The sequence below is a fragment of the Vibrio sp. 10N.237.312.B06 genome, from assembly GCF_041464685.1.
GTDB lineage: Bacteria > Pseudomonadota > Gammaproteobacteria > Enterobacterales > Vibrionaceae > Vibrio > Vibrio tasmaniensis_A.
In genome coordinates this window covers 1-57,671 of sequence record NZ_JBFSPI010000001.1, presented here as the reverse complement: position 1 = coordinate 57,671, position 57,671 = coordinate 1, and the positions used below count along the sequence as shown (strand labels likewise).

At 44.0% G+C, this 57,671-nt stretch carries 49 protein-coding genes, 1 other RNA gene and 2 pseudogenes (1 of these 52 running past the window's edge); 14 read left to right on the top strand and 38 right to left on the bottom strand.

Annotated elements, in window-relative coordinates; translation table 11 throughout:
* A protein-coding gene (locus AB6C75_RS00260; RefSeq protein WP_004735158.1) for an RnfH family protein crosses the window boundary here: on the bottom strand, positions 1 to 256 show its 5' portion. Its footprint begins 56 nt before the window's first position; the window shows 256 of its 312 coding nt (coding positions 1–256); it begins with the start codon at positions 254 to 256; its stop codon lies beyond the left edge, outside the window.
* Positions 257 to 259: 3 nt separating this feature from the next.
* On the bottom strand, positions 260 to 688 hold the full coding sequence (locus AB6C75_RS00255) for an SRPBCC family protein (protein WP_012603332.1): 429 nt from the start codon (positions 686 to 688) through the stop codon (positions 260 to 262).
* A 119-nt stretch (positions 689 to 807) separates the two neighbouring features.
* Here AB6C75_RS00255 and smpB point away from each other — a divergent pair, with 119 nt between their 5' ends.
* The 4 genes from smpB to AB6C75_RS00235 all read left to right on the top strand — a co-directional run bounded on the left by smpB (position 808) and on the right by AB6C75_RS00235 (position 4,308).
* Complete coding sequence (smpB, locus tag AB6C75_RS00250) at positions 808 to 1,293, top strand: SsrA-binding protein SmpB (protein WP_371715122.1); 486 nt, start codon at positions 808 to 810, stop codon at positions 1,291 to 1,293.
* 66 nt (positions 1,294 to 1,359) lie between these two features.
* Positions 1,360 to 1,726: a transfer-messenger RNA gene (ssrA, locus tag AB6C75_RS00245) on the top strand.
* A gap of 982 nt (positions 1,727 to 2,708) precedes the next feature.
* The gene (locus AB6C75_RS00240) at positions 2,709 to 3,011 is read left to right on the top strand and encodes a helix-turn-helix transcriptional regulator (protein WP_372106331.1); all 303 of its coding nucleotides are present in this window, start codon (positions 2,709 to 2,711) and stop codon (positions 3,009 to 3,011) included.
* Positions 2,995 to 4,308 carry a HipA domain-containing protein gene (locus tag AB6C75_RS00235; RefSeq protein ID WP_017098055.1) on the top strand — a complete coding sequence of 438 codons (1,314 nt, stop codon included), beginning with the start codon at positions 2,995 to 2,997 and terminating at the stop codon, positions 4,306 to 4,308. The genes AB6C75_RS00240 and AB6C75_RS00235 overlap by 17 nt, the downstream gene beginning before the upstream one ends.
* A gap of 139 nt (positions 4,309 to 4,447) precedes the next feature.
* Here AB6C75_RS00235 and AB6C75_RS00230 read toward each other — a convergent pair whose 3' ends face one another.
* The 4 genes from AB6C75_RS00230 to AB6C75_RS00215 all read right to left on the bottom strand — a co-directional run bounded on the left by AB6C75_RS00230 (position 4,448) and on the right by AB6C75_RS00215 (position 10,024).
* A complete protein-coding gene (locus AB6C75_RS00230; RefSeq protein ID WP_372106329.1) occupies positions 4,448 to 6,328 on the bottom strand; it encodes an ATP-dependent zinc protease in 1,881 nt (626 codons plus the stop codon).
* 305 nt (positions 6,329 to 6,633) lie between these two features.
* Entirely contained in the window at positions 6,634 to 7,443 is an 810-nt protein-coding gene (locus tag AB6C75_RS00225; protein WP_372106327.1) for a M15 family metallopeptidase, read from the bottom strand.
* Between the two features lie 81 nt (positions 7,444 to 7,524).
* Positions 7,525 to 8,253: a DUF429 domain-containing protein gene (locus AB6C75_RS00220; RefSeq protein WP_372106325.1), complete on the bottom strand. Its 729-nt coding sequence runs from the start codon at positions 8,251 to 8,253 to the stop codon at positions 7,525 to 7,527.
* Between the two features lie 58 nt (positions 8,254 to 8,311).
* Positions 8,312 to 10,024 carry a class I SAM-dependent methyltransferase gene (locus AB6C75_RS00215; protein ID WP_372106323.1) on the bottom strand — a complete coding sequence of 571 codons (1,713 nt, stop codon included), beginning with the start codon at positions 10,022 to 10,024 and terminating at the stop codon, positions 8,312 to 8,314.
* Between the two features lie 270 nt (positions 10,025 to 10,294).
* Here AB6C75_RS00215 and AB6C75_RS00210 point away from each other — a divergent pair, with 270 nt between their 5' ends.
* From AB6C75_RS00210 to AB6C75_RS00195, 4 genes and pseudogenes are all read left to right on the top strand, one after another.
* Positions 10,295 to 11,233 (top strand): hypothetical protein, encoded by a 939-nt coding sequence (locus tag AB6C75_RS00210; RefSeq protein WP_372106321.1) that lies wholly within the window; start codon positions 10,295 to 10,297, stop codon positions 11,231 to 11,233.
* Between the two features lie 197 nt (positions 11,234 to 11,430).
* The gene (locus AB6C75_RS00205) at positions 11,431 to 12,198 is read left to right on the top strand and encodes a 1-acylglycerol-3-phosphate O-acyltransferase (protein ID WP_102258219.1); all 768 of its coding nucleotides are present in this window, start codon (positions 11,431 to 11,433) and stop codon (positions 12,196 to 12,198) included.
* Positions 12,199 to 12,345: 147 nt separating this feature from the next.
* A pseudogene (locus tag AB6C75_RS00200) lies at positions 12,346 to 13,448 on the top strand (MBL fold metallo-hydrolase).
* A 471-nt stretch (positions 13,449 to 13,919) separates the two neighbouring features.
* Positions 13,920 to 15,467, top strand: coding sequence for a sodium:alanine symporter family protein (locus AB6C75_RS00195; protein ID WP_102556377.1), 1,548 nt, complete (start codon positions 13,920 to 13,922; stop codon positions 15,465 to 15,467).
* Between the two features lie 176 nt (positions 15,468 to 15,643).
* On the opposite strand, the gene AB6C75_RS00190 is transcribed toward AB6C75_RS00195, so the two are convergent.
* The 5 genes from AB6C75_RS00190 to guaB all read right to left on the bottom strand — a co-directional run bounded on the left by AB6C75_RS00190 (position 15,644) and on the right by guaB (position 22,581).
* Positions 15,644 to 16,237: an acetate uptake transporter gene (locus tag AB6C75_RS00190; protein WP_009848306.1), complete on the bottom strand. Its 594-nt coding sequence runs from the start codon at positions 16,235 to 16,237 to the stop codon at positions 15,644 to 15,646.
* A gap of 87 nt (positions 16,238 to 16,324) precedes the next feature.
* Positions 16,325 to 17,119: a hypothetical protein gene (locus AB6C75_RS00185; RefSeq protein ID WP_009848305.1), complete on the bottom strand. Its 795-nt coding sequence runs from the start codon at positions 17,117 to 17,119 to the stop codon at positions 16,325 to 16,327.
* Positions 17,120 to 17,261: 142 nt separating this feature from the next.
* A complete protein-coding gene (locus AB6C75_RS00180) occupies positions 17,262 to 18,899 on the bottom strand; it encodes a chitinase (protein ID WP_372106318.1) in 1,638 nt (545 codons plus the stop codon).
* Positions 18,900 to 19,185: 286 nt separating this feature from the next.
* Positions 19,186 to 20,739: a glutamine-hydrolyzing GMP synthase gene (gene guaA, locus AB6C75_RS00175; protein WP_017098065.1), complete on the bottom strand. Its 1,554-nt coding sequence runs from the start codon at positions 20,737 to 20,739 to the stop codon at positions 19,186 to 19,188.
* A 378-nt stretch (positions 20,740 to 21,117) separates the two neighbouring features.
* On the bottom strand, positions 21,118 to 22,581 hold the full coding sequence (guaB, locus tag AB6C75_RS00170; RefSeq protein WP_135444999.1) for an IMP dehydrogenase: 1,464 nt from the start codon (positions 22,579 to 22,581) through the stop codon (positions 21,118 to 21,120).
* Between the two features lie 271 nt (positions 22,582 to 22,852).
* On the opposite strand from guaB, the gene xseA reads away from it, so the two are divergent.
* The gene (gene xseA / locus AB6C75_RS00165) at positions 22,853 to 24,199 is read left to right on the top strand and encodes an exodeoxyribonuclease VII large subunit (protein WP_372106316.1); all 1,347 of its coding nucleotides are present in this window, start codon (positions 22,853 to 22,855) and stop codon (positions 24,197 to 24,199) included.
* Between the two features lie 89 nt (positions 24,200 to 24,288).
* Here xseA and AB6C75_RS00160 read toward each other — a convergent pair whose 3' ends face one another.
* From AB6C75_RS00160 to trmJ, 21 genes are all read right to left on the bottom strand, one after another.
* The gene (locus AB6C75_RS00160) at positions 24,289 to 24,516 is read right to left on the bottom strand and encodes a zinc ribbon domain-containing protein (protein WP_017099592.1); all 228 of its coding nucleotides are present in this window, start codon (positions 24,514 to 24,516) and stop codon (positions 24,289 to 24,291) included.
* A 41-nt stretch (positions 24,517 to 24,557) separates the two neighbouring features.
* On the bottom strand, positions 24,558 to 25,553 hold the full coding sequence (locus AB6C75_RS00155) for a sensor domain-containing diguanylate cyclase (protein ID WP_009848300.1): 996 nt from the start codon (positions 25,551 to 25,553) through the stop codon (positions 24,558 to 24,560).
* A 290-nt stretch (positions 25,554 to 25,843) separates the two neighbouring features.
* The gene (locus tag AB6C75_RS00150) at positions 25,844 to 26,746 is read right to left on the bottom strand and encodes an alanyl-tRNA editing protein (RefSeq protein ID WP_371695574.1); all 903 of its coding nucleotides are present in this window, start codon (positions 26,744 to 26,746) and stop codon (positions 25,844 to 25,846) included.
* A gap of 132 nt (positions 26,747 to 26,878) precedes the next feature.
* Positions 26,879 to 28,360, bottom strand: coding sequence for a ribosome biogenesis GTPase Der (gene der / locus AB6C75_RS00145; protein ID WP_372106314.1), 1,482 nt, complete (start codon positions 28,358 to 28,360; stop codon positions 26,879 to 26,881).
* Between the two features lie 158 nt (positions 28,361 to 28,518).
* Positions 28,519 to 29,679: an outer membrane protein assembly factor BamB gene (gene bamB / locus AB6C75_RS00140; protein WP_372106312.1), complete on the bottom strand. Its 1,161-nt coding sequence runs from the start codon at positions 29,677 to 29,679 to the stop codon at positions 28,519 to 28,521.
* Positions 29,680 to 29,689: 10 nt separating this feature from the next.
* Positions 29,690 to 30,304, bottom strand: coding sequence for a YfgM family protein (locus tag AB6C75_RS00135; protein WP_372106311.1), 615 nt, complete (start codon positions 30,302 to 30,304; stop codon positions 29,690 to 29,692).
* Positions 30,305 to 30,380: 76 nt separating this feature from the next.
* The gene (gene hisS / locus AB6C75_RS00130) at positions 30,381 to 31,649 is read right to left on the bottom strand and encodes a histidine--tRNA ligase (RefSeq protein WP_372106310.1); all 1,269 of its coding nucleotides are present in this window, start codon (positions 31,647 to 31,649) and stop codon (positions 30,381 to 30,383) included.
* Between the two features lie 70 nt (positions 31,650 to 31,719).
* Positions 31,720 to 32,841 carry a flavodoxin-dependent (E)-4-hydroxy-3-methylbut-2-enyl-diphosphate synthase gene (gene ispG, locus AB6C75_RS00125; protein ID WP_009848294.1) on the bottom strand — a complete coding sequence of 374 codons (1,122 nt, stop codon included), beginning with the start codon at positions 32,839 to 32,841 and terminating at the stop codon, positions 31,720 to 31,722.
* A gap of 7 nt (positions 32,842 to 32,848) precedes the next feature.
* On the bottom strand, positions 32,849 to 33,796 hold the full coding sequence (rodZ, locus tag AB6C75_RS00120; protein WP_371695573.1) for a cytoskeleton protein RodZ: 948 nt from the start codon (positions 33,794 to 33,796) through the stop codon (positions 32,849 to 32,851).
* 441 nt (positions 33,797 to 34,237) lie between these two features.
* The gene (locus tag AB6C75_RS00115; RefSeq protein WP_009848292.1) at positions 34,238 to 35,380 is read right to left on the bottom strand and encodes a bifunctional tRNA (adenosine(37)-C2)-methyltransferase TrmG/ribosomal RNA large subunit methyltransferase RlmN; all 1,143 of its coding nucleotides are present in this window, start codon (positions 35,378 to 35,380) and stop codon (positions 34,238 to 34,240) included.
* 454 nt (positions 35,381 to 35,834) lie between these two features.
* Complete coding sequence (gene ndk / locus AB6C75_RS00110; RefSeq protein ID WP_010440533.1) at positions 35,835 to 36,269, bottom strand: nucleoside-diphosphate kinase; 435 nt, start codon at positions 36,267 to 36,269, stop codon at positions 35,835 to 35,837.
* A 106-nt stretch (positions 36,270 to 36,375) separates the two neighbouring features.
* Positions 36,376 to 37,671 (bottom strand): aminopeptidase PepB, encoded by a 1,296-nt coding sequence (gene pepB, locus AB6C75_RS00105; RefSeq protein WP_017098071.1) that lies wholly within the window; start codon positions 37,669 to 37,671, stop codon positions 36,376 to 36,378.
* Positions 37,672 to 37,877: 206 nt separating this feature from the next.
* On the bottom strand, positions 37,878 to 38,078 hold the full coding sequence (gene iscX / locus AB6C75_RS00100; protein WP_004735099.1) for a Fe-S cluster assembly protein IscX: 201 nt from the start codon (positions 38,076 to 38,078) through the stop codon (positions 37,878 to 37,880).
* A 92-nt stretch (positions 38,079 to 38,170) separates the two neighbouring features.
* A complete protein-coding gene (gene fdx, locus AB6C75_RS00095; RefSeq protein ID WP_017098073.1) occupies positions 38,171 to 38,509 on the bottom strand; it encodes an ISC system 2Fe-2S type ferredoxin in 339 nt (112 codons plus the stop codon).
* Between the two features lie 20 nt (positions 38,510 to 38,529).
* Complete coding sequence (hscA, locus tag AB6C75_RS00090) at positions 38,530 to 40,380, bottom strand: Fe-S protein assembly chaperone HscA (protein WP_372106308.1); 1,851 nt, start codon at positions 40,378 to 40,380, stop codon at positions 38,530 to 38,532.
* Positions 40,381 to 40,402: 22 nt separating this feature from the next.
* Positions 40,403 to 40,918, bottom strand: a complete 516-nt coding sequence (hscB, locus tag AB6C75_RS00085; protein WP_009848288.1) for a co-chaperone HscB — start codon at positions 40,916 to 40,918, stop codon at positions 40,403 to 40,405.
* An 80-nt stretch (positions 40,919 to 40,998) separates the two neighbouring features.
* Positions 40,999 to 41,322 carry an iron-sulfur cluster assembly protein IscA gene (iscA, locus tag AB6C75_RS00080; RefSeq protein WP_004735095.1) on the bottom strand — a complete coding sequence of 108 codons (324 nt, stop codon included), beginning with the start codon at positions 41,320 to 41,322 and terminating at the stop codon, positions 40,999 to 41,001.
* A 101-nt stretch (positions 41,323 to 41,423) separates the two neighbouring features.
* Entirely contained in the window at positions 41,424 to 41,801 is a 378-nt protein-coding gene (gene iscU, locus AB6C75_RS00075; protein WP_004735094.1) for a Fe-S cluster assembly scaffold IscU, read from the bottom strand.
* Positions 41,802 to 41,834: 33 nt separating this feature from the next.
* The gene (locus AB6C75_RS00070) at positions 41,835 to 43,049 is read right to left on the bottom strand and encodes an IscS subfamily cysteine desulfurase (RefSeq protein ID WP_009848287.1); all 1,215 of its coding nucleotides are present in this window, start codon (positions 43,047 to 43,049) and stop codon (positions 41,835 to 41,837) included.
* 27 nt (positions 43,050 to 43,076) lie between these two features.
* Entirely contained in the window at positions 43,077 to 43,598 is a 522-nt protein-coding gene (gene iscR, locus AB6C75_RS00065; protein ID WP_012603310.1) for a Fe-S cluster assembly transcriptional regulator IscR, read from the bottom strand.
* A 98-nt stretch (positions 43,599 to 43,696) separates the two neighbouring features.
* Positions 43,697 to 44,443, bottom strand: coding sequence for a tRNA (cytosine(32)/uridine(32)-2'-O)-methyltransferase TrmJ (gene trmJ, locus AB6C75_RS00060; RefSeq protein ID WP_372106305.1), 747 nt, complete (start codon positions 44,441 to 44,443; stop codon positions 43,697 to 43,699).
* A gap of 181 nt (positions 44,444 to 44,624) precedes the next feature.
* On the opposite strand from trmJ, the gene suhB reads away from it, so the two are divergent.
* The gene (suhB, locus tag AB6C75_RS00055) at positions 44,625 to 45,428 is read left to right on the top strand and encodes an inositol-1-monophosphatase (RefSeq protein ID WP_009848284.1); all 804 of its coding nucleotides are present in this window, start codon (positions 44,625 to 44,627) and stop codon (positions 45,426 to 45,428) included.
* 331 nt (positions 45,429 to 45,759) lie between these two features.
* Here the strand turns inward: suhB and secF are convergent, their stop codons facing one another.
* The 5 genes from secF to queA form a co-directional block, all read right to left on the bottom strand.
* Entirely contained in the window at positions 45,760 to 46,707 is a 948-nt protein-coding gene (gene secF / locus AB6C75_RS00050; protein ID WP_012603308.1) for a protein translocase subunit SecF, read from the bottom strand.
* Between the two features lie 14 nt (positions 46,708 to 46,721).
* A complete protein-coding gene (gene secD / locus AB6C75_RS00045; RefSeq protein WP_009848282.1) occupies positions 46,722 to 48,578 on the bottom strand; it encodes a protein translocase subunit SecD in 1,857 nt (618 codons plus the stop codon).
* A 20-nt stretch (positions 48,579 to 48,598) separates the two neighbouring features.
* On the bottom strand, positions 48,599 to 48,928 hold the full coding sequence (gene yajC / locus AB6C75_RS00040; RefSeq protein ID WP_009848281.1) for a preprotein translocase subunit YajC: 330 nt from the start codon (positions 48,926 to 48,928) through the stop codon (positions 48,599 to 48,601).
* 110 nt (positions 48,929 to 49,038) lie between these two features.
* Positions 49,039 to 50,175 carry a tRNA guanosine(34) transglycosylase Tgt gene (tgt, locus tag AB6C75_RS00035; RefSeq protein WP_009848280.1) on the bottom strand — a complete coding sequence of 379 codons (1,137 nt, stop codon included), beginning with the start codon at positions 50,173 to 50,175 and terminating at the stop codon, positions 49,039 to 49,041.
* 194 nt (positions 50,176 to 50,369) lie between these two features.
* Entirely contained in the window at positions 50,370 to 51,422 is a 1,053-nt protein-coding gene (gene queA, locus AB6C75_RS00030) for a tRNA preQ1(34) S-adenosylmethionine ribosyltransferase-isomerase QueA (protein ID WP_372106301.1), read from the bottom strand.
* Positions 51,423 to 51,756: 334 nt separating this feature from the next.
* Here queA and AB6C75_RS00025 point away from each other — a divergent pair, with 334 nt between their 5' ends.
* Positions 51,757 to 52,197, top strand: a complete 441-nt coding sequence (locus AB6C75_RS00025) for a CBS domain-containing protein (protein ID WP_017098076.1) — start codon at positions 51,757 to 51,759, stop codon at positions 52,195 to 52,197.
* 43 nt (positions 52,198 to 52,240) lie between these two features.
* Here AB6C75_RS00025 and AB6C75_RS00020 read toward each other — a convergent pair whose 3' ends face one another.
* Positions 52,241 to 53,254 (bottom strand): LacI family DNA-binding transcriptional regulator, encoded by a 1,014-nt coding sequence (locus AB6C75_RS00020; RefSeq protein WP_372106299.1) that lies wholly within the window; start codon positions 53,252 to 53,254, stop codon positions 52,241 to 52,243.
* Between the two features lie 198 nt (positions 53,255 to 53,452).
* Here AB6C75_RS00020 and AB6C75_RS00015 point away from each other — a divergent pair, with 198 nt between their 5' ends.
* From AB6C75_RS00015 to AB6C75_RS00005, 3 genes and pseudogenes are all read left to right on the top strand, one after another.
* On the top strand, positions 53,453 to 54,895 hold the full coding sequence (locus tag AB6C75_RS00015) for a glycoside hydrolase family 32 protein (protein ID WP_372106297.1): 1,443 nt from the start codon (positions 53,453 to 53,455) through the stop codon (positions 54,893 to 54,895).
* A 16-nt stretch (positions 54,896 to 54,911) separates the two neighbouring features.
* A pseudogene (locus AB6C75_RS00010) lies at positions 54,912 to 56,281 on the top strand (PTS transporter subunit EIIC).
* Between the two features lie 89 nt (positions 56,282 to 56,370).
* Complete coding sequence (locus AB6C75_RS00005) at positions 56,371 to 57,297, top strand: aminoimidazole riboside kinase (protein WP_371728068.1); 927 nt, start codon at positions 56,371 to 56,373, stop codon at positions 57,295 to 57,297.
* Positions 57,298 to 57,671 lie beyond the last annotated feature (374 nt).

The following is a 57,671-nucleotide window of genomic DNA, read 5'->3' as shown; positions in this document are numbered from 1 at the left end:
TAGGATCAGCTAACAATGCTCGATAGATTTCGATACGGTCTTTATCGCGAACCGTCGCATCCAACTTAACGTTACGGCTGAATACGCCAACCTTGTTTTTCGCTAAGTCGATCTCTGGATACAGTTCCAAAACACCAGACTGTGCGATGATCTCTTCAACGGTCGCGTTCTTGTTCACTACCAAGGTAAACACACGCTGTTCGTGCGGAAGTGCAAACACAACCTCAACGTGGATCATATCTGATTCAATAGTCATGGCTTAGTAAACCTGTTTCGCTCGTTGAGTAAAAGCACTGACCATATTGCTCGTCAGCTCATTGAAAACCTTACCAAATGCCATTTCAATCATTCGGCTAGAGAATTCAAACTCTAACTTAAGCTCAACCTTACACGCTTGATCGTCGAGCGGAGTGAAATACCAACCGCCCTGCAGTTTCTTAAATGGGCCGTCCACCAGCTCCATCAAAATCTCAGCGCCATCCGCTAAACGGTTAGACGTAGTAAATGTTTTGCTGATACCGGCTTTAGATACATCAACCGAAGCCACCATAGCTGAATCTGAAGATTCGATCACACGTGAACCAGAACACCCTGGCAAAAACTCATGATAACGAGCAACATCATTGACCAAGCTGAACATCTGGTCGGCACTAAACGACACTAATGCTGAACGAGTAACCTTTGGCATATAGACTCCTGTTAAAGACAGCGTTACATTAACACAAACTGCAATTTTAATTGTATTGGGCCAGAGCGCAAATAAAAAGGATTCCCCAACTAGGGTGCAATCCGTATAATGAGGCCATTATGGCAAAGAATAAATCAAAATCAAAAGCCGGTAGTAATACCATTGCGCTTAATAAGAAAGCTCGCCACGAATATTTCATCGATGATGAGATAGAAGCGGGGCTTGAGCTACAAGGCTGGGAAGTAAAATCCCTACGTGAAGGCAAAACCAATATCGTAGAAAGCTACGTCTACATCCGAGACGGCGAAGCATTCATCAGTGGTATGACGATCACTCCGCTAACTCAAGCGAGTACTCATATCGTGGCGAACCCAACACGCATCCGTAAACTACTAATGTCGAGAAAAGAACTCGATAACCTTATCGGTCGTATTAACCGTGAAGGCATGACACTTGTCGCAACCGCACTTTACTGGTCTCGCTCTTGGGCGAAGATTAAAGTTGGCGTAGCGAAAGGTAAAAAGCTGCACGATAAACGTACTGATATGAAAGAAAAAGATTGGGCGAGAGATAAAGCACGAATTATGAAGAGTAATTTGCGTTAATTTTAAGCACTTAAACGCACAGTGCTAGACAGGCAAAGCTTTTCTGGTACTATGCAAATAACACTTGGGGCTGATTTAGGATTCGACAGGAATTTTGAAGTCTGAGGTGCATGCCGTGGGGCGGTTGGCCACGTTAAAAGCCGCAAAAAAATAGTCGCAAACGACGAAAACTACGCACTAGCAGCTTAATAACCTGCTCAGAGCTCTCTTACCCTAGCTTCCGCTCGTAAGACGGGGACCAATAAGAGATCAAACCCAAACTAGCTAGCGCGGATTCTCCCACCTGAGAGGAAAAGCGCGAATAACAATTCAGGTTAGCCTTTAACTAGCGTGTCGGTTCGCAGGTTGCTGGTGAAATTAAAGATCGACTAAGCATGTAGTACCAATGATGAATGATTTTTGGACGCGGGTTCAACTCCCGCCAGCTCCACCAAACGTTTGGAAAGGGCCAACTCGAAAGAGTTGGCCCTTTTTGTATTTTATAATCATCAATTATGCTGTCGGTACTAAACGCGCTACCTTTCACTCACAGGGTGACGCACGGTGTAAAGTGCTTTTGATTCCCATGACTTTAGTTTCGAACCATCTCATGCGCTTCAAAGTCAGTATTTCTAATTAACTTTTATGTGGCATATTTGATCTACTTACGTGTAACCATCACCTCACCTTACCCGCATGGATAATCGCCAATCGCAGAAAAACTTAGCGACAAGTCTAATAAAGGCTGGTATCCACCTTCTTGCAATACCTCTTTAAGCTAAAGGCTTTGATTATCCCCTGAAAGGTATAAAGTTATATATATCCCTTTGTTGGGATAGCACGGCCAATATCCTCTAATGGGGGTCAAGCCTCATAATATGAAGTGACAACTTGTGATTTATAGCCCACAACAATTAGCCAATACTTTATTGCTAATACGCAAAAAAATAAATGGACTCAGTTCGAAGTGGCAAAGAGAGTCGCATAAAGCAAGCTACCATTTCTAACTTTGAAACTAGACCAGATAAAGCCACGCTCTCTACCATGTTTAAAATCATTCAAGCCTTAGACCTGACAGTAAAGGTTGAAACAAGAAGTGAGAGCAAGACAATGTGTAATGCCTTTATATTACACACAATACTTGAACGACCACCTTAAGGTTCCGATAGAGAGTTAGCCATACTTTAGGTATCTCAATGCCCCATGGCTTTGAGTTTTCTATTGTTCTTTCATTAGATAAAGTAAATCACATTAGACTTTTAATAAGATCGCCAAGTTTGTAAGCATAAAAGCTCACTACTGTAGACTTTTATGTGATAACTCAATGTATTCACCATAAAAGTGAACTTTAATAGACTTTTATTTAAAATCTACGTATAAATAACTTAAAAGTCTACTAAGACATACTTTATTGCATCATGCTATATGGAGGTTCTATGGTTAAGAAAGTAAAAGCAACTGAGTCACCAGATCTAAACCAGGTGTTCACACCATCACTACTTGGTGAGGCGATCAAAGCAAAAAGAACTCAAAGTAAAATCACTCAGCAAGATGCAGCATTGCTTTCTGGTGTTTCAAAACAAACCTACATAAAAATTGAACAAGGCAGCTCCGATATTAAACTAACCTCTTTAATGAAAGTTGTGTCTGCTCTAGGAATAAAGATATCGATACAACCATGGCAAGACTTAGATGCTTCATTCTCATCACAGGAGAAAGGTAATGACGTCTGGGTCTAATCAATACATCCTCGATATAGTCTATAGCCAGCAAGTCATAGGCAAACTATCACTGAGTAAAGAAAGTGATGCTCTATCTGTAATCTACAAGCAAGATTGGATTGATAATGGGTTTCCCATATCGCCACACCTTCCATTTAACTCTGATATACCATCAGTCAATATCAGGAGGTTCTTACAGAATTTGCTCCCTGAAAATAAAGGGTTAGATTATTTGATCGACTTTCTTGGCGTATCACGTTCAAACGTATTTGCACAAGTTGGTGGTATTGGAACAGATACATCAGGTGCAATGATGTTCTTATCTGAAGGTGTTTCTCCAGTTCAAACTGAAACCTCTTTCAACCCAATCAACGATAGTGAATTAATTAAGAAACTATCTGACCCTGAGCTTTGGTATTTAGAAATATGGGAAGGAAAACCAAGACTATCAGTAGCGGGGGTTCAATCTAAGCTAAACGTTTTATCTATCGATGGAAACTTAGGGTTTGGAGAAGGTGAACTATGCTCAACTCATATTGTGAAGTTCGAAAAAAATGACCAACAACACCTTGTCATAAATGAATTTGTGACGATGAAGTTAGCGAAGCTAGTTGAACTAGATGTTGCTGATGTTGAGTTGCGGTATTTTGACCAATTTCCAGCCTTAATTGTAGAGAGATTTGATCGAAAGCTATTTAGCTCAACAAGTGTGAAACGAAGGCATATGATCGATGCCTGTCAAGCTTGTAACCTAGGTGTCGATAGAAAGTATGAACGAAACTTAGGTAAACAAAGAGATGTCAGTCATATTCGTGATGGTGTCAGCTTCACCCGACTTTTTTCGGTAACAGAGCAATGTGAAAACCCATTAGCGGCAAAACTAGCGATCCTAAAGTGGGCAATGTTCAATCTCTGCATTTATAACGCAGATGCACATGGCAAAAACTTCAGTTTCTTTGTCCAAAAATCGGGCTTAACACCAACGCCACTTTACGATCTAGTCAATGTAAGGATGTACCCTGAATTTGAGCAGGATCTTGCGATGGCAATTGGGGATGAATTTGACTCAGATTCTATTAATGCCTACCAACTTGTAGAGTTTGCTGACGATTGTGGTATTTCACCAAAATTGCTTCAACAGAGCCTAGTAAAGATCGCAAATGACATTATAAACAACATTGATGATGCTATATCTCTCGTCACTCCTACTTCTGATTCACAATTACCTTATTTAAACCGATACCGTGAAATCGTTGTGGCTAGATGTAAGCACTTCCTTAAACAATCACCACTCATCACTGAAATTGAGCTTTAACTTATAGATAAGCTATCTAATCAGAATATAGAAAGCACAAAGAGCAAAAGCTCTTTGTGTTACCTACTTGATAATTAACGCAGCCAGTTCAGTTACTGATGAGGAAGTTGAACCGATAGAAATTAGATAAATTTAGGTGTTACTCCATATCGCCCAGTAAGTAATCTTCATCGCTACTCACTACTGCGCCGTGCTTTAAGAAGTTTTTACCTAGGATCATGCTGTATTCAAAGCGAGAGCGATCTTGAAGGTTTACCCTCACCTCTTTCTCTAAGTCTCCGAGCTTAACCTTCATTTCAACGACAGGACGAATGTTCACCTTCTCGCCTTTCTTGGCTTTAATGCGCATTACATCAATCACTGGCTTGGTGAAATTTTGCTTATCGCCTTGGTTGTTTTGATAGGTAAAACTCACCATGTCTTGGCCGTCTTTCTTAAATCGTTTGATGTTGACTGCATTCATTGAGCTTACATCTGCGCCAGTATCCAACTTGGCTGGGAACTTCATGCCGTTCACTTCAACAACTTCAATGTGCCCAACTTTAAACAAAGGCTCAGCTTTCAAAAGATAGTCAGAGCGAGTGTTCACATACACACCGTCTTTTGCCATCTTCTTGCCTAAAATAAAGTACGCTTCTTTCTCATTCGTATTGAGCACATCGATGGCAAACTCTTGCGTACGAACGTTTCCAGAGACCGCAAACTCACCACTCACTACCGGACGAGTATCATCACCGACTTTAAGCTTCTTAATAATTGGCTTGGTCACCTTCTGCTTCTCACCGTTTACATCCGTAAGGTAAAATTCAACGTAGGCATCTTTGCCTTTACCTGTCATTTCAAAACTGTCGACCTTCAACAAAGGCGTGTTGACAGTGAATGAGGCAACGGCCTTTAGAGGGAAGTCATCAAGGGTGATGTCCTCTTCTGGAGAAATAACCAAAGGTTCACTCTTTTTAGCGACATCACTAAAGCTTTCTGAACCTTCAGAAAGAATATTTTCTGCATTGGTATCAATCATGAAGAGTTCACTGGCGGTACTGGTACCAAATCTCAACTGCGACTCACTACTCGAGCGCTCACGTAGGTACACAAGAACGTCTTTGGTTGTGTTTTCATCGAGTTGAACCGGCACATACACCAAAGGCCTTTTCTTACCACTCACGCTTAACATGCGAACTAATGGCAGTGTCATCTCTTTCTGCTTGCCATCGTTGTCGAACATATCAAACGTCACTTCACTGTTCTTCTTATCTACATCGATGTCTTTTGCATGAAGGATGCTGTAGCGATTTTTTAATGAGAAGGTCGCGTTCATCGCCATTCCAGAGATAGACACCACCTCTTTTCGGCCAACAACGGTCGCGTTTTCCTGCTCTTGCAAGTAGTCATAGCCCGCAAACACTAAAGCGTTGTCAGCAAGGAAGGTTTTACCAATCAACACTGGCGCAGAGAAATGGCTTCTGTCGGTCAGGTTAACATCGGTTTTTAGCTCTTGGTCTGCAATGGTGAGCGACATTTTTACGGTAGGACGAAGCAAAGGCGTGCTGCTAGTGCGACTGCGTATCATGCTGACACGCTCTAAAGGCGCTTCGATTAATACCATGTCTCCCGTGCGCGGGTTTTGAACCTTAAAAGACACCACAGCCTCATATTTCGCAAAGGCGCTGCCATCCCAATCATCGTAATCAACATCGGAATTGTTCAACAGGTCTTCGGTTAACGCCGCCATCAACTCTTTGTCTTTGAGGTTTTGGTAGTCGGCATTAGAGCTCTTCACATGAATGTCTTCCGCATGCATAGAAGTGGTTTCTGCACCGGTATCGATTTTACCAATGAAAGGAACGTCTTTTAGCCCTTGAACGCTAGATAGGTATACATTCTCTGTACGCCCTAATACCGCCTTACCATCAAGTTCGTAGGTCGGATTTTGAGTGGTGTGTGAAGTGTCTGTAGCCAAAGAATATTGTGAAAAAAGTAGAGTGCTTAAAAGAGTTAGAGCCAAAGGTATCTTTTTCATTAGTTGGTCCGTTGTGATCAGTTCACTAATAATACTGGCGATTCGGCAAATAGTTCCCCCACCAGCAATGGTTCTCACATAACGTTAACGCTATGAGTTTTTCGATGACAAACCGATGACTTTGCGCAGCATTCGCTTATCGATTATTGACCATTGGATACCCGATAACCTTTTCAATATGTGGTGTTCTATTGAAAAAATGAATACCAAAAAGGCCAACGACAAGCGCTGACCTTAGCTATTCAAAACACACCTGAAGCGAGTTTAACTTGCTAAAACACAAACGGTTCTAGATAAACATAGCACTAAAAAGTGCCGACTGTTTTCTTTGCACAGATAGCTCGAGCTTTTTCTGCTCCCTCGCCTTTATTCTGTTCAAAACATTGACGATAAGATTCGACGTAGCGCTCAAATAACACTTTGGCTTCAGGTTGTGCTTTAGAGAGCACTTGGTTAACGAACTTTCTTGAGCCGACCTCAAAGTGCTGAGTATCGATTGGGCTATTCCAATCCCCTCCCCAGATCATAAAGCCATGATGGGCAAAAAGCTCAACTACATCTTCTGCCATGCCACTACGTTCAATTTCATCACGCGCGCGAAAACGAGTACGATTCACATAGCGAGTCGCAGATTGTGAAGGCTTTACCGTGATTCTTCCGTTGTTATCGAACTCTAAGAAAGGATTTTGAACTGGGTTAATGTCTATCGCCACACCATAGGCATGTTTCGACCATCCCCCTCCTCCTGTAATAGGACGAGCATTAAACGCGCTGCTGTTGTTCGCATCCATTGAGGCGTTGTCGTCACCTCTGAATTCACGCATTAGGCGAGCGGAATGAAGAGGAAAATTGCGCTGTTTAAGCTCTGAAAAGATTTGTTCAACAGCTGGCGCAATAACATCAAGCACGATCATATTGCCCTGTTGCGTCTCCCCTTTGAAATTAATGAAATCGAAATCCACTTTAGATAACCGTTCACAACCAACAGGCGCACCGCTGCTCAATACATTGTTCTTTTTCATCATATCGCATTGCCATTGAGATATAGGCGCAACTTGAGCATAACTCGCAGCACTGAGCACAGTGGCCAGACAGCCGACAATAAAACGTTTCATATCAAAGACTCAAAATAATAAGAGTGGAAAGTAGCAGAAGTTGGAAAATAGCATATTAAGCCAAGTTGAGCGCACGATTTGTTAGCGCGCTTTATTCCAATAGACAATCTCTCTAACTCGTCCGTTCTGATCCTTGTCAGCTTCTCCACCAACATCAGAAAGTTCAGGTAAGGTCGATAATTGCGGAGCGTAATAGGCAACCAACATAAGTACAAAAGCATCGTAAATATCATCTATCGCGACGTCTTTACGCTTGGTGGTTGAAATGGCCAACGACAAGCCGTCACACCATTGAGGGGCAAGTTGCTGAATAATAGAAAGCCGTTCCTCTTTGCCTTCTTGTGTTCGTTTGGAAAACATCAGCGGTTCGCCTTTCAAAGCTGCAAACACCACCTCAGGGTGTGATTCCCTGATAGAAAGATTGGGATGAGTTTCAATGAGCTCATCAAGCTCGCGGATCTTGGGCACAATTCCCCAAGTCTGTTTAGAAAACTTCTTTTCAAGCTGCTCCACATTGGCATTACATCCCGCAATGTAATCGGTTTGGTAAACCGCCTCTCGGCACGGAACAGGAAAAACGGAAGAGCCACGCTTACTGGTGAGAAAGCGCCTTGCTGCTTTATCGCATAATCTATCCGGAGTCTGTGAATCGCTAAAACCAATAGGCATATCGATTAACGTTGTTGCTCCCGTAAGATCATCAACCAACTCATCGAGCGTGTTTACTACTTTGAACGTAGGTACCGCGTTATCAGAGATAATCCAAGCGATCCAACCGGCCTTGCAGCCATCAATTCCGATGTATTTCATTATGCTCTCGATTATTAGTTTGTTGAGGGTTATTTGGGATAACTAGCCCACTAAATGATCAGTGCCACTCACTAATCAGCAGTCTGCTTTTTACACCACGTACCTGCAAGCCCATTGCATCGAACACCTCTTCAAAGTCTCGACACTTCGCAGGGATGTTAGGTAACGAAAGAGCGGCTTCAGAAAAGAATTGTTGTTCAAAATGAGCCGAATCGCTCCACGCCAATTGCCACCATTCGAGAATACGAAACTTAGACGCTCGAAGTTTTTCAGCCGTAGGAACTTTGTCACTTTTGCTTAGGTTCTCTTTGCTTGTGGTCGGAAAGAGGTTCCACTTGTCGTTATTCGGCCAATAAGCAAAAGGCAAGCAGTGATCAACGTGATACTCATTTTTTAATGATTTTCCACTCCAGACACTGACAATATCGGCACGTTCAGATCTAAGTTGTTCGACACGTTTACGCACATCGCGAGTATCGTGGTTTTGATCGATCCATACCAAGCAGTCGTGATACGTCTGTAGTGAGATACTTCGCTGTCGGTTCAACTCGAAACGCTGCATCTCCATGACCCATTGATTCACCACCAGCGGTTCAATCCAAGAGTGGTAGATTCTAAAGCACTCCCACAGGCTTTCATCGAGAGTGAAATAGCCAAAGCTTTCTAAGAACTCACTATCAATGACCAGTGATTCTCGGCTCTTCCGTCGTTTCTGAGGTGGGTATATATCGAATAGTCGGTTGTCTTTCGAGCCTTGATAAATAAAAGTCACAGGCCCTGATTTAATGGTGCTGATCGTTTGTGAAAACAGCTTCTGTAGTGCCTTGGCTTCATCGCCGAGAAACATAGTGCCTATCGCTAGATCATCAGCACTGAGGTGTTTGAGTTTATTCCAACCATCCTCTTTTACAAATCCGAGGCCTTTACTCGTGTTGCTATTTTGCTGAATCCCAGCGCCTTCTATATCGATATCAATCAAACGCTTAAACTGCCTTACCCAATACAGAGCAACTAAGCCCACTGGTAGAGAGATTTTCCCATCCGTTCGATCAATCACAGCGCCTGAATGAGCATCCGCAATTCTCAGTAAAGTTCTTAATAAGGCCAGCTTGTATGTGGCCGACTTGTTGTCATTCACAATAATGTGGCGCACCTTGTTCAAGTCGCCGGAGCCATCATCTGGTAATGTCATCACCACGGTTTGCCACCACACTTCACTGCGGTTCAATGTATCTTGGCTATCATCAACATGACGAACCAACAAGGCGCTGTTTTTTGATAAACGCTCGAGCTCTTCAACTGAGACTTCATAGCCTTGTCGACTGTCTTTAAACTCCCCATGACGCAAAGTAATCACCAACTTGCCATTTGGAGCCAGCAAGTTAGACAACTTTCTAAATGCACGCTCTCGATGAGACGGAGCAAGATGCATCCAAACCGCGCTCACCAATATCAAGTCAAAACGCATTCCGAGGTTTTCAGTACGGCTAAGCGAGGGAAGTGAATCATCAACCCAGGTTACACTTGGGCTTGTATATTTCGAGCCTTGTTCGCGTAATAAAGCACTTGGTTCTATCGCAATAACATCAGCTCCGGCTTTGTGCATCCATAGCGCATCACGACCACTTCCTGCACCAACATCTAGTACTTTATCGCCCTCTAAAGGCCAATAAGCTTGCCAGCTTTTATGTACCGTCTCGAACGTCACTGAGTTGTACTGCTGGCAAAGTGTGTGAGCATTTTTATCGTAAAAAGGAATCGATGAGGACATATGCACTATTGGGGTAAGGAGTCTATCTCAATAGTAATGGGGAGCTTAGGCGATTGCTAGCAAGTCATGTAAGTTCAGCCACACCAATCAATATTTATCGTTAGTGACTGTTTTATATCAATATCCACCTAATGAGCTCATCAGGCGAGTCACATCACGAATCAGTTTCGTCAGCAAAACAAAAACAAACAAGGTGCAAGCTGACGTGCGAACAGAGATAATTGTTTGAAGATGATTAACTCGCCTCAAGTACCTAACTGATAAAGACTAATGACCACATACTCACACATAGACACCCCGTTCAACCTGCGCCACACCTGTTGGTTTTGTGGTGAACCTTCCAATGATGTTGTTGAATTCCCTAAGACTGCACAAGCTATTGCCAAGATAGACTATTCTCCGATTGCACTGCCAGCTTGTAAGGAGTGTGCGAGAATTAACTATTCCAAGAGTCTGACTTCAATTTGGGCTGCGCGCGATCAGATAAAACACGCACTCATAGACAAGTACGCTAAGCACCTTGGCATCGGTGAGAACTGGACGGAGCAAGAGCTGATCGATTCTGATTTCTCGGGCTCGACGCTTGGCGGGTTTGGCCGTAGTGCTTGGAAGATGTATCAAATAGCCAAACAACGAGTCGATTATAAAGGCTGGCCTTTGTCGGTTGATGACATCCCACTTGAGGTATACGACGAAACCAGTGGCTTTGAGTTTGACGGTACTCGTTACGCATCAATCAATTCATGTATCGACTATTTCACCAAGGCTGCGGGCGTAGACAAAGAGCTGTTGTCGCAGCTTGTCGACATTGTTTCAACAGACCGTTTTAGCTACGCACTTCGAATCGCCAAGCTGAACAAGAATGTCTCTAATACCAAACGCTCAGAGATCATCGAAGAGGTGTTACAGCAGGAGTCCGAACAAGAAGAGATACAGCTTGAGCAAGCCAATTCACTGTTCAACCCAAATGTCGAAGAGGTCAGCATTTCAGGTTCGACGGCTCCGGTTTTCGCTATTCAATGGGCAATGATGAATAACGTTATAGATTTAGCTCACCTTTGCGCACTCGAAGATGATTATTTTGACTATTTCGAACATCTTGGTGGCCCTGCTGCTTTCATGTCTTATAACGGCCTACAGCTCTATTTAGAATCACGTCAAGATCCGGAATGGGTAGAAAAGTCGGATCCAAATAAACAGTATTGGTGAACATGCCTACCTACTGGTGAACACGTGTAAGCTCGATAACTGCGTCAAACACCCATTGTTAGTCCTTGTTTTATATAAAGATCTAAAAACAGTCCCCTAAAACAGTTAATTGTTGCAATTCGGTTAAATAGAGTGAAAACTTCAAGCATCTAAAACTATTTAATCACTGCAATCTTGTCGTGAGTAAGGAGTGAATTGTGCTTGCTGTTCTTCGTATTATTTTGGCGACGGTGTTTATTATTTTCACCACTCTATGTGCTTTTGGTTACTGCTTGTTTAGCCCAAAAAACCCAAAGCATGTGTACGTTTTTTGCCGTTGGTTCAACCAATTACAAAAACTCGTTGGGGTAAAGATCCTACAGAGAGGCCTAGATAATGCGCCGACACCAGAAAAGAGCGTCTACATATCTAACCACCAAAGCGTGTTGGACTTTGTGACCGCCCCAGGGATGTTAAGGCCTCGCACGGTTTCTTTAGGCAAACGCGATTTGTTGTACGTGCCCTTCTTTGGCCTGCTGTATTGGATCACCGGTAATATTTTAATTAACCGCGAAGACAAGTCCAAAGCACGCGATACCATCAAGCAAGTGGCGGAAGCGATTCACCAGCGAGATCTGTCGGTTTGGGTTTACCCTGAAGGAACGCGCAGTAAAGGGCGTGGACTACTGCCATTCAAGACGGGCGCTTTCCGAATGGCGATTGAAGCCGGTGTGCCTATCACCCCGATGTGTACCAGTACCACGCACAATAAAATTAACCTCAACCGAGTTAATAATGGCATTGTGATCACCGAGATGCTGGAGCCTATAGATGTCTCTGGATACAAGCTCAGCGACGCAAGAGAGTTAGCGAATCGCTGCCATGCCTTGATGGCTGAAAAAATCGCACAATTAGATGCCGAAGTGGCTCGTTTAGAAGCACAGAAAAACCCAGAGCTGGATTCAGACCGTTCTTCTACGAGCTAACTCGCAACGAACCCACTGAGTCATCGCTCAGTTACTTAAAAAGACACTCAACGATCGCAACTCTCATTGTTCTTGTTTTACTTGCTGGCGCTTATCCGCAAAATAAAAACAGGCGTTAATGGCTTTAAAGAGCAATGGGAGTAAACGATGGAAGTGATTCACCATGGCGGAAAACATACTGTCACAGGATCTTGTCACGAACTAAGAGATTCAGGCCAAGCGGTGCTCATCGACTGTGGCCTTTTTCAAGGTTCGGATGCACGTTCTCTTGATATTGAATTTGAAACTTCCCACCTCAACGCTCTGCTGCTGACCCATACCCACATTGATCATATTGGTCGATTACCTTGGTTACTCGCCAGTGGCTTTAACCAACCGATTTATTGCACTCAGGCGACGGCTGAACTCGCTCCTTTAATGATTGAAGACGGCCTAAAACTGCAAGGGCTCAGTCATAAACAATCTAAACTCATCCTTAAAAAAATTCATTCGTTGATTGCTCCCAAGCCTTACGGAGATTGGTTTCCCATCACGTCCACACAACAAAACAACGGAAAGGATCATCATAGGCCAAATACTCTGTATGCTCGTTTTCAACCTGCAGGGCATATCTTAGGTTCGGCCTATATAGAGATTAAGTTACCCAACCAAGAAGTAGTGGTCTTTTCAGGCGACTTGGGCCCTAGTAACACGCCACTGCTGCCGGATCCTAAACCACCACAACAAGCCGACTATCTGTTTATTGAGTCGACTTACGGCACTAGCACGCACGACGATATTGCTTCACGCTCTGAACGCCTCAAATCAATCATTGATCGTTCGTTACTCGATGGCGGCGTTATTCTAATTCCGGCTTTTAGCATCGGTCGAACACAGGAACTACTATTTGATATCGAACACCTAATTTTTGAGCATCAACTCAGCAGCGATATTCCTATCATCCTCGATTCGCCTATGGCAGAAAAGGTGACGCGATCCTACCGACGCTTTAAAGAGTTATGGGGGCAAGAAGCAAAGCAGCGTCTTGAACTGAAACGTCACCCACTCGCTTTTGAGCAGTGCATTACGGTTGATGGACATAGAATGCACAAGAAAATCGTTAACCGCCTCAAGTCGATAAAGAGGATCTCAATCGATTTATAGAGGGCATCGCGACTCCACCGAAAGAGGTGCATTTGATTCACGGTGAGCCAAATACTCAGTCTGAGTTCGCTAAAGAATTACAGGCGCGAGGGTTCGTGGTTGTTTGAAACAGGCATCAAACTAGCTACTTTCACTCAGTAAACATGAAGGCCAGAATTATCGAGCCTTCAAAGGCACAGTTTCTTAGGCCTGCGAGATCACTCGATGCAGGTGATATATTCCAATCAAATTCATCTCACCACTCATATATCAGACGTTCATGCTAAGCAATTTTCACCGCTGTTTTACGCAATTTAGTCTCTTGTGCACACCTACCCTTCTTCTGCGCACCTCCCCACCCTTTTGTATTAATCACTATTTATTCACTTTGCAAAACACCAGGCAAAACAACCTGTTGCATAACAAGTTAAATGGAACGATTATCGAATTAGCACTAAGCATTAACAAATACCCTCTATAACTTGCTTTATGTCACAGTAATCCCAATGCGCAGTTAAATAATTTAACACTCGGGTTACAAGTGAAGTATTGTGTTGTTCGAAAAACAATCATAAGCAAAACTAACAGGGAAAATACTCATGCAGTCGTTCGTTGATTTTTTGAATGGAATAATCTGGAGCCCAGTACTTATCTACCTATGTTTAGGTGCAGGTTTGTTCTACTCCATCATGACTCGATTTGTTCAAATCCGTCACTTCTTTGAAATGTGGCGCTTGCTACTTTCGGGTAAAAGCTCATCAAAAGGCATCTCGTCTTTCCAAGCTCTTGCCGTTTCGCTATCTGGCCGTGTAGGTACAGGTAACATTGCAGGTGTTGCTGCCGCTATCGGTTTCGGTGGCCCAGGTGCAGTATTCTGGATGTGGGTGGTAGCTTTCTTTGGCGCGGCGACTGCTTACGCAGAATCTACGCTGGCGCAAATCTATAAAGAAGAAGATGAAGGCCAGTTCCGTGGTGGTCCGGCTTACTACATTGAAAAAGCAATGGGTCAGAAGTGGTACGCATGGATCTTCGCTATCGCGACTATTTTTGCATGTGGTATTTTGCTTCCAGGTGTTCAGTCAAACAGTATAGGTAATGCTGTAGAAGCTGCATTTGGCTCAGGTGATATGATTGAAACAGCTATCGGTACATTCAGTTTCGCTAAAATTTTCACTGGTACTGTTGTTGCTATCATCCTTGCTTTCATCATCTTTGGTGGTGTTAAACGTATCGCGAACTTCACACAAATTGTCGTTCCATTCATGGCGTTGGCTTACATCATCATCGCATTCGTTATCATCCTACTAAACATCAGCCAAGTTCCTGTTGTTTTCGGAATGATTCTGGGTGATGCATTCACTCCTATGGCTGGCTTTGGTGCTGCAATCGGTTGGGGTGTTAAACGTGGTGTTTACTCAAACGAAGCAGGTCAAGGTACGGGTCCTCACGCGGCAGCTGCGGCAAGTGTTGATCACCCAGCTCAGCAAGGTTTGGTTCAAGCGTTCTCTATCTACATTGATACTCTTCTAGTATGTTCTGCTACAGCGTTCATGATCATCATCACTGGTGCTTACAACGTTCACGGCGGCGCTGAAGGTGTATTCCTTGTTCAGAACCTAGCAGCAAACATCGGTGCGAATGGTCCTGTATTTACACAGCTTGCTATTGAAAGTGCACTGCCAGGCATTGGTAAGCCGTTCATCGCATTTGCTCTGTTCTTCTTCGCATTTACAACGATTCTTGCTTACTACTACATCGCAGAAACGAATATTGCTTACCTACGTCGTACCATCAAGATCCCTGGCATGATGTTCGTACTTAAGCTTGTTCTTATCACTGCAGTTTTCTATGGCACCGTTAAAACAGCGAACCTTGCATGGGCAATGGGTGATGTGGGTGTTGGCTTGATGGCATGGTTAAACATCGTTGGTATTCTGATCATCTTCTTCATGTCTAAGCCTGCGCTTAAGGCTTTAGCAGACTACGAAGAACAACAGAAACAAGGTGTGACTGAGTACACATTCAACCCTGTAAAACTAGGCATTAAAGGTGCAACTTACTGGGAAGAGAAGTACAAGCGAAAAACAGGCAAGTCTCCTGAATCTGAAGTTGCAGACAGTAAACCTGTAGAGCAACCTTCAGCTTAAGCTTGACTTAGCAAATAGATCGCTTTAACTCGCGCTATTAATAACGCATAAAAAAGGGGTTAGCCATTTCGGCTAACCCCTTTTGTTTTGTTCATAAAAATCGCAGTTTATAACGAGCTCATTACTTATAACGAACTGACTGCTTATAACAAACTAACTGTTCCCAAGCTAGAGCGTTAAGCAGCGATCTCTTGAGCCGTCATTTGAGGCGCTTTTTTCTCACCGATTGGCAGTACTGTGCGGCCATATTCGTTGTTGATTACTTGTGCCATTGCAAAGTAGATAGCTGACGCACCACAGAAGATACCTTCAAAACCAGCGATAGTACCGATCAGTTCGCTGCCTGTGAAGTCACGAGCGGCAAGTAGGAAGAACAAAATAGTAAGTGAACCGAATACTACTTGTTTCGCTACTGGGTAGCATAGAGAACCAATGAACATGAAGCCAGTAAAGATGCCCCATAGTAGTAGGTACCAACCCATAAACGCTGCTGGACTTGCTGGTAGGCCCATGTAAGGCATTACGATTAAACCAACTAAAGATAACCAGAATAGACCGTAAGAAGTAAACGCAGTTGTACCGAACGTGTCACCACGTTTGAAACACATTGTGCCCACGATAACTTGGCTTAGACCACCGTAAAAAATACCCATAGCAAGAATCATTGAATCGATTGGAAAGAAACCTGCGTTATGGATATTAAGAAGTATAGTAGTCATACCGAAACCCATTAGGCCAAGTGGTGCCGGGTTCGCCAGTTTTGTTGACATTTTGCGCGCCTTTAAAAAAAGTTAATAAAATTTGTACGCAAATTTTAATCCGAACGGCATAAAAAGATAGATCGCTAAATCGCAATCTTAGATTGCATCGTTCGCCAGTTCGGCTTTCGTGATGATTTCAAGTATCTCGCCAACTCGTTTAGGGCTTAGTTCCATCAAGACCGCTTGAACCTCGGGCTTTACACACGCTAACCACTCTCCCGAAGGTTCTTGGTTAAACTTATCCATCGGGCCCATACTTTGGCTCCATGCACCACGGATATCAACCGTATCTTTGTGCCCATCGTTGGTCGTAAAATATGAAAACTCAAAGGTTGTCGCATCGACAGATGTGATTTGGCCAGATGCCCCCCACGGCGCAGAAAGTTCGATCATAGGACCGATAGGATAGCTTTCACCTTCAATTTCTACAGAAGTTGCTTCACCAATGTAAATTTGAGCGTTATTGGCTGACTCTGAGACAGTGAAAGGTAATGATGTTGATACAGAATTAGGACCTTGAGGCGCAGCTTGCTTTAATAAGAATTGAACGATTGACGGGTATGCATTAACAGCAGCATCAACTTCCCCAACAGACTCCATACAGCCTTCGTAATTCATAATGCCTGTACTATCGACACCTTTAATTAAAGCGCCTTCAAGTGTTTGAATAACATGGATTTGGTTACCTTGTTCCTCAATAGATGTGATTTGGCCTACAGGACTTTTTAAGACTTGATAACGCTGAGCAACAATACCTTCAGAGCTCGTTTCAAAACTCAAACTGCCATAATTACCCCATCCCAAACTTTGCTCGAGACCTGACTGCGGCGTACTGTTACACCCAGTAACTCCAGTTACCAATAACGCAAGAATAGATAGCTTTAACTTCATTTTAATTGCCCTGTAATCAAATTATTCACGAACACAGTTTATCGATAAATGGAAAGCACTACTGTAATAGAAAGTAAGGGAAGTGTCGTATAACTGTCACTGAACAAGCAAGCCTCTTATAACAGAGGCTTGCTTAGTTTAATTATTTACAGCTAATTTCATCCCAGAACCAGTTCGATTGAACAGGGCTTTCCCAGACACCTGGACCGTTTTTAGCTACGAAGCACTTGCCATTATGTGTCACCTTGTCGCCATTGCTCACTTGGCTAACACCCGCTTGCCATGTGATAAACACCGATGGATCAACAACGACAGGCGGATCTGTCACTACGGGTGGTGTTGGTTCACCCGCTACAAATTTCCAAGGGCCGCCATTGGCAGGATCATCCCCTTGAGTCCACCATTTAGCTTGGTAAGTCGCACCGTTGTGAGTGACTTGGTCGCCAGCATTGTAAACTTTACTCGCACTCCAACCGTTACCTCCGGGGTTAGTACCAGGGTCAACCGGATCAAGCTTATCGACCACTTTCACTTCAGGCCAACTCGCATGTGATCCATAAAAATTGGTCACACACTTCTCATAATCTCCGGCCACCAAGGCTGAATAAGCGGTTTGGAAACCAACAAGCTCACACTCAAATGAATAGCCTTCTGGGCGGTCTGCGTAGTATTTCCAGTTACCATCCCAGTTGGTGTACAACACATCAGTCGCACCATTCAAGTTCAAGCTTCCATAAGGCGTTTGCTGCCAGCATGTATTGGCTTCATCCGCTTCTACAGGGATCAGATAATGCGCAGCTAACCCTTCCCAATAACGAATTCGGTTAACTGGTTGGCCTTTGTCTTTGTTCTGCTCACCACACTCGATACCACCATTAATTACGTTGATTGTGGTACCAAACCCATAGCCAATTCCCGCATCCAACTCACGCTGAGAGGGTGTCCAAGTGCGGTCAATAACGTGCAGCATTGCTGGTTTAGGAGCTTGAGGTGTAAGGAAGAACCAGATAGCAGAAGCCAAGTTCAACCATGAATCAGCAACCAAACCTGGGTTATTCAATAGAACCGTCGCATCACCATCGAACATCACTTCCGAGAACGCACCGTAGTTAAAATGGTAAGAAAGCTGTTTAGCACCACGTCCAAAATAACCCTGACCTGCCGCACATGGCCATCGTGCATTCTGCCAATCGTTCTGGCCACAACCGGTGGTGTAACCCTCTTGGCCTTCAGACCAACCCATTTCACGAACATGCACCAGCGCTTGCTGCCACTCTTCTAGAGCTAATGGGTTATCAGAGGTGTTATCTATTGCGATGTGCCCACCTGTTTCTTGAGCGAAATGAGCAAAGGCCGTGATGATGGATTTTTTACAGATGGCGTCTGAATCTCGACCATCAGTGTACTCTCCACAGAAGGCTGGGAATTTTCCAATCGCGCGTAAGAAGCGAGTATAAGTGTACTCTGGTGCTGCCATCTGAGTGAGGAAGTCCCATTCAGATTGAGGGAATACACGCTCGACTCGTTTCACGTTTTCAGGATTCGAGGTTAAACCCGGCTCAATCGCTTCAACAATACTATTGGGACGAGTTTGTAATGCTTGTGACCAGATCGCATACATAGGATCGGATGTTTTCGCTTGTTCAGCAGCTTGTAATGCCGACTTTTCAACAAGGTAGCCATTCGGGTTTTGCGGATCAGGTTGAATGTTCAAAGACGCGTAACTGTGTGCTGCTAAAGTGCAGCCAACTACTGTCGCCAAATATTTGATTTTTAACATGATGGATTCTCTTATCTGTCCTTAATAAGTCCATCAAAGAGTATGTGGCGCATGGGAAATGAGCTAGTCGTTACCATGTGAATTTATAAAAAGTGCGAGTGACACTTTTATGTATCCTTCAACACAACAAAACGTCTCATTGTTTCTTGAGGTGATATCTAACTTCCAACGGATTTGGTTGCTCGTTGTAGATGTAAATCCTTAATCTCCTAAATAAAAAGAAAAAAGCCTCGAACAAAGTTCGAGGCTTAAGATCTTAATCAAAACTGGTTAAATCTCTAAGAGATTATTCCCACTCGATAGTTGCTGGTGGCTTACCAGAAATATCGTAAACAACACGTGAAATGCCGTTAACTTCGTTGATAATACGGTTAGATACCTTACCTAGGAAGTCGTATGGTAGGTGTGCCCAGTGAGCAGTCATAAAGTCGATAGTTTCTACGGCACGTAGAGATACAACCCAATCGTACTTACGGCCATCGCCCATTACGCCAACTGAACGCACTGGTAGGAATACCGTGAATGCTTGAGATACTTTGTGGTAAAGATCGGCAGCGTGAAGCTCTTCAATGAAGATAGCATCAGCACGACGCAGTAAATCACAGTACTCTTTCTTCACTTCACCAAGTACACGAACACCTAGACCTGGACCTGGGAATGGGTGGCGGTAAAGCATGTTGTATGGAAGACCAAGCTCTAGGCCGATCTTACGTACTTCATCTTTAAACAGCTCACGTAGAGGCTCAACAAGGCCCATTTCCATATCATCAGGAAGGCCACCAACGTTGTGGTGAGATTTGATTACGTGTGCTTTACCTGTCTTAGATGCTGCAGACTCGATTACGTCTGGGTAGATAGTACCCTGAGCAAGCCATTTAGCATTCTTCAGTTTCTTAGACTCTTCGTCGAAGATATCTACGAATACGTGACCGATGATCTTACGTTTCGCTTCTGGTTCAGCTTCGCCTTCCAGAGCGTCAAGGAAACGATCTTCCGCATCAACTTTAATGATGTTTAGGCCGAATTGGTCACCAAACATCTCCATAACCTGCTCACCTTCGTTTAAACGAAGAAGGCCGTTATCTACAAATACACATGTTAGTTTGTCGCCGATAGCGCGGTGAGCAAGCATTGCGACTACTGATGAATCAACACCACCAGAAAGACCAAGGATAACTTCGTCGTCACCTACTTGCTCTTTAATACGTGCAACTGCATCTTCAATGATAGATGCTGAAGTCCACAGACCTTCACAACCACACGCGTTAAGAACGAAGTTCTCAAGCATTTTTAGGCCGTTTTTAGTGTGCGTTACTTCTGGGTGGAATTGAACACCGTAGTATTTCTTCTCTTCGTTTGCCATTGCAGCGTATGGGCAAGTATCTGTCTCTGCGATTTTTGTGAAATCAGCAGGGATTTCAACCACTTTGTCACCATGGCTCATCCAAACATCTTGAGTTGTCTCAAGGTCGGCGAAAAGTGCAGATTCACCCGTCACTTGTACAGCCGCGTAGCCGAACTCACGCTCAGTAGACGTTGCTACTTTACCGCCAAGTTGCTCAGCCATCGTTTGCATGCCGTAGCAGATACCGAAGACAGGAACACCTGAATCAAATACGTACTGAGGTGCACGTGGAGAATTATCTTCCGTTACACTTTCAGGGCCACCAGATAGGATGATACCGTCTGGATTGAATTCACGAATATCCGCTTCTTCTACGTCCCAGCTCCAAAGTTCACAGTAAACACCGATCTCACGAATACGACGAGCTACTAGCTGTGTGTATTGAGAACCGAAGTCCAGAATTAGAATACGTTGGTCATGAATATTTTTAGTCATTGTAAGCAGTCTTATTGGCTATGTGATAAAACGGAGGCGAGTTTACTCACCTCTGATTAACTCTTCAAGAAATAAAGCAAACGTTTTCGTTGGTTATCTGTAACCTCGTGTTTTGAGAAAATCAGACTTTCTGCAAAACAGGCGGTAGATATAATACCAATCACAGTAAGTAAGTGTTCAGTAGTAGCGCTGGAAAAAAGCTTGAGAACAAGGCTGCTCTATTCAACAAAGAGTTCTGATAAGTAGTTATTCTACAATCAAAAATTCTAACGAAGTTATCGAGGTTTTTAACAAGCTAGGATGATCAGTTATTTACTACGATTGGTATATTAATGTGCCGACTAAATCAGCACATTATTCAAACGTTTGGACGTATTATTAACCTAAACGGTAGTTAGGTGCTTCTTTCGTGATTTGAACATCGTGTACGTGAGATTCTTTCATGCCCGCACCAGAGATACGAACAAACTCAGCTTTAGTACGCATATCTTCAACAGTTGCAGAACCCGTTAGGCCCATGCTTGAGCGTAAACCGCCCATCTGTTGGTGAACGATCTCTTTTAGACGACCTTTGTATGCGATACGACCTTCAATACCTTCTGGAACAAGCTTGTCTGCAGCGTTATCAGATTGGAAGTAACGGTCAGAAGAACCTTGAGACATAGCGCCAAGAGAACCCATACCACGGTAAGACTTGTAAGAACGACCGTTATAAAGGATAACTTCACCCGGAGCTTCTTCAGTACCTGCGAACATTGAACCAACCATCACACAAGATGCGCCAGCAACGATAGCTTTACAGATATCGCCAGAGAAGCGAATGCCGCCATCTGCGATTACTGGGATACCGTATTCATTTGCTACTTCAGCTGCGTCTGCGATTGCTGTTACTTGAGGAACACCAACACCAGTAACGATGCGAGTCGTACAGATTGAACCCGGGCCGATGCCCACTTTAACCGCACTAACACCCGCTTCGATAAGAGCACGAGCGCCAGCGCCAGTTGCTACGTTACCACCGATGATTTGTAGATCAGGGTATGCAGCACGCGTATCACGGATACGGTTAAGTACGCCTTCAGAGTGACCATGTGAAGAGTCGATAAGTAGAACGTCTACGCCAGCTTCAACAAGAGCAGCAACGCGCTCTTCGTTACCAGCACCAGCACCAACAGCTGCACCTACACGTAGGCTGCCGCGCTCATCTTTACAAGCGTTTGGTTTACGTTCTGCTTTATGGAAATCTTTCGCAGTGATCATTCCAGTTAGTTGGAAGTCATCATTTACAACAAGAACTTTTTCAACGCGCGCTTCATGCATTTTCTCTTGAACTTCTTCACGAGTTGCACCTTCTTTAACAGAAGCAAGGCGAGCTTTAGGCGTCATTACTACGTCAACTTTCTTAGAAAGGTCAGTCACAAAGCGAACGTCACGGCCAGTAATAATACCAACAAGTTCGTTTGTTTCAGTAACAACAGGGAAACCGGCGAAGCCGTGTTTTTGAGTAAGAGCTACAACATCAGCGATTGTCGCTTCAGGGTTTACAGTAACAGGGTGAGAAACTACACCTGCTTCGTAAATTTTAACCTGGCGAACCATTTCAGCTTGTTGTTCAATAGACATGTTCTTATGAATGAAGCCTATTCCGCCTTCTTGTGCCAGTGCAATCGCTAGGCGAGCTTCTGTCACAGTATCCATCGATGCAGAGATCATTGGGATGTTTAGGGAAATATTCTTCGTCAACTGAGTGCGAAGATCAGCTGTATTAGGGAGAACGGTGGAGTGTGCTGGCACTAGCAGTACGTCGTCGAATGTCAGCGCTTCTTTGGCAATTCTTAGCATTTGCAATATCTCACAATAATAGGAGTAAAAAGAAACAATCCAATCTCATCGTTTCGCCTAATGAGGGCAGCCAATTAAGGAAAATCAAACTGCATTTGGATTAGATATTGCGGACGGATTATACGGCCAACGAAATCGCTTGGCTACACATTTTTATACTTTTAATTTGCATTTACCCCCTTGCTATGTATTATATTGCCGCTATCTTCCATACTCACGCCCAGTGAGATTCCAAGAGAAAGACCTTCCTTCAAGGATAGATAGCGCTTCTATGACCAATCCAAACATCTTTACTGTTTCTCGCCTCAATTCAGAGGTTCGTCTCCTATTAGAAAACGAAATGGGAATAGTCTGGCTCGTTGGTGAAATCTCAAATTTCTCTGCACCTGTCTCTGGTCACTGGTACCTCACGCTTAAAGACTCTCGCGCTCAAGTTAAGTGCGCTATGTTTCGTGGCAATAACCGTCGTGTGACTTTTAAGCCTCAGAACGGTAATCAAGTGCTAGTTAAAGCGCGTCTGTCTCTTTATGAGCCACGCGGTGACTATCAACTGATCATCGAAAGCATGCAGCCAGAAGGTGACGGCAAGCTTCAGCAAGAGTTTGAAAAACTTAAGATGAACTTGGCGGCGGAAGGTTTATTTGCTCAGTCCAGTAAACAAATTCTTCCAGAACATCCTAAATGCGTCGGTGTTATCACCTCTAAAACAGGCGCAGCCCTCTTCGATATTCTCGATGTTCTCAAGAGACGCGATCCTTCATTGCCTATTGTGGTTTACCCAACCATGGTTCAAGGCGAAGAAGCGGCGATTCAGATCGCTCAAGCGATTGGGCGTGCCAATGAGCGTAACGAGTGTGATGTATTGATCGTTGGCCGTGGCGGCGGCTCATTAGAGGACTTATGGTGTTTCAATAACGAGATCGTTGCTCGCACCATTGCAGCAAGTCAGATCCCGATTATCAGCGCCGTTGGACACGAAGTTGATGTCACTATCGCCGATTTCGTCGCAGATATGCGAGCTCCAACGCCATCTGCAGCCGCTGAATTGGTTAGCCGTGACAACAGTCATAAAGAGCAAGCTTATGCCTCTAAACGTGCTCGCTTAGTCAGTGCGATTCGTCATGTGTTAATCAAACAAGCGCAATCAACTCAAACGTTGAAATACCGCTTAGAGAAACAACACCCGAGCTACCAACTGCAAAAGCAGAGTCAGCAGCTTGATGACTTAGACATGCGTTTGCGTCGTGGTATGACTCAATACCTAAAGCAGCATGCGCAGCGTGTTGAACGTAAGCAGCACCAACTTCAGCTGAACTCGCCAGTGAAACGCCTTGGTGAACAGAAACTGCATCTGCAACGTTCAGAGCAAAAGCTATTGGATGCAATGGATAAAACACTACTAACTACTCGCCACCAACTAGCCATGGCTGCCGAGAAGTTAGAAACAGTAAGTCCATTAGCAACCCTAAAACGTGGCTACAGTATTACCCATTCAGCATCGAGCAAGACCGTGTCATCGATTAACGACGTCGAAGTAGGCGAAGTGATCACCACTCAAGTTGAAGACGGTGTGATTGAGTCGCAAGTGACAACAAGAGTCGCCAAGAGCGAGCTCTAGGTTCATTAGATACAAAAAAGACCCAACACTTTAGTATTGAGTCTCTGGTATAACATCACCGATTGTCGTTCAAACCAAATAATTTAAGGCTATTCCGCTGGTTGGAATTCGAACTTTACTCTCGATTTAGATTTAAGCTCATTACACTCACCATTACAAAAATAGCTCGCTGCACCACAAGCTTGAAGCTTCTCAAGTTGGCTGCTGCACTCAGGGCAAAACCCAACCTTAGTAAAGTGTGCCTGACAACTTTCACAGTGATACTTTCCATCCCAACCTAGCTCTGATTGGCACTTAGGGCAGATATTTTCACTCATTAGCATTTCCTAACTCACTACTTTTTTACAATCTACTACTGCTAAGACTTAGCTTGCTTGATTTGGTACATGTTCTTATCAGCTTGTGCGATCAAGCCTTCCAATGACTCAGGATCTTTCTCATAAGAAAGTCCAACGCTGACAGAAAACTGAGTGCCATCGATATAGAGAGCTTGTTCCAAGGTTCTTTCTAAGCTTCGATAAAAGTTCAGCACACTTTCTTGATCATCAAAGCAAGAGAACACGACAAACTCATCGCCCCCATAGCGCCCTATCTTGGCACAGGCAGTAGTTGCCTCATCAAGCACTTTTGCAACGGCTAACAACACATCATCACCAAAGCTGTGGCCAAACGTATCGTTTATTGACTTAAATTTATCGACATCAACAAACAGGCATGCCATCACTTTTTCAGTAAAACAGCGGTTAGTTAACACCTGCTCGGCTTCTCTCAGCAATGCTCGGCGATTCAAACTGTGTGTTAGAGAGTCTCGATTGGCAAAAAAGTTGAGTTGATTCTCTAACTCATACTTCTCAAGCGCGACTGAATACAGAGAAGCCAATAACTCTAAGATCTCAAGTTCAAACTCATGAGGTTCAGAGATGTACTGACTGTAAATTGCGAAGGTACCCAATACGTGACCATGTGAAGAGATGATTGGCACTGACCAACATGCATGAAGGTTAGCCTGGTTGGTTAAGGCTAAGAAAGGAGTCCAATTCGGGTGTGCATTAATATTGGAGACCATGACAGCTTTCTTAAGTGCCGCCGCTTCGCCACAGGAACCAATTCCGGCACCAACCCCCACCCCTTCTATCTGCTGGTTATAAAAATCAGGCAAGTTTGGAGCATATTCTAAATGTAATGTATTCGATTCGGGGTTTAGCAATAGTATAGAGGCCATCCTTTGACCAAAAATCTGCTCGGTGAGTTGAATGATCTTACGATTTAATTCTTTGCGATCCAACCCAAGGGCAAGCTTTCGAAGCAAACTGTTTACTGCTCGGTGACCTTCTAATAAAAATTGTTGTTTCATTCACTAAAGCTTTCAATTATATGGTGGGAACAGCTTGTTCTTATGCAAGCCTATATACTGGTCAATATTAACACACTAAATTACCACAACACACCACCGAAGATCATAGGTTGATCTTTTGCTTTATCTACTTTGATCAGCGATCTACCCCAAAAAGAATATTTATATCACCACACACCGAAAGCATAAGTTACATATACTGCATTTCAATTTACAATGGAATATATAACTAGAAGTAAACCAATAAAACCAAAAATGCAGAACAATCTATTTTCTATCTTTAATTGAGATCATCGAGAGACACACGTCTGCATTTCGATATGTTGGTCATCTAATTGGGTTAACTTAACCGACAATGCCTTAAGTTCTGAAGTATTGTCGATGTGAGTACCACCACACGGAATAGACACTAAAGTCTCGTCATCTAGCTGCCATTCCCAGTAGCGAGAGTCTGTTAACGCCTCACCTTCTAGTCTCATCGTTACAAGAGTCGATTCAACAAGCCAGCCTGCAATCATCTGGTTGATGTCGGCCTCAATGCCATCAAGGTTCGTTAGCATGTCAGCAACGTTCAGACCGCGTTTCTTCAAGGTTTTACCTAAACGATACTTATCGGTACACAACTCTGGAGTAACAAAGCTAGTCACCTGTGCGTAGCTATTGAAGTCATAGCTGCCGAATGGATCTTTTCTGTCTGCATCTTTACGCCAGTAACTCTCAGCCAATACTTTATTCAACGCTAAGAAAGCAATATGTCCGGCACTATGACCGCGGCTCAAACTGGCTTGGTGCTCTTTATCAACCGACAACTCAATTTCATCGCCAATGTTAATCATAGAAGCTGATACAGGTAGTTGGTGGACAACCACAAACGCCCACCCTTCCGTATCACGCTTAACAGGGATATCTGCTGCAATATAAAGATTTCCAGTAGATTGCTCTATTGCACCAACAAGGCAATCTTCAACAATATACTGTTCACCACCTACGCTGACAAAACCTCGGTCTGCTGGGTGATCGGGCCAAATATGACTCACTGGGTGGAAAGGTGTCACGTCAGTGATCAAGTGAGTTTTGCTGTCGTCACTTTCAACGTACACCGCTTTTGCATTGAGCAGCCAAGTTTGATGACAAAATTGAGTGATGGTTGGTGTGATTGCTGACGCTGGTGTAATCAAATCGCTAGTGGTCATATCATTCTTCTTTTGGAATCTAATCTAAGTCGCTAGCTGATAACGGAATCAAAGACTCGATTATCAGATAACGTGAATTTTACTTAAAAAAATACCCGAGACAGGCTCGGGTATCAAATCTATTGGAAAGGTTTACTTACGACCTTTAACCATGCTCATCATACGTTTACGTTTACGTTCTTGAGAAATTGTCAGCTTGTTAGTCTTAGCTTCAAATGGGTTCTCGCTGTTCTGGAATTGAATGCGAATAGGTGTACCCATAATTTCTAGTGAACGACGGTAGTAGTTCATCAAGAATCGTTTGTATGAATCTGGCAAGTTACGTACTTGGTTACCGTGGATAACGATAATCGGTGGGTTGTAGCCACCAGCGTGCGCGTATTTCAATTTAACACGACGGCCACGAACCATAGGTGGTTGGTGATCATCAGTCGCCATCTTCATGATACGAGTAAGTACAGAAGTACCAACACGAGTCGTTGCTGACTTATAAGCTTCTTGAACAGACTCAAACAAGTGACCAACACCAGTACCGTGAAGTGCAGAGATAAAGTGAATACGTGCGAAATCAACGAAACCTAAACGACGGTCTAGTTCTTTCTTAACACGATCTTTAACGTCGTTATCTAGGCCATCCCACTTGTTTACGGCAATAACAATTGAACGACCTGCATTCAACGCAAAGCCTAACAAGCTTAGATCTTGATCTGAGATGTTCTCGCGAGCATCGATAAGCAGTAATACAACGTTAGCATCTTCAATCGCTTTCAGTGTTTTAACCACTGAGAACTTCTCAACTGTTTCATTGATATTTTTACGGCGACGAACACCCGCAGTATCAATCAGAACGTATTCACGCTCATCACGCTGCATCGGAATGTAGATAGAGTCACGAGTTGTACCAGGCATATCGTAAACAACAACACGTTCTTCACCAAGAATACGGTTAGTTAGTGTTGATTTACCTACGTTAGGACGACCAATGATCGCTAGCTTAATCGGTTGATCTTGAAGGCGCTTGAATTCTTCTTCCGCTTCTTCTTCAGTGAAATCAACTTGCTCTTCTTCTTCGTCTTCAAATTCAGTCAAATCGCTTACTTCGCCACTCTCAGCTTTTAACGCTTCAGCGAATGGGTTTAGAGCAAGATCAATCAACGCTGTTACACCACGACCGTGCGCTGCAGCGATTTGGTACATGTCTTCTACGCCTAGTTGCCAGAAATCAGCACTTGCAGCATCAGGGTCGATACCATCAACCTTGTTTACTACTAGCATTGAAGGCTTTTCTAGTTGACGAAGGTGCTTAGCAATAGCTACGTCTGAAGGTGTTAGACCCGCACGGCCATCTACCATAAATAGAACGACATCAGCTTCATCAATCGCCGCTAGCGACTGTTCAGCCATTTTAGTTTCAACACCTTCTTCGGTACCGTCGATACCACCAGTGTCGATAACAATAAAGTCATGCTCGCTAAAATGAGCATGACCGTATTTACGGTCACGCGTTAAGCCAGGGAAATCCGCAACCAATGCATCACGAGTTCGAGTCAATCGGTTAAATAACGTAGATTTACCTACGTTCGGACGCCCTACTAGAGCAACAACAGGTACCATAACAACCTCTACAATTTCTTCTCTAAATGTAGTTATAGGTAAGCACTTGATCGCAAGTTTAAACTCTTACCTATAACCACACGGTTTATTAATTTATAACAACAAAACGGCTCCTAGCTGTTACCAACCAGGAGCCGACTGTGAATTATATCACGCTTTTATTGGCTAATCGTTAGTTTCTTTACATCGCCATTGCGAGTCGTCACTAAGTAGCCTTCAGGCATTTCAATTGGCGCAACCGCAAAGCCGCTATCATCGACCAACTGTTGAGCAACAAACTCACCCGATGAACGATCTAACCAGTGCAGATAACCTTCAGTATCACCAACAACTACATAACCATTAATAATAGCAGGAGCTGTCAGTAAGCGGTTTTCTAACAATGGAGTGCTCCAAAGTTCAGTACCACTACGCGCATCAACCGCAACCACATGGTCTTTGTCAGTCACAACGAACAAACGGCTGCCATCACTTGCTAAATCAATCGCTGACGAGTAGTTACGTTTCCAAACTGGCTTACCAGAACGAAGATCGATAGCAATCAGCTGACCATTGATACCTACGGTATACAGGGTGCCACCAAGAACAATTGGAGATGCATCCACATCAACTAAACGATCAATTTCCGTTGCGCCTTTTGGCGTACCTACTGGCTGTTGCCAAATAAGCTGACCACGATCAACGATAGCTGCGGCTAAACGACCATTTGCCGTACCCCAGAATACACCACCTGAAACCGCAACAGGTGAGCTATCGCCACGAAGTGTTAGGCTTGGTACTTCTGTACTGATGGTCCATTTTTGCTCACCGCTTTCTTGATCTAACGCGGTCAACATGCCACGACTGGTATGAACAATAACCATGTTGCTTTCAGTTGCAGGGGATGCAAGCACCTCACCATTCACTGATACACGCCACAGCTCTTCACCGGTTGATTCATCCAGCGCGATCACTTCGCCATTTTCAGAACCAACAAATACCTTACCGTAAGCTGCCGTTAAGCCACCCGATAAACGAGCCAGTACTTCTTTCTCAAGATCGACTTTCCAAAGCTCTTTACCTGTTTCAGGGTCAAGCGCTTTAACCATACCTTCACGGCTTGCAACAAATACTTTGTCGTAAGCCAATTCTGGCGTTAGTTTTGAAAAGTAGTGACCAACACCATCACCAACCGACGTAGACCATTCCTGGCTAGGAGTAAACTCGCTGTTTACCGTTGGTACTGGTGCCATGATTACGGTGTCTTCTTCACTTGCACAGCCCGCTAGCAGGCCAAGAGCAACCGCACACAACGCCGCTTTTGGAAACATCTTCTTCATTCAAAGCGCCTTATTTAGCTAGGTCGTCAAGTTTGATTTGAAGCGTTTGGCTCGCATCAGCAGCTTGTTGAGCTTCAGAGTAAGCACTGTAAGCTGCATCTGTGTCGCCTTTACGAAGTGAGATATCACCACGCAGTTCAGCAACACGGCCACTCCAAGATTCGTCAGTCATCGCTTCAAGATCAGTCAATGCTGCGTCAAATTCACCTTGCTCAGCTTTGATACGAGCAACACGGTAAGTAAGTAGTGGTGCTAATGCCGCGTCCTTAGTTGCCGATTTTGCCCACTCAAGCTGTTCAAGTGCTGCTGCAAGGTCACCCGCTTGAACTTGCGCTTTAGCTAATTGCATAGCAGCAAGAACAGAATATTCAGCGTCTTTGTTTGCGTCGATGAAAGCTTGAATATCAGATTGAGCATCAACGCCCTTAGTATCAAGAGCTGAAATTACAGAGGTGTAGCTTTCTGAAGCTGCTTCACGCGCTTCAACGACTGAGTCTTGGTAATAGCGCCAACCGAATAGACCACCTAAACCAATAACCGCACCAAAGATTACGGCTTTACCGTTCTCTTTCCACCAATCTTTAATGGCTTCAACTTGTTGCTCTTCGCTATCGTAAAGTTCCACTTCCTGTCCTCTTTAATTCTTTAAACGCCAGCATAGTGCTGACGTTAGTATTCATTATGAGCGTTTGCTCAATGGCTTAGATTAACGCAGCAACTTTCTCTGCAACTTCCGTTTGAGACACGGTTTGTTGCTCGCCACCAACCAAATCTTTTAGCACAACTGTATTGTCAGCAACTTCGTTCTCACCAAGTACTAGCGCCACAACAGCACCTACTTTATCAGCTCGTTTGAATTGCTTCTTGAAGTTACCACCACCGAAGTGGCTCATCACACGTACGCCTTCAACGTTATCGCGTAATTGATTCGCTAACTGCATACCCGCGATCATAGTACCTTCGCCAGCAGCAACCATGTATACGTCAACGCTACGGCGAACTTCTGTAAGCTCTAGCGTTTCCATCATAAGAACTAGACGCTCTAAGCCCATAGCGAAGCCAACCGCATTGGTTGCTTTGCCGCCTAGTTGTTCAACAAGACCATCGTAACGGCCACCGCCACATACTGTACCTTGAGCCCCAAGGCTGTCAGTGATCCACTCAAATACGGTACGGTTGTAGTAATCTAGACCACGCACTAGACGCTCATTAACTTGGTATTCGATACCAACAGCGTCAAGAAGTTCACACAAACCAGCAAAATGTTGCTTCGATTCTTCACCTAAATATTCAGATAGTCGAGGTGCGTCACCTAAGATAGCTTGAACATCCGGGTTCTTAGTATCAAGTACGCGTAGAGGGTTGGTGTGCATACGACGTTTACAGTCTTCATCTAGCACATCAATGTGTTGCTCAAGGAAAGCCACTAACGCAGTGCGGTAGCTTACGCGATCTTCTTGAGAACCAATTGAGTTCAGCTCTAAGCGAACGTGTTTATCGATGCCTAGCTCACGCCATAGATGTGCTGTCATCATAATAAGTTCAGCGTCTACGTCTGGACCGTCTAGACCAAACACTTCAACGCCACATTGGTGGAATTGACGGTAACGACCTTTTTGAGGGCGCTCATGACGGAACATTGGCCCCATGTACCATAGGCGCTGTTCATCACGGTTGATAAGGCTGTTTTGAATACATGAACGTACACAACCTGCTGTACCTTCTGGACGCAGCGTTAGACTGTCACCATTGCGGTCATCAAAGGTGTACATCTCTTTAGAAACAACGTCTGTCTCTTCACCAACCGCACGGCTAAATAGGTTTGTTTCTTCAACGATAGGCATACGTACTTCGTTGTAACCGTATGCGCTCACCACACTTTTAACTGCGCTTTCTACTTTCTGCCACAGTGGTGATTGAGTTGGAAGGCAGTCGTTCATGCCTCGAATTGCTTGGATATTTTTAGCCACAGTATTTATTCCGTAATTTCTCACGACCAGGTATCAGTGCGAATAGACAATCACACCCCATCGCGTTGTATTAATCTTCTAAGTTTTCTACATCAATGCGATTTGCTTTATCAAGCACTGATGCTTTTGCACGAATCTTAGCTTCAAGTTTGTCGACAAGATCATCGTTGTCGAAGCGCTCTTTCTGACGCTTACCGTCTTCGTAGAAGGCACTCTTACGTGCACTACCGGCTAAACCTAAGTGAGACACTTCAGCTTCACCAGGGCCATTAACCACACAACCGATGATTGAGACATCCATTGGAGTAATCACGTCTTCTAGGCGCTCTTCAAGGGCATTAACGGTGTTAATAACATCGAACTCTTGACGAGAACAGCTCGGGCACGCAATGAAGTTGATGCCACGCGAGCGAATGCGCAAAGATTTAAGAATATCAAAGCCAACTTTGATCTCTTCAACGGGATCAGCCGCTAACGAGATACGCAGCGTATCGCCGATACCTTCAGAGAGAAGCATGCCTAAACCTACCGCTGACTTCACAGAACCTGCACGCGCACCACCCGCTTCGGTAATGCCAAGGTGAAGAGGTTGATCAATCTGCTTAGCAAGCAAACGGTAAGAACCGACGGCTAGGAATACATCAGACGCCTTAACGCTGACTTTAAATTGATCAAAGTTCAAACGGTCTAGGATGTCGACGTGACGCATTGCAGATTCAACAAGCGCTTCTGCTGTAGGCTCTGTGTATTTCTCTTGGATCTCTTTTTCAAGAGAACCGCCGTTAACACCAATACGAATCGGGATATTCATATCACGAGCACAATCCACAACAGAGCGAATGCGGCTTTCGTTACCGATGTTACCTGGGTTGATACGCAGACAGTCAACGCCGTATTCAGCCACTTTAAGTGCGATACGGTAGTCGAAGTGAATATCAGCAACCAAAGGAACAGAGACCTGCTGCTTGATTAGCTTAAAGGCTTCAGCTGCATCCATAGTCGGTACAGATACGCGAACGATATCAGCGCCAACTTTTTCCAGAGCTCTAATTTGAGCAACGGTCGCGGCTACATCTGTTGTTCTTGTGTTGGTCATGGATTGCACAGCAATTGGTGCACCATCACCGATCGGCACATCACCCACATAAATACGGGTTGATTTGCGACGAATAATAGGAGATTCGTGTTGCATATTAACTCTAAGGTAAGGTTATTCTAGCTACTTTGCCTGAAGTATACCCAGAAAGGTCGACAGGTTCACTTGCAAATGTCATCGATACGCCCTCTGGCGCACCTAGAATCACTTTATATGGCGCAGTTCCTGATAGATTTAACGACTGACCTGCTTTTTTGATGCCAGTCGACAAGGTTTTGCCCGAAGCATCTTTCACTTGGATCCAGCAATCAGCAGAGAACTGCATCACTAACTCGTTAATCACAGCTTCAGGCGCAGTGCTTGCTTCAACAGCTTCTGCATTAGCAGCAACTTCAGCAGTTGGTTCTGTCTCTGTTGCTTGCTGTGCAGTAGTTTCGTCAGTTGAAGTAACAGAATCTTCCGCATCGCTTATCGCAGCAAGGTCATCAGTATCTTCAACTACAGAAGTACCCTCTTCATTTTGTTCAGCTTCAATCACTTCTAAAGAGGTGAATTCAGGGGCAAGTGATTCTTCTACAGCTAGCTCTTCTGAGCTTTCAGTATTAGCTAAAGATTGAGATAGGGTGTCTTGTTGTTGGTTCTGCCACCACCACAGTGAGGAGATACCCGCAATTACCGCAAAAATGCTCCAAGTAAGGATCATAATACGGCTGTTGTGCTTCTCGGTTTTAGTCTTACGAGAAAAGCTCAACATTTCTTGTTCTTGATGTTGAGCGTCACCAGCATGATGGAGTGCGCTCAATACGACCTTTTCGTCAAGATTGACGTATTTCGCGTATGAACGAATGTAGCCACGCATAAAGGTGGCAACTTGATCTGACTCGAATTGGTTTTCTTCAATTTGTTGGATCAGCGTAACGCGCAGCTTTAAACGATCAGAAATCTGCTTTTGTGTTAAACCAAGAGATTCTCGTTTATTTTTAAGCAGCGTTCCCGCTTCGATTTCTGGAGCGACAGTTTCTTTTGTTTGTGTTTCGTGTTCTGTGTTCATAGAGAGTGAACTTCTAAAGTATTATCGCAGGTTGATGAGAGCATTTTTATTGTCGTTTAAGCTCAATCTAACAACCCACTTTATGTGGAATTTTTCCTGTTATCTAAATCATCAACCCTTAAAGACGAACATCACCCATTGACTATGGATGACCTTCTCAGGAAGCTAGTTTATCAAGTAGCCAACCTAAATAGACACATTGACGATTATCGGGTAACAAGCGAGCACTTAAATTAATTTAAGATGAGTTAATCATAAGCTAATGCCATTGCAAGGCAAAAACACTTTAAACAAAATTTACCGTCAGCTCATGGTTTTGTCCAAAATTTGACGAAAAATGTAAGAAAGCATGGGGAAAAAATCCAATTATTGGAAATTCACCTTCCAGAAAAGCAACAAGCCAGAAGGAATCCTTCTGGCTTGTTTAGATCTAAATGGTATTTAAACCGCTTTTACTTGAATCACATCACCTGCGATCAAGTTAGCTTCAGAGGCGGCTTTCAGCATTTTAGTACGCTTGGTTCTATCAATAACATCACCAACCAGCTGACCACATGCGGCATCAATATCATCACCACGAGTTTTACGAACCGTAACTGTGTAGTTGTATTCCATCAGCGTTTTTTGGAAGCGATCAATACGAGAGTTGCTTGGCTTCTTATAAGGCGACCCCGGATAAGGGTTAAATGGAATCAAGTTGATCTTACAAGGCGTATCTTTCATTAGCTCAGCAAGTTCACGAGCGTGGTCCATATCATCATTCACATGATCCAATAGAACGTACTCAACCGTTACTTTGCCGCGGTTAGCATTTGAAGAAGCAATGTAGCGACGAACCGATGCTAGGAAGTCTTGGATATCCCAACGGTCGTTGATTGGCATGATTTGGCTACGTAGTGCATCGTTTGGTGCGTGTAGAGAAATCGCCAGAGCTACATCGATGTTATCTGTCATCTGATCAAGACCAGAAACAACACCAGATGTTGATACTGTTACACGACGCTTAGACAGTGAGAAACCCAGATCATCAAGCATCAGCTCCAATGATGGAATTAGGTTCTTCATGTTCAATAGAGGTTCACCCATACCCATCATTACGACGTTAGTAATTGGACGACGACCCGTTTCTTTCTCTAAACCGATTTCACGTGCTGCACGCCAGATTTGACCAACGATCTCTGAAACTTTCAGGTTACGGTTGAAGCCTTGTTGAGCCGTAGAGCAGAATTTACATTCAAGCGCACAACCTACTTGCGAAGATACACATAGCGTCGCACGATCACCATCTGGGATGTATACAGTCTCAACGTCTTGGTCACCAACGCTCATCGCCCATTTAATGGTGCCATCCGCAGAGTGCTGAGCTTCAGAAACGATAGGTGCAACAATCTCACAGCGATGCAGCAGTTTCTCACGTAACTTTTTGTTGATGTTGTTCATTTGTTCGAAGTCATCGACACCGAAGTGATAAATCCACTTCATCACTTGCTCTGCTCGAAACGCTTTCTCATTCAGTTCTTCTGTGAAAAATTTACGAAGACCTTTACGATCAAAATCGAGTAGATTGACTTTAGCTGTGGTCATGATGCCTCTCAATGACGGAACAATAATTAAGGGCGCGAATTGTACAGCCTTTACGCAACTTCAACAAGCACTGTAAAACCTTGTGTTTACTAAGACATTCAAACTTAAGTGATTAAAATTTACACAGCCAAATTTACCTGCTTAAGTTTGGCCAATTCAAAGAGAGATTCCCGATTACGCTCCTCCGTCGCTTTCGGGAATGACGGGCTTTAACCACCTAATACTCGCGCCCTCTCCGACCTCCTACTAACGCTGCTCGTTATCTTCGCAGCCTTACAACTAACGCGACTTGTTCGTCATTCCAGAACCGAGGAACGAGGTATCTGGAATCTCCGACAGCACACTGAGACTCCCAACAGCTTCCCTCGTCACTACCGAAAAAACACTAGAGCTCACCAGAAACGAAAAAGGCTTCACCGAAGTGAAGCCTTTATTGAGACTTGCTGTTGTCTGCTTATTCAGCTGGACGCGGGCAAATTTCAGATTCTGGGAAGAAGAATTCGATTTCGCGAGCCGCAGATTCAGGGCTATCGCTGCCGTGTACTGAGTTGTAACGCATGCTGATAGCGTAGTCAGCACGGATAGTGCCGCATGCTGCTTCTTCTGGGTTTGTTTTGCCCATCAATTCACGGTAACGAGCAATCGCGTTTTCGCCTTCAAGTACTTGAACCATGATAGGACCAGAAGTCATAAACTCTTTAAGAGCCGGAAAGAATTCTTTGCCTTCGTGTTCTGCGTAGAAGCCACTTGCTTGTTCTTCAGTAAGACGAACCATTTTAGCAGCAATAATTTCTAGGCCTGCCTTTTCGATGCGGTGGTAGATTTCACCGACAAGGTTACGCTTAACTGCATCCGGCTTAACAATTGAGAACGTTCTTTCTAGAGCCATAGGGATTCCTTCACTTCATTTTTTTGTTATTAAATACTGAAATTACTAAGATCATTCGATCTGAGTTTATGAATAAGCGGTATCGAAATACCGCTCACTCTTATTATTATTTTGCTTGGTCGATAAGAAGACGAGCCAGTGTACGAACACCCATACCAGTCGCGCCTGCAGCCCACTTATCACTTGATGACTTGCGGTAAGTACCCGCGCAATCCATGTGAATCCAACCTTTTTTGTAGTCATCTACAAAGTAAGAAAGGAACGCAGCAGCGGTACTTGCACCCGGTGTGTAATCACCAGAGCTGATATTTGAAAGATCAGCAAAGTTTGAAGGCAACATACCACGGTGGAAGTCAGCAAGAGGCAATGGCCATAGGCCTTCTTTCTCTTGGTTAGCAGCTGTTAGTGCTTGGTGAGATAACTCATCATCGAAGCTCAATAGTGCGTGGTAGTCGTTACCTAATGCATTTTTAGCCGCGCCAGTTAGCGTTGCACAGTCGATGATTAACTCAGGATTCTGAGCACTTGCGAACATCAGGCCATCAGCCAAAACTAAACGACCTTCCGCATCGGTATTCATGATCTCGACAGTCTTACCATTTTTGTAAGTAATGATGTCGCCAAGCTTCAATGCACGACCAGAGATCATGTTCTCTGCACAACATAGGATAAGCTTAATACGCTTGTTTAGGCCGCGTTCAATCGCTAGACCTAAACCACCGGTAATAGTCGCTGCGCCACCCATGTCAGCCTTCATTGCTGTCATGAATTGACCTGGCTTTATGCTGTAACCGCCTGAGTCGAAAGTGATACCTTTACCCACAAGACAAGCAAACACGGGTGCGTTTTCATCGCCTGTTGGGTTGAAGTCCAGTTGAAGCATTGCTGAAGTACGTTCAGAGCCGCGACCTACCGCGTAGATGCCTTCCCAACCTTCAGTTAGGAGATCTTTGTCTTTAACGATTTTCGCTTTAACAGTGCCTGCTGGTGCCACTGACTTGATGTATTCAGCTGCCATTGTCGCTAATTGACGAGGGGCAACTTCTTCAGCCGTTTTGTTGATGATGTCACGCGTCCAATCTGTCGCGCGGATACGTGCTTCTAATTCAACTTGATCAGCTTCGGCTAGAGCATCCCACTCCAATGCATTCTTTTTCTTTGGTCCACGGTAGCCTTGGTAAAAAGCCCAAACGCTTTCTAGATCCCAGCCTTCACCGCTAAGTGCAACCAGTGCGATACCTTGTCCGTCAAGCGTACGACCAGCACGTTGAACCGCACCTAAATCGTGGCCTTCACCAATGTGAATTGTCGCTCCCGCTTCCGAAAACGATAAGATAGCTCTTGCTCCCCACTGAGGCTGGGCAGCTTCTTGACTTAAAAATACTGACATCTGTGTAGACATGATTTCTCCTTGTCTTTGAACCACGTTGAGTGAGTGATTCTGATTATTTTTTATTAGCGCTCTGATGTTAGCATTATGTAGAAGTAAAATGTCATTTTGATAAAAAAACGGACCATAAGGTCCGCTTTTTTTAGTAAGAATTGTTAACTTGGCTGTGTTTATATTGGATAAATTCCAACCAACAGCCAAATTATAGAACAAGAGGGTTAGTCCATCTCATCCATCCAGCATAAAATAATGGCCTCTAGAATTTTCTCATTCGAGTGATTCGGCTCATCATCAAAATCTTCAAGATCTAACACCCATTGATGCAAGTCCGTGAAGCGTACTGTTTTAGGATCGGTATCTGGGTATAAATCACATAGTTCAATCGCAATATCTCGCGAATCAATCCATTTCAAACTCATAACATTTCCTTATCTTTATCAGCGACGATTTGTCATCTTAGTGACTTATATTCTACGCCAGTTTTACTAACACGTTTAGTCGAGCTGAGTTCTTAGTGCTCTTCAGAAGCTAAGTTCAGTGTGTACTTTGGAATCTCTACAACAAGATCCGAATCAGCTACTTTAGCTTGGCAACCAAGGCGAGATTCCATCTCTAAACCCCATGCTTTATCTAGCATGTCGTCTTCTAGGTCATCACTCTCTTCTAAAGAGTCGAAACCTTCACGAATCACGACGTGACATGTAGTACATGCACACGACTTCTCACATGCGTGTTCAATACCAATACCGGCCTTCAATGCAACATCAAGAACCGTCTCACCAGTTTTTGCTTCTAAAACAGCGCCTTCTGGACATAGATCTTCGTGAGGTAAAACAATAATCTTTGGCATGTTTATCTATTCTCTAACTATTAAATATTATCGACTGACTGACCTGACAGTGCAGCTCGAATTGATTTATCCATACGACGAGAAGCAAAGTCTTGGCTCGCTTTGTCGGTATTCTTAATTTCTAGTTCGATGGCATCAGCACTTTCGCCATTGCGCACTTCAATCAGTGCTTCAATAGCTTGTAGAAGGTGCTGCTTTTCTTGCTCATCAAGCAGCTCATCGCCATCAGCTTGCATTGCTGCAATAAGGCCTTCGATAACACGATCTGCTTCTACACGTTGCTCAGCGAGAGCACGCGCTTGCATGTCTTCTTTAGCAAACGTCATCGAATCTTTCAGCATGCTCGCCACTTCATTATCGCTTAAGCCGTAAGACGGTTTAACCTGAATTTCAGCTTGAACACCTGTGCTCTTCTCCATAGCAGTAACCGATAGCAGGCCATCCGCGTCTACTTGGTAAGTCACACGAATATGCGCCGCACCAGCCGCCATTGGTGGAATACCTTTTAGAGCAAAACGAGCCAATGAACGACAGTCATCAACCATCTCACGTTCGCCTTGCACGGTGTGCACTGTCATTGCAGTTTGACCGTCTTTGAACGTGGTAAATTCTTGTGCGCGAGCAACAGGGATAGTGGTATTGCGTGGAATGATCTTTTCGACCAAGCCACCCATCGTTTCGATACCTAGGGAAAGAGGAATAACATCAAGCAGCAGCATTTCAGAGTCAGGCTTGTTACCGACTAAGATATCCGCTTGGATAGAAGCACCAATCGCAACCACTTCATCTGGGTTAATGCTGGTTAATGGCGTACGACCAAAAAAGTCACCCACCATTTCACGGACAAGCAATGTACGAGTTGAACCGCCGACCATCACGACTTCTAGAACATCATCCGCGTCAACTTCGGCATCTTTCAATGCACGACGGCACGAAAGCAGTGTTTTCTTAACCAGTGGCTTAATGATGTCTTCAAACTCTTCACGAGTTAATGAACCAGCCCAACCCAACACTTCAACATTAACGCTTTCAGCTTCAGATAAGCCAATCTTCGCTTCTGTTGCTGCATCTAGAAGAATACGATTCTGTTCTGCGGTTAGCTCTGATAAGCCCATTTGCTCTTGGAAGTGCTCTGCGATCAAGTGGTCAAAGTCGTCTCCGCCTAATGCAGAGTCGCCACCCGTTGCTAATACTTCAAAAACACCTTTAGACAGGCGTAAGATAGAGATATCAAACGTGCCACCGCCAAGATCATAAACCGCAATCACCCCTTCTTTACCTGAATCCAGACCGTAAGCAATCGCTGCCGCAGTCGGTTCATTAAGAAGACGTAACACGTGAAGACCAGCAAGTTGAGCCGCGTCTTTCGTACCAGCACGCTGTGCATCATCAAAATACGCAGGAACCGTAATTACGGCGCCAGATAACTCACCGCCTAGCGTAGACTCAGCACGTTGACCAAGCGCTCGTAGAATATCAGCAGAAACCTGGATTGGGTTCTTGTTGCCTTGTTCTGTACGGATCACAGGTAAACCATTATCACTTTCTTCAAACTGATATGGCAGAGACGGGTATCGCTGTTGAATATCTGACAGTGAACGACCGATTAATCGCTTAACTGAGATAATGGTATTTTTAGGGTCAGTCTGCGCGTTAGCACGAGCTTCATCGCCAGTGGTGTACGACTCTGACGTATAGTGAACAACTGAAGGTAAAATGCTTCGACCTTGTTGATCAACGAGTGTACTTGCCTCGCCACTGCGTACTGCAGCAACCAACGAGTTTGTTGTACCTAAATCAATACCCACAGCAAGCTTGTGCTTGTGAGGAGCGGCGCTTTGCCCTGGTTCTGCAATCTGAAGTAGTGCCATGGATGTGTCCTTGTTATACAAACTAGCCGATCAAACGATCTTCAACTAATTCGATTTCATTCTTTAATTTTGCAATAAACTTAAGCTTTCTTACTCGGTCTGCAGCTTCTAGCCAAGCTTCGCTTTCGAGTTCTTGTTGGATAGCGCTTAATTGTTGTTTATACATTTTGCTAACCTTGCCTTCAAATGCAAATAGCGCATCTTCGGGATCAGAACTGTCTGCGATATCTTCTAGCTCTTCACGCAGTTCCATTTGCTCCATCAGGAACATCGGATCTTGCATGGTTTGTTGTTCGCCACGAATGTCTTCACCGTGTTGAACTAACAGGTATTCTGCTCGGCTGATTGGATTCTTCAATACCTGGTACGCATCGTTGATCTGTGCCGCTTTTTGCACGGCTAATAAGCGGTCACGCTCAGAAGCTATCGCAAATTTATCAGGATGGAATTGGCGTTGCAGATCTCTAAACTGAGAAGAAAGAAGGCTACCATCCAGTTGAAACTGAAGTGGTAGCCCAAATAATTCGAAATGATTCATGTAAAGGTGGTCCTAAGTTTAGGCTCTTTGTTCAGAGCCTAATTTTATTCTTCGCTTACAACGCTTAACGATTCAAGCGTTTAAACATTGAAGCTCTCACCACAACCACATTCGCCTTTCGCGTTCGGGTTGTTGAATTCAAAACCTTCGTTTAGGCCTTCTTTTACATAATCAAGCTCAGTACCATCTAGGTATACTAGGCTCTTTGGATCAATGATGACCTTAACACCTGAATGCTCAAACACTTCGTCTTCTTCGTTAAGCTCGTCAACGAATTCCAGTACATACGCCATACCCGAACAGCCAGTAGTTTTTACTGCTAAGCGTAACCCGAGACCTTTACCACGGTTATCTAGGAAAGCTTGAACTCGGCTTGCTGCCGTATCTGTCATGGTGATGGCCATACTACAACCTTGTGTTTTATATAAATTGAGAACTCAGGGGGAGCACAAAGGATGCTCCCAAATATTACTTTTTTATCGACGTAATTACGTTATTGAAGCGATTAGTGCTTCTTTTTGTAATCCGCAACAGCTGCTTTGATTGCATCTTCAGCAAGAATTGAACAGTGAACTTTCACTGGTGGCAACTCAAGCTCTTCTGCGATTTCAGAGTTTTTAATAGCAGCTGCTTCATCAATACTTTTACCTTTAACCCACTCAGTTACTAGTGAGCTAGAAGCGATTGCGCTACCGCAACCGTAAGTCTTGAATTTTGCGTCTTCAATAATACCTTCTGCAGATACTTTGATTTGCAGTTTCATTACGTCACCACAAGCCGGTGCGCCAACCATGCCGCTACCTACACTTGGGTCTTCTTTATCAAACGAACCTACATTACGTGGGTTTTCGTAGTGATCAATTACTTTTTCGCTATATGCCATGATAGTTACCTCGAATCCTCTATTTCCGTGAGATTAGTGATGAGCCCACTCAACAGTGTTCAAATCAATCCCTTCTTTATACATATCCCATAGAGGAGACATGTCGCGTAATTTGTTTACCGCTACACGGATTTGTGCAATCGCGTAGTCGATTTCTTCTTCCGTTGTGAAACGGCCGAATGAGAAACGTACTGAGCTGTGTGCCAGTTCATCGTTCAGACCAAGAGCACGTAGAACATATGAAGGCTCTAGGCTTGCTGATGTACATGCAGAACCTGATGATACCGCTAGGTCTTTTAAAGACATAAGCAGAGATTCACCTTCAACGAAAGCAAAGCTCACGTTTAGGTTGTGTGGTACACGTTGGTCTAAGTCGCCGTTTACGGTTACTGCTTCTAGATCTTGAACACCTTTCAATAGGCGCTCACGAAGTGCTAGTGCGTGGTCGTAATCTTTCTGCATATCTTGCTTAGCGATAGCAAACGCTTCGCCCATACCCACGATTTGGTGAGTAGCAAGCGTACCAGAACGGAAACCACGTTCATGACCGCCACCGTGCATTTGCGCTTCAAGGCGAATACGTGGCTTACGACGAACGTACAAAGCGCCGATGCCTTTAGGGCCGTATGCTTTGTGTGCAGACATAGAGATAAGATCAACTTTCATCTCTTTTACGTCTAGTGGGATTTTACCCGCAGACTGCGCTGCATCAACGTGGAAGATGATCTTGCGTGCACGACATAATTCGCCGATTGCACCGATATCTTGGATTACACCAATCTCGTTGTTTACGTGCATGATAGAAACTAGAACAGTATCTTCACGCATTGCAGCTTGTAGCTTGTCTAGATCAATGATGCCGTTTGCTTCTGGCTCAAGGTATGTCACCTCAAAACCTTCACGCTCTAATTGGCGACATGGATCAAGAACCGCTTTGTGTTCTGTTTTGCACGTGATTACGTGCTTACCTTTCTTCTCGTAAAAGTGCGCAGCACCTTTGATAGCAAGGTTATCTGACTCTGTAGCACCTGACGTGAAAACAATCTCACGTGGGTCTGCATTTAGTAGATCGGCAATTTGCTCACGAGCATTATCTACTGATTCTTCTGCCTGCCAGCCGTAACGGTGTGAACGAGATGCAGGGTTACCGAAGTTACCGTCCATCGTCATGCACTGAACCATTTTTTCAGCAACACGTGGATCGACTGGGCATGTAGCTGAATAGTCAAAGTAAATAGGCAGTTTCATTTTCTACTCCAATGTAAAAACTGACCGCTAAGAGCGGGCATTAACACCGTGAGGTGCTGCACTAATCGTTGTAGTGCTCGTATTTTTATGTGCAAAACCATTATTAACCGCAAGATCGATATCTTGACGATCAGAAATCTCTAAAACTTCGTTATCTTTCATTAGCTCACCGAGCGTAATGTCGTTTAAGAAGCTGCTGATTCGGGAGCTTAAATCACGCCATAAAGTGTGAGTTAAACAACGAGTACCACCTTGGCAATCTGCTCGACCGTGACACTTAGTTGCATCGACTGATTCGTCAACTGCAGCAATTACAGTTCCGACAGCGATGTCGCTCGCTTCAGCACCTAAACGGTAACCACCGCCAGGACCACGAACACTAGCAACCAAGCCAGCTTTACGTAACTTAGAAAAAAGTTGTTCTAAGTAAGATAACGAGATGCCTTGTCGCTCTGAAATATCAGCCAGAGGAACTGGGCTTTTTTGCGAATGCAGTGCTACATCTAGCATAGCCGTTACCGCATATCTTCCTTTAGATGTAAGTTTCATATCACACCGTATCCACATTGTTTATGTGGTTGGAATTTTCCCATACCCGACTAAATTGGTCAAGTATTTAGTTGACTATTTTAGTCAGGTATTCACCCTTAAGGTTTGTATGGGCTTTGTTTGTCGTTTTTGCTCTTCTCAATTGAAGTCAAAATGCCGCGTAGAGTGTTGATCTCTTGCAGCTCTGGACGAGCTCGACTGAACAAACGACGTAGCTTATTCATCACCTGACCCGGCTTATCCTTAGAGATAAATTGGGTATCAATGATCACTTTTTCAAGGTGCTCATAGAACATTTCTAGTTCTTCGTGACGAGGGTACTCATCTTGTTGCTGCGGCTGGTACTGGCTCGCCACCATATCAAGGTGTGCTACACGCACTTCATAGCTAAGAGTCTGTACTGCCATTGCTAAGTTTAGTGAGCTGTATTCTGGGTTTGCAGGAATACATACATGGAAATGACACTTCTGAAGCTCATCATTGGTTAAGCCAGTACGCTCACGGCCGAACACTAACGCTACAGGGTGCTTTTGACCTTCAACTGCAAATTTTTGTCCACATTCACGCGGCTCAAGCATTGGCCATTCAAGCGTACGAGAGCGTGCACTCGAACCAACTACCAAACCACAGTCTTTTACTGCTTCATCCAGTGTAGAAACGATGGTCGCGTTTTCCGCGATGTCACCTGCACCCGCAGCCAGTGCTAAGGTCTGCTCGTCAACTTCACATTGAGGGTCTACAAGAACTAACTGACTCAAACCCATCACTTTCATTGCGCGAGCTGCTGATCCGATATTTCCCGAATGAGACGTACCAACCAGAACGACTTTTACATTGTCTAACATGCTATATGACACCACTTTAAAAATAATCGCGAGATATTAACACATAGCTAAGTAAAATGGTCAGACCCTTCTCGGAATGTGAAATCAAGAGTTCAAAAAATAACCACTTCCCTTTTGGGGAAACTTTGGTATACTCGCTGCCGCTTTAAACTGTTCTTTAACATCTTGTGGGAAAAACCATATGCATCCAATGCTAAACATTGCGATACGCGCTGCGCGTAAAGCTGGCAACCATATTGCTAAATCTCTAGAAACAACTGATAAGATCGAATCGTCTCTAAAAGGTAACAACGATTACGTTACTAACATTGCTCAAGAAGCTGAGTACATGATCATTGAGACAATCAAATCATCTTACCCAGAGCACAGCATTATTTCTGAAGAGTCAGGCCTAACTGAAGGTAAAGATTCTGACGTACAATGGATCGTTGACCCACTAGATGGCACCAACAACTTTGTAAAAGGTTTCCCTCACTTCTCTGTATCTATCGCTGTTCGCATGAACGGTCGTACAGAAGTTGCTTGTGTTTATGACCCAATGCTAAACGAGCTATTCACAGCTCAACGTGGCGCTGGCGCTCAACTTAACAACGCTCGTATGCGTGTTACTCAACTAAAAGACCTTCAAGGTACTGTTCTAGCGACTGGTTTCCCATTCAAGCAAAAACAACACTCTGAATCTTTCATGAAGATCATCTCTGGTCTATTCGTTGATTGTGCTGATTTCCGTCGTACTGGTTCTCCAGCTCTTGACCTATGTTACCTAGCAGCTGGCCGTGTTGACGGTTACCTAGAACTGGGCCTTAAGCCATGGGATCTAGCAGCTGGCGATCTAATCGCTCGTGAAGCTGGTGCTATCATGACTGACTTTGCTGGCGGCACTGATTACATGACGTCTGGTAATGTTGTTGCTTCAAGCGCGCGTGGTGTTAAGTCTATTCTTAAGCACGTTCGTGAGAACTCTAACGAAGGTATGCTGAAGTAATTCAGACCTTGCGTTAATGCTCTTTAGTTAAGAGCAGAAGATTTTCAAAGCCTCGCTATTGCGAGGCTTTTTTGTATCCGAGATACGAGATACGAGATACGAGATACGACCAAAATGTCGGTTAGTTACAGTGAGCACAAATCACTGCTCTGTAAGCTGTATTTAGATCGCCACTAGATAGTGACTTAGCTACTTTGGCACTTGGTATTGGTATTGGCAAATACGACAATGTACAGTCGGTTCCAAAAGCTAACCCACAATATACAGACATAAAAAAACCGCTAGTTGCCCAGCGGTTTTTTTGGTTTAGCGAAAGTTGTTAAGCCGCGGCCTAAGGCATTTCGTCAAACTCTTCACCTTCTTTGTCCACTTGTGGTGGCATTAGGTGTTCACGCGTAATACCCAACTTCATAGCTAGTGCAGATGCAACGTAGATAGAAGAGTAAGTACCAACGGTAATACCCAGTAGAAGTGCAGTCGCAAAGCCGTGAATCATAGCGCCGCCCTGAACGAACAGTGCGATAACTACGAATAACGTTGTACCAGAAGTGATCAATGTACGGCTCAATGTTTGTGTGATTGAGCTGTTCAGCACTTCAGGTGCCTCGCCTTTACGCATCTTACGGAAGTTCTCACGAATACGGTCGAATACAACGATGGTATCGTTGAGGGAGTAACCGACTACCGTTAGCAAGGCTGCCACGATAGTAAGGTCGACCTCAATTTGCATTAGAGAGAACACGCCTAGTGTGATGATAACGTCGTGCGCTAGGGCTAATACCGCACCTGCAGCTAATCGCCATTCAAATCGCACTGATACGTAGATCAAGATACAGATAAGAGAAACAAGGATAGCAAGGCCACCAGCTTCTGTTAATTCGTCACCTACGTTAGGACCAACGAACTCGATACGACGCATTTCAACTTGCTCACCAGTACCATCTTTAATTGCAGACAGGATTTGGTTACCAAGCGTTTCGCCCGCAACACCATCACGTGGACGTAGACGAACCATTACCTCACGCGCAGAACCAAAGTTCTGAACCGTAGCATCACCAAAGCCTTCAGCTTCTAGTGCGCTTCGAATGTCAGGTAGGTTTGCTGGCTCCTCAAAGCCCACTTCAATCAGAGTACCGCCGGTAAAATCTAGACCCCAATTCAACGATTTCGTTGTTAGGGTGAAGATAGCAGTACCAATCATCAAGATTGAGAATAAAAAGGCAACCTTTGACCAACGCATGAAGTCGATCATTTTGTCTGCTTTTAGAATCTGAAACATATTAATTCCTAGCCTTAGATCGACAGTTTCTTAACGCGTTTGCCGCCATACATCAGGTTCACGATACAACGTGTTCCGATAATAGCTGTAAACATTGAAGTCAAGATACCAATTGATAACGTTACCGCGAAGCCTTTAATCGCACCTGTACCTACAGCAAATAGAATGATTGCTGTTAGTAGTGTGGTGATGTTGGCATCGGCGATTGTACTAAATGCGTTTGCATAACCTTGGTGAATCGCTTGTTGTGGACTGCGTCCATCTCGAAGTTCTTCACGTATACGCTCAAAGATAAGAACGTTGGCATCGACTGCCATACCGACCGTCAATACGATACCGGCAATGCCTGGTAGCGTCATTGTCGCGCCAGGAATCATCGACATCACACCAATAATCAACACTAAGTTAGCCATCAGAGCGACGTTCGCAATCAAACCGAAAGTACGGTAGTAAAGCAGTGTAAACAGCATTACTGCAGCCATACCCCAAACCATCGCCATGATACCCATATCGATGTTTTGTTGACCCATAGATGGACCAATCGTACGTTCTTCTACAATCGAGATAGGCGCAATCAATGCACCTGCACGTAGTAGAAGTGCCAAGTTATGAGCTTCAGCCGTTGAGTCGATACCTGTAATACGGAAGTTACGGCCAAGCGCAGATTGAATCGTCGCTTGGTTAATCACTTCTTCGTGCTTACTTAGGATCACTCGGCCTTCAGGTGTTTTACGACCGCTGTCTTTATACTCTGCAAATACGGTTGCCATTAGCTTACCGATATTTTGACGAGAGAATGTAGACATCTTGCTACCACCTTCGCTGTCTAGCGAGATGTTAACTTGTGGGCGACCATATTCATCAACACTTGAGCTTGCATCTGTAATGCTAGAACCGCCTAAGATAACGCGTTTCTTAAGTACTACAGGACGACCATCACGGTCTTGCTTAATTTCACTACCAGCAGGAGCACGGCCAGAAGCTGCAGCGGCCAAATCGGCACTGCTGTCCACTTCACGGAATTCAAGAGTCGCGGTTGCGCCTAAAATTTCTTTAGCACGAGCCGTGTCTTGAACACCTGGCAATTCCACTACGATACGGCTAGCACCTTGACGTTGAACCAAAGGCTCAGCAACACCGAGTTCGTTAACACGGTTACGTAGAATAGTAATGTTTTGCTCTACCGCATAATTGCGGATTTCTTGAAGACGAGTTTCAGTGAAGTTAGCAATCAAAGAGAAACGACCGTTAGATTCTGAATCTACGAACGTCATATCTTGGTGCTTAGATTGCAGAAGCGATTTCGCTTCAGCAAGCTGCTCTTCGTTACGCAGAATCACTTCAACCGCATCTTTACCCGATGGGCGAATAGCACGGTAGCGGATTTTCTCTTCACGAAGTTCACTGCGGAACGCTTCTTCTTGTTGGCCAACCAGTTTTTGCATCGCAGCGTCCATATCCACTTCCATTAAGAAGTGAACACCACCACGTAGATCAAGACCCAGTTTCATTGGTGCAGCACCAATCGATTCAAGCCAATCAGGAGTTGAAGCCGCTAGGTTTAAAGCTACGATAACGTCATCACCGAGTGCTTCTGTGATGATATCACGGGCACTGATTTGCGTATCTGTATCGTTAAATCGAACAAGAATGGAACCGTTTTCGAGAGCAACGGATTTAGTAGAAAGGTTTTCTGCTTCAAGAGCATTGGTGACAGCATCCAGCGTAGACAGATCTACAGAGGCGCCACGCGCCCCTGTAACTTGAACTGCCGGATCTTCACCGTATATATTTGGAAGTGCGTACAACGCAGCGATAGCGATGGCAAACATCACCATCAAATACTTCCATAACGGATAACGGTTTAGCACAGCGAGGATCCTCTAGCTGTTTATAGTGATTTCAGAGTACCTTTTGGTAGCACTGCTGTAACGAAGTCTTTCTTGATAACGACTTCGTTGTTTGCGTTCAGTTCGATAGCAACGTAGTCGCTGTCTTCAGCAATCTTAGTGATCTTGCCGATTAGGCCGCCGCTTGTAAGAACTTCATCACCTTTGCCCATAGAAGACATAAGGCTCTTGTGCTCTTTAACACGCTTAGCTTGTGGACGGTAGATCATGAAGTAGAAGATCACAGCGAACATACCTAGCATGATAAGCATTTCGAAACCGCCGCCTGCTGGTGCACCTTCTGCTGCTGCGTGAGCTTGAGAAATAAACATTTAAAACATCCTCTATTATATTTTCGTAATTGTTTGTCTAATTGGGTCGTATCCCTTTATTTTCAAGCCCCATCACTCGGAAGAGAGATAGGGCTCGCAAAAAAGAAATACTAAGATTCTTTACCTAGTGGTGGCACTTCACGCCCCATTCTTGCGTAGAACTCTGCAACGAACTCTTCAAAGCGGTCTTCATCGATAGACTGACGAATGTCTGACATTACTCGTTGGTAGAAACGCAGGTTGTGAATCGTGTTCAGTCGAGCACCTAGGATTTCGTTACAACGATCCAAATGGTGTAAGTACGACTTGCTGTAGTTCTTACAAGTGTAACAGTCACAATCTGAATCTAGTGGTGTTGTATCGGTTTTATGCTTCGCATTACGGATCTTGATCACACCTTCTGTTACAAACAGGTGGCCATTACGTGCATTTCGCGTTGGCATAACACAGTCAAACATATCGATACCGCGACGAACACCTTCAACCAAGTCTTCAGGTTTGCCTACACCCATTAGGTAACGAGGCTTATCTTCAGGCAGTTGAGGACATGTGTGCTCAAGAATGCGGTGCATATCTTCTTTTGGTTCACCTACTGCTAGACCACCTACTGCATAACCGTCAAAGCCAATTTCTGTTAGGCCTTTAACGGATACATCACGAAGGTCTTCGTATACGCCACCTTGTACAATACCGAACAATGAGTTCGGGTTTTCTTGTTTATCAAAGTGATCGCGTGAACGCTGAGCCCAACGAAGAGACATCTCCATCGAGTCTTTAGCTTCTTTATGCGTCGCAGGGTAAGGCGTACATTCGTCAAAGATCATTACGATGTCTGAGCCTAGATCCTTTTGGATTTCCATCGACTTCTCAGCGTCCATGAAGATCTTGTCACCGTTTACAGGGTTACGGAAATGAACACCTTCTTCAGTGATTTTACGCGTTGCGCCTAGGCTGAATACTTGGAAGCCACCTGAATCAGTCAAGATAGGACCTTTCCAGTTCATGAAATCGTGCAAATCACCGTGCAGTTTCATGATTTCTTGACCAGGACGTAGCCATAGGTGGAATGTATTACCTAATAGGATTTCAGCACCTGTGTCTTTTACTTCTTCAGGTGTCATGCCTTTAACCGTACCGTAAGTACCTACAGGCATGAATGCTGGGGTTTCAACGGTACCGCGTTCAAACTGAAGTTGACCACGACGTGCGCCGCTATTAGTTTTTTTAAGTTCGTATTTTAATTTCACGAAGCCTCCAATATGCCAGAGAAACAATCTGACTGTTAATTCAGAACCTTAGGCCGAACAAAAGTTCAGTCTAGTGGGTTCTATGAGGAGCGGTCGCGTATTCCTTGCGAGAGATTAGACAGACACCCTGCCCGACTCCTAGCCTACTGCTAGCACCCGTAAATTCTGCTTATATCGTTTATAACCAGCTAAAATTAGCTCGTTTTCTTATTGATGAACATCGCATCACCGTAGCTGAAGAAACGGTATTCGCTCTTCACTGCGTGATCGTATGCACCCATCACATTGTCGTAGCCAGCAAATGCACTCACCAACATAATCAGCGTTGATTCTGGTAAGTGGAAGTTGGTAATTAAGCAATCCACCAGCTGATATTCATAACCTGGGAAGATGAAGATTTCTGTGTCACCAAAGAAAGGAACTAACTCAGTGCCATTTTTCACTGCATCTTGAGCCGCACTTTCTAGTGAACGCACAGAGGTTGTACCAACGGCAATGATGCGTCCGCCGCGAGCTTTTGCAGCTGCAACGGCATCTACCACTTCTTGCGGTACTTCAACGTACTCAGCATGCATGTGGTGGTCATTGATATTATCGACTTTTACTGGCTGGAACGTACCAGCACCAACGTGAAGCGTCACGTAAGCAAACTCAACACCTTTTTCTTTCATGTCAGCCATTAGCTTGTCATCAAAGTGAAGGCCTGCTGTTGGCGCAGCAACTGCACCCGGCTTTTCATTATAGACAGTTTGGTAGCGCTCTTTATCGGCGTCTTCATCTGGACGATCGATGTAAGGAGGCAGTGGCATGTGACCAACACTGTTAAGAATCTCTAAAACGCTTTGATCGGATGTGAAATGGATTTCAAATAACGCATCATGACGTGCCACCATTTCAGCTTCATACTCATCGTTCTCACCAAGGAACAATTTGGTACCCGGTTTCGGTGATTTAGAACAACGAACATGCGCAAGAATGCTTTTCTCATCCAGCCTACGTTCAACCAACACTTCAAGCTTACCGCCTGATGCCTTGCGACCGAATACACGAGCAGGAATCACGCGAGTGTTATTAAAAATAACAAGATCACCTGGCTCAACCAAGTCTAAAACGTCTTTAAACGAACCATCAGCTAGGTTGCCATTATTGCCATCTAATTTAAGTAGGCGGCTTGCTGTGCGCTCCTCTTGAGGGTAGCGAGCAATGAGTTCATCTGGTAGGTCAAAGTGAAAATCTGAAACTTGCATGTGTCGAGTCTTGTCTTAGTTGATGATATTTATGCCGTTGACGAATAATAAGTCGAAGTTGCCGAACAATCGTTTCGGTAAGTAAATCGTTACCAGAAACACATCGTAAACATGACTAAAAATTTCGCAGTGGGCTAGTATAGGCACACGAGCCGCAATAGCAAGGTTTACAGCATTGGATTATTGTAAAGAGTCGTAAAATAATACGACCATTCCCCCTCATAAAAAAACAAAATTAGTTGCATGAAACTCACCCAAAAATGCGTTAGATCTCAGTTATTTTTTGGATAAAAAACTATAGTAATAGCAACAAATAAAAAAGAAGGAGGTCCGTATGATCAAGGTTGAAGATATGATGACTCGCAACCCTCATACCCTATTGCGCTCACACTCACTGGCCGATGCAAAGCACATGATGGAAGCGCTTGATATCCGCCATATTCCGGTTGTTGATGCCGACAGACAACTACTTGGCGTCGTCACACAGCGAGACGTTCTTGCCGCTCAAGAATCTAGCCTACAAAACATCCCACAAGCTCAATCCTATACTCTTGCAACACCACTCAATGACATCATGCACAAGAGTGTTATGTCTGTAGAGCCGCGCGCAGGACTAAAAGAGTCTGCTGTTTATATGCAGAAACACAAAGTGGGCTGTTTACCTGTCGTTGAGAACCACGAACTCGTGGGCATCATTACAGACAGCGATTTCGTTACGATAGCCATTAACCTGCTAGAGCTACAAGAAGAAGCGGAACCGGAAGAGGTAAATTAACCACTATTCACCAATAGACACGCTAAGGAAAGAGAGCGAATCCTTAGCGTTGCTGTATGTTATTACGAAGAATTTCAGGGCTACGTGAAATAGACGGAACTTTAGGTGTATGTCGGATAACGACTGTCGGTTCTAGCAACATAGCTTTTGGAAAAGACTCTCCGATTTGAATCAACTCCATCATCATATCAAAACCTAACAGCGCAATTTGATGTATTGGTTGCTTAACACTTGAAAAGCCCAATGACTGGGCAATAAATGTGTCATCAAACCCTACAATATCAACCCTTTCAAGCAGTTGACTGTCTACTGATTTTAACCCATTAAATAGATGACTAGCCGATATATCATCGGAACAAAATACAGCTTCCAGTGGCGAAGAATTATCGACGATCAAGTGTTGGATATATTCTGTCAACGACTCCGTAGTGTAGGGAGCTAACACATGTTTTTTATCCAACAGGATATCGCGAGACTTTAATTCTGTTTGAAAACCAATAAAACGATCCGATTGAATATCACTGGCTCCAATAAAGCCAATACGACCATACCCTCGCTTAGCAAAATAACAGGCAACTTGCTCACCCCCGTGCTGGTGATGAGTTCCTATACTCGCAACAGTAGGGTCTGTCGCTGTCAACAATACGACAGGAAACGGTAGCTCACCTAATGGCTCTAGATGTTCTTTTTTCAACGAGCGAGGGATTAGAAAAACACCATCAACCTTATGGTTGATGCACTCCGAAAGAAACGTCTTCTCTAACTGTAAGTTATTCCGGCTATTAAACAACAGTATGCTTCGGCCATGCTTGTAGGCCTCTTCCTCAAGAACATCCACTAGCTGAGTAAAGAAAGGATTCGACATATTTCGCACAATGACAGCAAACAGCTTAGTTGGCTTTTTACGCTTCGCAGGCGGTTTCTGATAGTTCAGAGCTTCCATCGCACTAATCACAGACAGCTTTGCTTGCTCTGAGACACGCTCACTACCATTTAGCACCCTTGATACTGTCGCGATTGATACACCCGCACGTTTAGCAACATCCCTAATAGTCATGTTCACTCATTCTCTTTAACAATCTACCAACCCAATACATTAACCAAAAACATGTAACAAGACTTGGTGTTACATCACAAACAACTACAGATTTAGCCAATATTCACTCAGAACGACTGGAGAATTCGTCCTCACTATTTTATCAAATCGTCACCCTACCTATGATTTAAACCAAGCAACATGATTAGGTAAGCCATCGTGCAAGAACAAAAATACAAAACAATCAATTTAGCAACGGCTAGTGAAATAACTAAGTTTACTGAAATAGAAAGATCATCAGAAATGAGACCTTTATTTCATATTACGCCTCCCCATGGTTTATTAAATGATCCAAATGGTTTTTGTTTTTTCAATAATCAATACCATTTATTTTACCAATGGTTTCCATTCGATACCTACCATGGAATGAAGCATTGGATGCATTTAACCTCTAATGACCTATTAAATTGGAAGAGGCATGGTTCTAAAATAACACCAAAAGAAAATTACGAATCTCACGGAGCATATTCCGGCAGTGCTTTTGTAGAAAACAATAACGCTTATTTATTTTATACAGGAAACATTAAAAAAGGCTCATCTCGAGATGCAAACCAATGTTTAGCATTACTCGATAACACTAATGCCGTCACCAAGTATAGTCCGAATCCAGTTATTAAGTCGGTTCCCAAGGGGTATACCGGGCATGTACGAGATCCCAAAATCGTTAAACACAATGAGCACTATTACATGTTGCTCGGTGCGCAGCGAGAAGCCGATCTATCAGGGGCAATCATCATATATCAATCGGATGATTTGCTCAGTTGGGAATTCAAAGGAGAATTAGATCTTCAGTTCTCAGGGGAATTCTTAACCGGTTACATGTTCGAATGTCCTGATCTATTAAACGTTGACGGCCATGACGTTTTAATTTTTTCACCGCAAGGTAGCAAGGCAAACGGAAGTCGATTCCATAACCGATTCAACGTTATCTATTGTTTAGGCAGCATCAACTTCGAAAAACTGACCTTTGAAGTTGAACACTGGGATGAATTGGACCGTGGGTTTGATTTTTATGCCCCACAAACTATGGCGAACACCCCAGATGAGCAAACTCTTATTGCATGGGCAGGGACCGATGAAGAACTACCAAGTCGCCAATTTGGCTGGGTTAACTGTTTAACATTGCCGAGAACACTATCAATTCTTAATCGTCGCTTATACCAACAACCGAAGATTTTGCAATCTGACTCTTTTAATAAGCGTCCATTGGAAATAAATAAAACCAATATACCCATTAAGTTAGAGCAACTTTCATTTTCACTCGATGTAAATGAGTTCAATGGAAATATAAAAATATCCATCGAAACTAAAAATAAGAAATTGTTATTCTCTATTAAAGACAGAGGTATTCACTTAGATCGAAGCCAATATAACCACCATCCAGAAGATTGGGAATTTGGAAGCGTCAGACATCACAGAACAAATTATGACATAACGGATGTCAAATTTATATGTGACCAAAGCATCATTGAGATATACCTCAACAATGGACGAGATGTATTTACTTGTTTGTTTTTCCCTGAAAATGAAGAACACAGATTAAATATATTACAAAAAGAAGATACCGATATGGATATCAAACTTAACTACCTTACAATATAATAAAATGGTGAACAAAATGAATTATGACGCTACCGTAAACGAGATACTCGAGAGTATCGGGGGCATAGAGAACATCCGCAACGCAGAACACTGCGCCACACGCTTGCGCCTCATCCTAAAAGACAACGAAAAAGTTGATTCTGAAAAAGCAAAAGAAATTAAACAGATCAGCGGCTACTTTTATCAATCAGGTCAACACCAATTTATTATTGGCACTGGTACAGTCTCTCACGTTTATGACTCATTAAAGCGCACATTAGGCGGAGAGCTTGATAACTCAGGTTTTAAACAAGATGCCTTCGCAGATATGACCATAAGTCAAAAAGTGGTTCGCACTCTCGCCGATATTTTGATCCCACTGATCCCAGCACTAGTGACCACCGGCTTACTGATGGGTTTACGTGGCATGATGCTGCATTCTGGCATGAGTTTCTCACCCGAAACGCTGCCCTATTTAGCATGCTAACCGACACTGCCTTTGCCTTCTTACCCGTTTTAATCGCTTATTCTGCGGCAAAGAAATTCGGTGGCAATGCTATTATTGCCATCGTTGTTGGTTTGATGATGGTCGCCCCACAATTACCTAATGCTTGGGTGGTAGCCTCTGGCGGTGCCGAGCCGATGATGGTCAACTTATTGGGAATCAACTTCCCATTAGTGGGCTACCAAGGCACTGTACTTCCAGCAATATTCGCAGGTTGGTTTGTCTCTTACTTGGAGCGTAATCTACGCCGCTTCATTCCAGCAAGTATGGACCTAGTCTTCACTCCATTTTTAACCATTACGATTGCCGTATTTGTCATCTTGTTTGGCTTTGGTCCGATTCTACAAAGCATTGAACACGGCTGTACTTCTCTAGTACGTATGGCGCTCGACCTACCTCTTGGTATTGGTTACATCCTTTATGGTGCCGTTCAGCAAATGATCGTGATCACCGGTCTACACCATGCTCTTGGTGTCATTGAGATTGGCTTATTAAATGAAACTGGTGTTAACCCACTGCAACCTCTTGGTACTGCTTCAATGGCAGGTCAATTTGGCGCTGCGATAGCCGTCGCGACTCTACTGAAAGATAAACTGAAAAAAGGTAATGCCTACAGTGCTTCGATATCCACACTATTTGGTATTACAGAGCCACTTCTGTTTGGTGTGAACTTACAATATGGAAAAGTCTTTGTCTTTGGCATGGTAGGCGGTGCTGTAGGTGGGCTTGTTACTTACTTACTCAACATCAGTGCAACCGGTATGGGCATTACCTTTATTCCAGGTATTCTTCTTTATTCGCAATCACTTTCTGCGGTCATTGGTTACCTAACCGTTATTGCTAGTGCATTTGCCACAGCATTTATGCTGACTCGCATCTATAACCCGGTTAAAAACGCTTAATCAACTTTGGGTGATTTGCTTCCCCCTAGGCAAGTCACCCATTTCCCACCTACTTATGCTCAGGTGGGCTTCTATATGAGGAAATAATGATGAATAAGGTATGGTTAACTGGCGATGCTGTGGTGGATTTAATTCCTGAGAGCGACTCTACCTACTTAAAATGTCCAGGCGGTGCCCCCGCAAACGTTGCGGTTGGTATTGCTCGTTTATCAGGCCAAGCTAGTTTTTTTGGCCGAGTTGGTAATGATCCACTTGGTCGTTTTATGTCAGAGGTTCTCCAAGAGCAAGGGGTTGATACTTCCCAACTCAAACTTGATGAAAAACACAGAACATCAACCGTGCTGGTCGATCTTGACCAAGATGGCGAACGAACTTTTACCTTCATGGTAAAACCCAGTGCAGATCAGTTCATTACAGAAGATGATATCCCAACCTTTAATCAAGGTGAGTGGCTACACTGCTGTTCAATCGCATTAGCAAATGAGCCAAGCAGAAGTACTACGCTGAAAGCGCTTAAAGCAATCAAATCAAAAGGAGGATTTGTTAGCTTTGACCCCAACCTAAGAGAAGAGGTGTGGCGAATCCCTGAAGAGATTCGTCCTATCGTTATGCAAGCCATCGCCTTAGCAGATGTGGTTAAGTTTTCAGAAGAAGAACTGCTTTTTCTTACAGAAAGCAACACTTTAGAATCAGGACTAACAGCACTAGACCAATTGAAAATCCCAGTCACTTTGGTCACCTTAGGTGCTACGGGTTCGTTGATGATAGTAGATGGACAACGAGAGCACATTGCTAGTCAAAAAGTTCAAGCTATTGATACTACTGGTGCGGGAGATGCCTTTGTCGCAGGTCTACTCGCCTACCTCTCACAATACGAGGAATGGCATCAACCTGAAATCATTCGACAAGCAGTAATGTGGGGCAATGGCTGCGGGGCATTAGCAACAACACAGAAAGGCGCAATGACCGCTTTACCAGAGAAAAGAAAGCTACTCACATCCCTAAATAAGCTTTAACCCAACAATATAGATAGCCTAATAATCAAGCTATTAGGCTATACCAAACCGAATTTTCCTACTCCATGACTTTGTAATACAAATTAAAGATGCGTTAATAATACGGAAGAGGCCCAAGCAATAACTCTCAGCTGATGTGAAACCAGACGAGCAACAAGCAAAATCCAATAATATCAACAACCTATTTACCCATCATTCTTAGACATCAAAATATAGTGGATACATACTATTTATTGATATATTTATCGTTAGAATCATGTAAGAATTTGTTAAGAATAAAAACAAGCTGCCTTACTAGGGCGTGTTGATCTTTCGTGAGTGTTTTTTGAACAGCATGGTAAAGAGTTATAATTTGCTTCGCCAAAAGTAAAACC

Bases quoted from the DNA above. Each gene is read 5' to 3' on its own strand.
- AB6C75_RS00255 (WP_012603332.1), bottom strand. From the start codon at position 688: ATGCCAAAGGTTACTCGTTCAGCATTAGTGTCGTTTAGTGCCGACCAG.
- smpB (WP_371715122.1), top strand. From the start codon at position 808: ATGGCAAAGAATAAATCAAAATCAAAAGCCGGTAGTAATACCATTGCG.
- AB6C75_RS00240 (WP_372106331.1), top strand. From the start codon at position 2,709: ATGGTTAAGAAAGTAAAAGCAACTGAGTCACCAGATCTAAACCAGGTG.
- AB6C75_RS00235 (WP_017098055.1), top strand. From the start codon at position 2,995: ATGACGTCTGGGTCTAATCAATACATCCTCGATATAGTCTATAGCCAG.
- AB6C75_RS00230 (WP_372106329.1), bottom strand. From the start codon at position 6,328: ATGAAAAAGATACCTTTGGCTCTAACTCTTTTAAGCACTCTACTTTTT.
- AB6C75_RS00225 (WP_372106327.1), bottom strand. From the start codon at position 7,443: ATGAAACGTTTTATTGTCGGCTGTCTGGCCACTGTGCTCAGTGCTGCG.
- AB6C75_RS00220 (WP_372106325.1), bottom strand. From the start codon at position 8,253: ATGAAATACATCGGAATTGATGGCTGCAAGGCCGGTTGGATCGCTTGG.
- AB6C75_RS00215 (WP_372106323.1), bottom strand. From the start codon at position 10,024: ATGTCCTCATCGATTCCTTTTTACGATAAAAATGCTCACACACTTTGC.
- AB6C75_RS00210 (WP_372106321.1), top strand. From the start codon at position 10,295: ATGACCACATACTCACACATAGACACCCCGTTCAACCTGCGCCACACC.
- AB6C75_RS00195 (WP_102556377.1), top strand. From the start codon at position 13,920: ATGCAGTCGTTCGTTGATTTTTTGAATGGAATAATCTGGAGCCCAGTA.
- AB6C75_RS00190 (WP_009848306.1), bottom strand. From the start codon at position 16,237: ATGTCAACAAAACTGGCGAACCCGGCACCACTTGGCCTAATGGGTTTC.
- AB6C75_RS00185 (WP_009848305.1), bottom strand. From the start codon at position 17,119: ATGAAGTTAAAGCTATCTATTCTTGCGTTATTGGTAACTGGAGTTACT.
- AB6C75_RS00180 (WP_372106318.1), bottom strand. From the start codon at position 18,899: ATGTTAAAAATCAAATATTTGGCGACAGTAGTTGGCTGCACTTTAGCA.
- guaA (WP_017098065.1), bottom strand. From the start codon at position 20,739: ATGACTAAAAATATTCATGACCAACGTATTCTAATTCTGGACTTCGGT.
- guaB (WP_135444999.1), bottom strand. From the start codon at position 22,581: ATGCTAAGAATTGCCAAAGAAGCGCTGACATTCGACGACGTACTGCTA.
- xseA (WP_372106316.1), top strand. From the start codon at position 22,853: ATGACCAATCCAAACATCTTTACTGTTTCTCGCCTCAATTCAGAGGTT.
- AB6C75_RS00160 (WP_017099592.1), bottom strand. From the start codon at position 24,516: ATGAGTGAAAATATCTGCCCTAAGTGCCAATCAGAGCTAGGTTGGGAT.
- AB6C75_RS00155 (WP_009848300.1), bottom strand. From the start codon at position 25,553: ATGAAACAACAATTTTTATTAGAAGGTCACCGAGCAGTAAACAGTTTG.
- AB6C75_RS00150 (WP_371695574.1), bottom strand. From the start codon at position 26,746: ATGACCACTAGCGATTTGATTACACCAGCGTCAGCAATCACACCAACC.
- der (WP_372106314.1), bottom strand. From the start codon at position 28,360: ATGGTACCTGTTGTTGCTCTAGTAGGGCGTCCGAACGTAGGTAAATCT.
- bamB (WP_372106312.1), bottom strand. From the start codon at position 29,679: ATGAAGAAGATGTTTCCAAAAGCGGCGTTGTGTGCGGTTGCTCTTGGC.
- ispG (WP_009848294.1), bottom strand. From the start codon at position 32,841: ATGCAACACGAATCTCCTATTATTCGTCGCAAATCAACCCGTATTTAT.
- rodZ (WP_371695573.1), bottom strand. From the start codon at position 33,796: ATGAACACAGAACACGAAACACAAACAAAAGAAACTGTCGCTCCAGAA.
- AB6C75_RS00115 (WP_009848292.1), bottom strand. From the start codon at position 35,380: ATGACCACAGCTAAAGTCAATCTACTCGATTTTGATCGTAAAGGTCTT.
- ndk (WP_010440533.1), bottom strand. From the start codon at position 36,269: ATGGCTCTAGAAAGAACGTTCTCAATTGTTAAGCCGGATGCAGTTAAG.
- pepB (WP_017098071.1), bottom strand. From the start codon at position 37,671: ATGTCTACACAGATGTCAGTATTTTTAAGTCAAGAAGCTGCCCAGCCT.
- iscX (WP_004735099.1), bottom strand. From the start codon at position 38,078: ATGAGTTTGAAATGGATTGATTCGCGAGATATTGCGATTGAACTATGT.
- fdx (WP_017098073.1), bottom strand. From the start codon at position 38,509: ATGCCAAAGATTATTGTTTTACCTCACGAAGATCTATGTCCAGAAGGC.
- hscA (WP_372106308.1), bottom strand. From the start codon at position 40,380: ATGGCACTACTTCAGATTGCAGAACCAGGGCAAAGCGCCGCTCCTCAC.
- hscB (WP_009848288.1), bottom strand. From the start codon at position 40,918: ATGAATCATTTCGAATTATTTGGGCTACCACTTCAGTTTCAACTGGAT.
- iscA (WP_004735095.1), bottom strand. From the start codon at position 41,322: ATGGCCATCACCATGACAGATACGGCAGCAAGCCGAGTTCAAGCTTTC.
- iscU (WP_004735094.1), bottom strand. From the start codon at position 41,801: ATGGCATATAGCGAAAAAGTAATTGATCACTACGAAAACCCACGTAAT.
- AB6C75_RS00070 (WP_009848287.1), bottom strand. From the start codon at position 43,049: ATGAAACTGCCTATTTACTTTGACTATTCAGCTACATGCCCAGTCGAT.
- iscR (WP_012603310.1), bottom strand. From the start codon at position 43,598: ATGAAACTTACATCTAAAGGAAGATATGCGGTAACGGCTATGCTAGAT.
- trmJ (WP_372106305.1), bottom strand. From the start codon at position 44,443: ATGTTAGACAATGTAAAAGTCGTTCTGGTTGGTACGTCTCATTCGGGA.
- suhB (WP_009848284.1), top strand. From the start codon at position 44,625: ATGCATCCAATGCTAAACATTGCGATACGCGCTGCGCGTAAAGCTGGC.
- secF (WP_012603308.1), bottom strand. From the start codon at position 46,707: ATGTTTCAGATTCTAAAAGCAGACAAAATGATCGACTTCATGCGTTGG.
- yajC (WP_009848281.1), bottom strand. From the start codon at position 48,928: ATGTTTATTTCTCAAGCTCACGCAGCAGCAGAAGGTGCACCAGCAGGC.
- queA (WP_372106301.1), bottom strand. From the start codon at position 51,422: ATGCAAGTTTCAGATTTTCACTTTGACCTACCAGATGAACTCATTGCT.
- AB6C75_RS00025 (WP_017098076.1), top strand. From the start codon at position 51,757: ATGATCAAGGTTGAAGATATGATGACTCGCAACCCTCATACCCTATTG.
- AB6C75_RS00020 (WP_372106299.1), bottom strand. From the start codon at position 53,254: ATGACTATTAGGGATGTTGCTAAACGTGCGGGTGTATCAATCGCGACA.
- AB6C75_RS00005 (WP_371728068.1), top strand. From the start codon at position 56,371: ATGAATAAGGTATGGTTAACTGGCGATGCTGTGGTGGATTTAATTCCT.